The sequence below is a fragment of the Micromonospora sp. LOL_021 genome (assembly GCF_048060215.1).
In the GTDB taxonomy this organism is placed as follows: domain Bacteria; phylum Actinomycetota; class Actinomycetes; order Mycobacteriales; family Micromonosporaceae; genus Micromonospora_E.
On sequence record NZ_JBHMIN010000011.1, the window covers coordinates 55,058 to 112,728 of the forward strand.

At 71.6% G+C, this 57,671-nt stretch carries 51 protein-coding genes and 1 pseudogene (2 of these 52 running past the window's edge); 25 read left to right on the forward strand and 27 right to left on the reverse strand.

The features are described 5' to 3' along the window. Positions 1 to 124, forward strand: the end of a protein-coding gene (gene dxs / locus ACFHWT_RS10165) for a 1-deoxy-D-xylulose-5-phosphate synthase (RefSeq protein WP_416594357.1). Its footprint begins 1,868 nt before the window's first position; only the last 124 of its 1,992 coding nucleotides appear in the window; its start codon lies beyond the left edge, outside the window; the stop codon is at positions 122 to 124. A gap of 94 nt (positions 125 to 218) precedes the next feature. On the opposite strand, the pseudogene ACFHWT_RS10170 reads toward dxs, so the two are convergent. Continuing rightward, positions 219 to 332 (reverse strand): annotated as a pseudogene (locus ACFHWT_RS10170) (hypothetical protein); the annotation flags it as partial. Positions 333 to 381: 49 nt separating this feature from the next. Next, positions 382 to 960 (reverse strand): cellulose binding domain-containing protein, encoded by a 579-nt coding sequence (locus tag ACFHWT_RS10175; protein WP_416594358.1) that lies wholly within the window; start codon positions 958 to 960, stop codon positions 382 to 384. A 773-nt stretch (positions 961 to 1,733) separates the two neighbouring features. Here ACFHWT_RS10175 and ACFHWT_RS10180 point away from each other — a divergent pair. The 5 genes from ACFHWT_RS10180 (at position 1,734) to ACFHWT_RS10200 (ending at position 5,156) form a co-directional block, all read left to right on the forward strand. Then, positions 1,734 to 1,913: a hypothetical protein gene (locus ACFHWT_RS10180; RefSeq protein WP_416594425.1), complete on the forward strand. Its 180-nt coding sequence runs from the start codon at positions 1,734 to 1,736 to the stop codon at positions 1,911 to 1,913. Continuing rightward, positions 1,910 to 2,374 carry a substrate-binding domain-containing protein gene (locus ACFHWT_RS10185; RefSeq protein WP_416594359.1) on the forward strand — a complete coding sequence of 155 codons (465 nt, stop codon included), beginning with the start codon at positions 1,910 to 1,912 and terminating at the stop codon, positions 2,372 to 2,374. The genes ACFHWT_RS10180 and ACFHWT_RS10185 overlap by 4 nt, the downstream gene beginning before the upstream one ends. 135 nt (positions 2,375 to 2,509) lie before the next feature. Beyond that, positions 2,510 to 3,196, forward strand: a complete 687-nt coding sequence (locus tag ACFHWT_RS10190) for a response regulator transcription factor (protein ID WP_416594360.1) — start codon at positions 2,510 to 2,512, stop codon at positions 3,194 to 3,196. 68 nt (positions 3,197 to 3,264) lie between these two features. Then, a complete protein-coding gene (locus tag ACFHWT_RS10195; RefSeq protein ID WP_416594419.1) occupies positions 3,265 to 4,440 on the forward strand; it encodes a sensor histidine kinase in 1,176 nt (391 codons plus the stop codon). A gap of 413 nt (positions 4,441 to 4,853) precedes the next feature. Next, positions 4,854 to 5,156 carry a DUF6342 family protein gene (locus ACFHWT_RS10200; protein WP_416594361.1) on the forward strand — a complete coding sequence of 101 codons (303 nt, stop codon included), beginning with the start codon at positions 4,854 to 4,856 and terminating at the stop codon, positions 5,154 to 5,156. Positions 5,157 to 5,251: 95 nt separating this feature from the next. On the opposite strand, the gene ACFHWT_RS10205 is transcribed toward ACFHWT_RS10200, so the two are convergent. Then, complete coding sequence (locus ACFHWT_RS10205; protein WP_416594362.1) at positions 5,252 to 7,318, reverse strand: 3-hydroxyacyl-CoA dehydrogenase NAD-binding domain-containing protein; 2,067 nt, start codon at positions 7,316 to 7,318, stop codon at positions 5,252 to 5,254. Continuing rightward, positions 7,318 to 8,529, reverse strand: a complete 1,212-nt coding sequence (locus ACFHWT_RS10210) for a thiolase family protein (RefSeq protein WP_416594363.1) — start codon at positions 8,527 to 8,529, stop codon at positions 7,318 to 7,320. The genes ACFHWT_RS10205 and ACFHWT_RS10210 overlap by 1 nt, the downstream gene beginning before the upstream one ends. A 262-nt stretch (positions 8,530 to 8,791) precedes the next feature. Between ACFHWT_RS10210 and galE the strand changes: the two genes are divergently transcribed. Beyond that, complete coding sequence (gene galE, locus ACFHWT_RS10215; RefSeq protein WP_416594364.1) at positions 8,792 to 9,793, forward strand: UDP-glucose 4-epimerase GalE; 1,002 nt, start codon at positions 8,792 to 8,794, stop codon at positions 9,791 to 9,793. Positions 9,794 to 9,815: 22 nt separating this feature from the next. Here galE and ACFHWT_RS10220 read toward each other — a convergent pair whose 3' ends face one another. Next, complete coding sequence (locus tag ACFHWT_RS10220) at positions 9,816 to 11,138, reverse strand: HRDC domain-containing protein (RefSeq protein ID WP_416594365.1); 1,323 nt, start codon at positions 11,136 to 11,138, stop codon at positions 9,816 to 9,818. A gap of 228 nt (positions 11,139 to 11,366) precedes the next feature. Between ACFHWT_RS10220 and ACFHWT_RS10225 the strand changes: the two genes are divergently transcribed. Beyond that, positions 11,367 to 12,416, forward strand: coding sequence for a trypsin-like peptidase domain-containing protein (locus ACFHWT_RS10225; protein ID WP_416594366.1), 1,050 nt, complete (start codon positions 11,367 to 11,369; stop codon positions 12,414 to 12,416). Between the two features lie 5 nt (positions 12,417 to 12,421). Here the strand turns inward: ACFHWT_RS10225 and ACFHWT_RS10230 are convergent, their stop codons facing one another. Beyond that, positions 12,422 to 12,997 carry a DUF3000 domain-containing protein gene (locus tag ACFHWT_RS10230; RefSeq protein ID WP_416594367.1) on the reverse strand — a complete coding sequence of 192 codons (576 nt, stop codon included), beginning with the start codon at positions 12,995 to 12,997 and terminating at the stop codon, positions 12,422 to 12,424. Positions 12,998 to 13,196: 199 nt separating this feature from the next. Here ACFHWT_RS10230 and hemE point away from each other — a divergent pair, with 199 nt between their 5' ends. From hemE to ACFHWT_RS10250, 4 genes are all read left to right on the forward strand, one after another. Further along, positions 13,197 to 14,303: a uroporphyrinogen decarboxylase gene (gene hemE / locus ACFHWT_RS10235; RefSeq protein WP_416594368.1), complete on the forward strand. Its 1,107-nt coding sequence runs from the start codon at positions 13,197 to 13,199 to the stop codon at positions 14,301 to 14,303. 62 nt (positions 14,304 to 14,365) lie between these two features. After that, on the forward strand, positions 14,366 to 15,799 hold the full coding sequence (gene hemG / locus ACFHWT_RS10240) for a protoporphyrinogen oxidase (RefSeq protein ID WP_416594369.1): 1,434 nt from the start codon (positions 14,366 to 14,368) through the stop codon (positions 15,797 to 15,799). Beyond that, a complete protein-coding gene (gene hemQ, locus ACFHWT_RS10245) occupies positions 15,796 to 16,503 on the forward strand; it encodes a hydrogen peroxide-dependent heme synthase (protein WP_416594370.1) in 708 nt (235 codons plus the stop codon). Before hemG ends, hemQ begins: the two co-directional genes overlap by 4 nt. 117 nt (positions 16,504 to 16,620) lie before the next feature. Next, the gene (locus ACFHWT_RS10250) at positions 16,621 to 17,001 is read left to right on the forward strand and encodes a hypothetical protein (RefSeq protein WP_416594371.1); all 381 of its coding nucleotides are present in this window, start codon (positions 16,621 to 16,623) and stop codon (positions 16,999 to 17,001) included. A gap of 108 nt (positions 17,002 to 17,109) precedes the next feature. Here the strand turns inward: ACFHWT_RS10250 and ACFHWT_RS10255 are convergent, their stop codons facing one another. The 3 genes from ACFHWT_RS10255 to msrB form a co-directional block, all read right to left on the reverse strand. Beyond that, on the reverse strand, positions 17,110 to 17,598 hold the full coding sequence (locus tag ACFHWT_RS10255; RefSeq protein ID WP_416594372.1) for a GNAT family N-acetyltransferase: 489 nt from the start codon (positions 17,596 to 17,598) through the stop codon (positions 17,110 to 17,112). 20 nt (positions 17,599 to 17,618) lie between these two features. Continuing rightward, positions 17,619 to 17,879 (reverse strand): Prokaryotic metallothionein, encoded by a 261-nt coding sequence (locus tag ACFHWT_RS10260; RefSeq protein WP_123600747.1) that lies wholly within the window; start codon positions 17,877 to 17,879, stop codon positions 17,619 to 17,621. Between the two features lie 120 nt (positions 17,880 to 17,999). Continuing rightward, on the reverse strand, positions 18,000 to 18,422 hold the full coding sequence (gene msrB, locus ACFHWT_RS10265) for a peptide-methionine (R)-S-oxide reductase MsrB (RefSeq protein WP_416594373.1): 423 nt from the start codon (positions 18,420 to 18,422) through the stop codon (positions 18,000 to 18,002). Between the two features lie 69 nt (positions 18,423 to 18,491). On the opposite strand from msrB, the gene ligD reads away from it, so the two are divergent. Beyond that, positions 18,492 to 19,529, forward strand: coding sequence for a non-homologous end-joining DNA ligase (gene ligD / locus ACFHWT_RS10270; RefSeq protein WP_416594374.1), 1,038 nt, complete (start codon positions 18,492 to 18,494; stop codon positions 19,527 to 19,529). 59 nt (positions 19,530 to 19,588) lie between these two features. Here the strand turns inward: ligD and ACFHWT_RS10275 are convergent, their stop codons facing one another. The 3 genes from ACFHWT_RS10275 to ACFHWT_RS10285 are packed head-to-tail and all read right to left on the reverse strand — an operon-like array spanning position 19,589 to position 23,291. After that, entirely contained in the window at positions 19,589 to 21,145 is a 1,557-nt protein-coding gene (locus ACFHWT_RS10275) for an alpha/beta hydrolase (RefSeq protein ID WP_416594375.1), read from the reverse strand. After that, positions 21,142 to 22,194 (reverse strand): ATP-dependent DNA ligase, encoded by a 1,053-nt coding sequence (locus ACFHWT_RS10280; protein WP_416594420.1) that lies wholly within the window; start codon positions 22,192 to 22,194, stop codon positions 21,142 to 21,144. The genes ACFHWT_RS10275 and ACFHWT_RS10280 overlap by 4 nt, the downstream gene beginning before the upstream one ends. 29 nt (positions 22,195 to 22,223) lie before the next feature. Continuing rightward, positions 22,224 to 23,291: a class I SAM-dependent methyltransferase gene (locus ACFHWT_RS10285; protein WP_416594376.1), complete on the reverse strand. Its 1,068-nt coding sequence runs from the start codon at positions 23,289 to 23,291 to the stop codon at positions 22,224 to 22,226. A gap of 142 nt (positions 23,292 to 23,433) precedes the next feature. Here ACFHWT_RS10285 and ACFHWT_RS10290 point away from each other — a divergent pair, with 142 nt between their 5' ends. After that, entirely contained in the window at positions 23,434 to 23,964 is a 531-nt protein-coding gene (locus ACFHWT_RS10290; protein WP_416594377.1) for a DUF1990 family protein, read from the forward strand. A gap of 40 nt (positions 23,965 to 24,004) precedes the next feature. On the opposite strand, the gene ACFHWT_RS10295 is transcribed toward ACFHWT_RS10290, so the two are convergent. The 11 genes from ACFHWT_RS10295 to ACFHWT_RS10345 form a co-directional block, all read right to left on the reverse strand. Beyond that, positions 24,005 to 24,925, reverse strand: coding sequence for a DNA-3-methyladenine glycosylase family protein (locus ACFHWT_RS10295; RefSeq protein WP_416594421.1), 921 nt, complete (start codon positions 24,923 to 24,925; stop codon positions 24,005 to 24,007). A gap of 178 nt (positions 24,926 to 25,103) precedes the next feature. After that, positions 25,104 to 26,024 carry a hypothetical protein gene (locus tag ACFHWT_RS10300; protein WP_416594378.1) on the reverse strand — a complete coding sequence of 307 codons (921 nt, stop codon included), beginning with the start codon at positions 26,022 to 26,024 and terminating at the stop codon, positions 25,104 to 25,106. A gap of 276 nt (positions 26,025 to 26,300) precedes the next feature. Then, positions 26,301 to 26,996 (reverse strand): hypothetical protein, encoded by a 696-nt coding sequence (locus ACFHWT_RS10305; protein ID WP_416555709.1) that lies wholly within the window; start codon positions 26,994 to 26,996, stop codon positions 26,301 to 26,303. Positions 26,997 to 27,342: 346 nt separating this feature from the next. After that, entirely contained in the window at positions 27,343 to 28,212 is an 870-nt protein-coding gene (locus ACFHWT_RS10310) for an anti-sigma factor family protein (RefSeq protein ID WP_416594379.1), read from the reverse strand. Beyond that, a complete protein-coding gene (locus ACFHWT_RS10315) occupies positions 28,209 to 28,904 on the reverse strand; it encodes a sigma-70 family RNA polymerase sigma factor (protein WP_282230040.1) in 696 nt (231 codons plus the stop codon). The genes ACFHWT_RS10310 and ACFHWT_RS10315 overlap by 4 nt, the downstream gene beginning before the upstream one ends. A 78-nt stretch (positions 28,905 to 28,982) precedes the next feature. Beyond that, positions 28,983 to 29,840, reverse strand: coding sequence for a spermidine synthase (locus tag ACFHWT_RS10320; protein WP_416594380.1), 858 nt, complete (start codon positions 29,838 to 29,840; stop codon positions 28,983 to 28,985). Between the two features lie 16 nt (positions 29,841 to 29,856). Further along, positions 29,857 to 30,876, reverse strand: a complete 1,020-nt coding sequence (locus ACFHWT_RS10325) for a hypothetical protein (RefSeq protein WP_416594381.1) — start codon at positions 30,874 to 30,876, stop codon at positions 29,857 to 29,859. Continuing rightward, entirely contained in the window at positions 30,873 to 33,362 is a 2,490-nt protein-coding gene (locus tag ACFHWT_RS10330) for an AAA family ATPase (RefSeq protein WP_416594382.1), read from the reverse strand. The genes ACFHWT_RS10325 and ACFHWT_RS10330 overlap by 4 nt, the downstream gene beginning before the upstream one ends. Next, the gene (locus ACFHWT_RS10335) at positions 33,359 to 34,516 is read right to left on the reverse strand and encodes an exonuclease SbcCD subunit D (RefSeq protein WP_416594383.1); all 1,158 of its coding nucleotides are present in this window, start codon (positions 34,514 to 34,516) and stop codon (positions 33,359 to 33,361) included. The genes ACFHWT_RS10330 and ACFHWT_RS10335 overlap by 4 nt, the downstream gene beginning before the upstream one ends. A 35-nt stretch (positions 34,517 to 34,551) precedes the next feature. After that, complete coding sequence (locus tag ACFHWT_RS10340) at positions 34,552 to 36,297, reverse strand: ATP-binding protein (RefSeq protein WP_416594422.1); 1,746 nt, start codon at positions 36,295 to 36,297, stop codon at positions 34,552 to 34,554. 164 nt (positions 36,298 to 36,461) lie between these two features. Then, entirely contained in the window at positions 36,462 to 37,235 is a 774-nt protein-coding gene (locus ACFHWT_RS10345; RefSeq protein WP_416594423.1) for a pyrimidine reductase family protein, read from the reverse strand. A gap of 205 nt (positions 37,236 to 37,440) precedes the next feature. Between ACFHWT_RS10345 and ACFHWT_RS10350 the strand changes: the two genes are divergently transcribed. The 10 genes from ACFHWT_RS10350 to ACFHWT_RS10395 all read left to right on the forward strand — a co-directional run bounded on the left by ACFHWT_RS10350 (position 37,441) and on the right by ACFHWT_RS10395 (position 50,629). Continuing rightward, the gene (locus tag ACFHWT_RS10350; RefSeq protein ID WP_278168202.1) at positions 37,441 to 37,986 is read left to right on the forward strand and encodes a plasmid pRiA4b ORF-3 family protein; all 546 of its coding nucleotides are present in this window, start codon (positions 37,441 to 37,443) and stop codon (positions 37,984 to 37,986) included. Between the two features lie 331 nt (positions 37,987 to 38,317). Beyond that, positions 38,318 to 39,619 carry an ABC transporter substrate-binding protein gene (locus tag ACFHWT_RS10355; RefSeq protein WP_416594384.1) on the forward strand — a complete coding sequence of 434 codons (1,302 nt, stop codon included), beginning with the start codon at positions 38,318 to 38,320 and terminating at the stop codon, positions 39,617 to 39,619. Between the two features lie 137 nt (positions 39,620 to 39,756). After that, positions 39,757 to 40,743 (forward strand): carbohydrate ABC transporter permease, encoded by a 987-nt coding sequence (locus ACFHWT_RS10360; protein ID WP_416594385.1) that lies wholly within the window; start codon positions 39,757 to 39,759, stop codon positions 40,741 to 40,743. Between the two features lie 6 nt (positions 40,744 to 40,749). Next, positions 40,750 to 41,649 (forward strand): carbohydrate ABC transporter permease, encoded by a 900-nt coding sequence (locus ACFHWT_RS10365; protein WP_233605723.1) that lies wholly within the window; start codon positions 40,750 to 40,752, stop codon positions 41,647 to 41,649. Further along, a complete protein-coding gene (locus ACFHWT_RS10370; RefSeq protein WP_416594386.1) occupies positions 41,646 to 43,067 on the forward strand; it encodes a GH1 family beta-glucosidase in 1,422 nt (473 codons plus the stop codon). Before ACFHWT_RS10365 ends, ACFHWT_RS10370 begins: the two co-directional genes overlap by 4 nt. An 86-nt stretch (positions 43,068 to 43,153) precedes the next feature. After that, entirely contained in the window at positions 43,154 to 44,200 is a 1,047-nt protein-coding gene (locus tag ACFHWT_RS10375) for a LacI family DNA-binding transcriptional regulator (protein WP_123600762.1), read from the forward strand. A gap of 213 nt (positions 44,201 to 44,413) precedes the next feature. Then, positions 44,414 to 45,268, forward strand: a complete 855-nt coding sequence (locus tag ACFHWT_RS10380; RefSeq protein ID WP_416594387.1) for an amino acid-binding protein — start codon at positions 44,414 to 44,416, stop codon at positions 45,266 to 45,268. 135 nt (positions 45,269 to 45,403) lie between these two features. Further along, positions 45,404 to 46,471: a GNAT family N-acetyltransferase gene (locus ACFHWT_RS10385; protein ID WP_416594388.1), complete on the forward strand. Its 1,068-nt coding sequence runs from the start codon at positions 45,404 to 45,406 to the stop codon at positions 46,469 to 46,471. 498 nt (positions 46,472 to 46,969) lie between these two features. After that, a complete protein-coding gene (locus ACFHWT_RS10390) occupies positions 46,970 to 49,288 on the forward strand; it encodes a glycoside hydrolase family 9 protein (protein WP_416594424.1) in 2,319 nt (772 codons plus the stop codon). A gap of 156 nt (positions 49,289 to 49,444) precedes the next feature. Continuing rightward, entirely contained in the window at positions 49,445 to 50,629 is a 1,185-nt protein-coding gene (locus ACFHWT_RS10395; protein ID WP_416594389.1) for a low temperature requirement protein A, read from the forward strand. 111 nt (positions 50,630 to 50,740) lie between these two features. Here ACFHWT_RS10395 and ACFHWT_RS10400 read toward each other — a convergent pair whose 3' ends face one another. Continuing rightward, on the reverse strand, positions 50,741 to 51,520 hold the full coding sequence (locus ACFHWT_RS10400) for a lysozyme (RefSeq protein WP_416594390.1): 780 nt from the start codon (positions 51,518 to 51,520) through the stop codon (positions 50,741 to 50,743). Positions 51,521 to 51,552: 32 nt separating this feature from the next. Further along, positions 51,553 to 52,740 (reverse strand): S8 family peptidase, encoded by a 1,188-nt coding sequence (locus ACFHWT_RS10405; protein ID WP_416594391.1) that lies wholly within the window; start codon positions 52,738 to 52,740, stop codon positions 51,553 to 51,555. Between the two features lie 259 nt (positions 52,741 to 52,999). On the opposite strand from ACFHWT_RS10405, the gene ACFHWT_RS10410 reads away from it, so the two are divergent. Next, entirely contained in the window at positions 53,000 to 57,184 is a 4,185-nt protein-coding gene (locus ACFHWT_RS10410) for an NACHT and WD repeat domain-containing protein (protein ID WP_416594392.1), read from the forward strand. Positions 57,185 to 57,262: 78 nt separating this feature from the next. Here the strand turns inward: ACFHWT_RS10410 and ACFHWT_RS10415 are convergent, their stop codons facing one another. After that, a complete protein-coding gene (locus ACFHWT_RS10415) occupies positions 57,263 to 57,451 on the reverse strand; it encodes a hypothetical protein (RefSeq protein ID WP_416594393.1) in 189 nt (62 codons plus the stop codon). A 10-nt stretch (positions 57,452 to 57,461) separates the two neighbouring features. Next, a protein-coding gene (gene bioB / locus ACFHWT_RS10420; protein ID WP_416594394.1) for a biotin synthase BioB crosses the window boundary here: on the reverse strand, positions 57,462 to 57,671 show its 3' end. 786 nt of this gene lie beyond the right edge of the window; 210 of the gene's 996 nt are visible here — the last part of the coding sequence; its start codon lies off the right edge, out of view; the stop codon is at positions 57,462 to 57,464.

Sequence of the window (57,671 nt, forward strand, 5' to 3'; positions counted from 1 at the left end):
CGTGACCGGCTGGATTTCCGGGTTGGACGATCCGGACAACGACCCGCCGGCCGGCACGGGCTTTGTCGGTGACGTTTCCGGCGAACGGTCCACCACCCGACGAGCTGCCGGCCGGCGCCGTTGAGCTCGTGCAGCAGTTGGTCGCTCTCTGCGTCTCCGGAAGTGCCGGCGAACTGCGGCTCGTTGATGCTCTCGAACACGAGTTTCCGCGAGTGGCCCCGCAAGGAGGTGGCGACCTGGGTCCAGAGGGCGCGGTACCGGTCCATGACGCCGGTGCGGTCAGTGGGGTAGGTGTTGCTCCATTGCCAGGAGTCGTGATGCAGGTTGATCATCACGTAGAACCCTCCGCCAGCGACCAGTCCACCACCTCGTGGATACGGTTCAGCCAGGCGGGGTCGATGGTGTAGTCAGGTGCGGATCCGTGGTGGTTGCTCCAGGTGATCGGGATCGGATGCTGTTGTACCCCTGGGATCGCAGGTGGTGCAGCATCGCCTGGGTCGTTCGAGGATTCCCCCATGAGGTCTCGTCGGGGTTGGCGTCGAACGTGTTGCCCAGGTTCCAGCCGGGCTGCATCGCGGTCACCATCGCCATCGGGTCGCCCGGCTGCGGCGTCGGCGACTCCGACGGCGACACCGACGGGGAGGGCGGCTGCGATGGCGAGATCGACGGGGATGGGCTGGCGGTCGGTGTCGCGGTGGGCCCGACGTTTCCGGTGCAGACGACGCCGTTGAGGGAGAACGAGTCAGGGGCGGTGTTGCTGGCCGACCAGGCGCCGTTGAAGCCGAACGAGACCGTCGCGTTGGTGGCGATGGTCGCGTTGTAGCTCATGTTGGTCGCGGTGACCTGGCTGCCCGACGTGGCGACCGTCGCGTTCCAGGCGTGGGTGACCCGCTGGCCGGACGGAAACGTCCAGGCCAGGGTCCAGCCGTTGACCGGGTCACCGAGGTTGGTGACGTTCACGTTGGCGGTGAAGCCACCCGGCCACTGGGCCGGGGGATGGGGGGTGCGCGGAGGTTGCCCTGCCCTCCGCGACGAGTGTGTGCTCCCGCAAGGAAACTATCGCTCACAGAGAACCGAAAGTTTCCTTGGAAGATGTTGCAGTTTCTGCCGATCGTGGTCAACGACTGTCGATGTCTGCAGGTCCGGGTCCGAGTTGCCCCGACCGGGCGGCCGGGGACACATCGTGGCGTCCCTTCGGTGTGACGCGGGTCGATGCTCGACGGGCCCGGGCTATCTTTACGTTGAGCGAGAGACCCGACCGCGTCTGGCGGTGACGTGGCTCGGGCCGTGGCCCGCCCGATTGGCAGGAGAGGGGCCAGGCTGGCAGACGTCGAGTCAGGCGAGCCGGCCACCGGACTAAAGCAACTGCTCGGCGACCCTGCACGACCGGTGACGATCGCCGCGATCGCCGAGTAGGCCGGGGTGTCCATCCCGACCGTCTCCAAGGTGATCAATGGCCGGTCGGGTGTCGCGGCAGACACCAGGGCCCGGGTCGAGGCGTTGATCAGCCGGTACGGGTATCGCAGGCCCACGCCGGTCACCCGGAGCAACACCATGGAGCTGGTCTTCGATCAGATCGAGGACATGTGGGGGCTGCAGATCATCCGTGGCGTCGAACGGGCGGCCCGGCAACAACGCGTCGGGGTCGTCCTGACCGAGTTCGGCCCAGAGCGCAACGCGATCCGATACTGGATCGACGACACCATCTCCCGTCGCCCGGACTGCTGGTCACGGTGGCCCAACTCGACCAGGAGCAGCGCAGCCAGCTACGGGCCAGGGGGATCCCGTTCGTGGTCTTCGATCCCACCACCGCGCTGCCCGACGACGTACCGTTCGTCGGAGCGACGAACTGGGCCGGTGGCCGCGCCGCCACCCGCCACCTCATCGACCGGGGCACCGTGGGATCGCGATGATCGCGGGCCCGGAACAGGTCCTGTGCTGCCGCGCCTGGCTGGACGGCTATCGCTCCGCGATCGACGCCGCCGGTCTGGCCGCTCAGGTGGACCTGGTCGTTCATGCCGGCCTGAACCGGGAGGACGGTGAGGCGGCCGCGCAGGAGCTGCTGAGGCGTCCCGACCGCCCCACGGCCGTCTTCGCCTGCAACGATCTGCAGGCACTCGGCGTGTACCGGGCCGCGCGCAAGGCCGGACTGCGAGTTCCGACGGACCTCAGCGTGGTGGGTTTCGACGATCTGCCGGTGGCCGACCTGGTGGATCCTCCGCTGACCACCGTCCACCAACCGCTGATCGAGATGGCCGCCACCGCCACCGAACTGGCTCTCGCGCTCGCGCGTGGCGAAAGGATCAGGCAGGTCGGGCTGGAGCTGGCGACGACCCTGACGGTACGCCAGAGCACCGCACCGCCGGCACCCTGAGCCGTCCATGTGGCAGCCACGGGCACCCACCGTCGGGGGGCACGATTCGGCTAGTTTGTGATTCATCCCCGCCGCTTCACGCAGGCTTAACGCCGGCCTGCGCAGGGTGGGACCGGACGGGTACAGGAGGCCGCGGTGCGGGTACTGGTGGTCGAGGACGAACGCAACCTCGCCGACGCGATCGTCCGTGGGCTGCGTCGGCAGGGCATGGCGGTCGACGTGGCGTACGACGGCTCAGCCGGACACGAGATGGCCTTCGTGACCCGGTACGACGTGGTGGTGCTCGACCGGGACCTCCCCGGCGTGCACGGTGACCAGATCTGCGCCGACCTGGTCAGCTCCGGCGCTCTCACCCGGGTGCTGATGCTGACCGCCAGCGGCACGGTCGCCGACCGGGTCGAAGGTCTGCAGTTGGGCGCCGACGACTACCTGCCGAAGCCGTTCGCGTTCACCGAGCTCGTCGCGCGGGTGCAGGCCCTCGGCCGGCGGGCCACCCCGGCGGCGCCGCCGGTGCTGACCGTCGCAGACCTGACCGTCGACCCAGCCCGCCGGGTGGCCACCCGGGACGGCCACCCGGTTGACCTCACCCGCAAGGAGTTCGGCGTGTTGGAGGAGCTGGTCAAGGCGCGCGGCGCGGTGGTGTCTAGCGAGGAGCTGCTGGAGCGGGTCTGGGACGCCAACACCGATCCGTTCACCACCACCGTACGGGTGACGGTGATGACGCTGCGCCGCAAGCTCGGGGAACCTCCGCTGATCGAGACCGTGGTCGGTGCCGGGTACCGGGTCGCCGGACCAGAGCTGCCCGACGAGGCGTACCAGTGAACCGGGTGCCCGGATCCGCCGCACCGGCGGCGTCTACGGCGGGCCCGTCGGGCCGACGCTGGCCGACGCTGCGCACCCCCCGGCCGACCCTGCGGCTGCGGCTCACCCTGTTCAACGCCGTCCTGTTGGTCGGCTCGTTGGCCGTCTTCGTGCTGCTGGCCTGGCTGCTGGTCACCGACGCGCTGCGCCCGGCGGACCAGCTCGTGCCGGGGACCGTCGTGGTGCTCGCCGACGGTCGCGAGATGGACGCGGCCGCCTGGCAGGACCGGATCGTCGAGCAGACGTCCCGTGAGCTGCTAACCAAGGCGCTGGTCGCGCTCCTGGCGATCAGCGTGGTCGGGGTGGTGGGTGCGTACGCCGTCGTCGGTCGGGCGCTGCGTCCACTGCAGCAGGTGACGTCGACCGCCAGGCGGCTCGGCGAACAGACTCTGGACCAGCGGATCGGCTACTCCGGCACCGGTGACGAGGTGGCCGAGCTCGCCGCGACCTTCGACGACATGCTGGACCGGCTCAGCGCGTCGTTCGAGGCCCAGAAGCGGTTCGTCGCCAACGCCTCCCACGAGCTGCGTACCCCGCTGGCGGTGATGCGCACCGAGATCGACGTGACGATGGCCGACGACACCGCCGACCTGGCCGAGTACAAGCGGATGGCGACGGTGGTCCGGGACGCCTCGGAGCGGGCCAACGGGCTGTTCGACGCGTTGCTGGTGCTGGCCAGCAGTGAGGCGCAGTCCGGCCGGCGGCTGGTCCGCAAGGTGCCCCGGGACCTGGCCGAGGGGGTCTGCGCGGCGTTGTCGGCGGTCCAGACCGAGACTCGCCGGTTGAAGCTGGACGTACGCACCGCCCTGGATCCGGCGGTGGTGGTGGGTGACCCGAGCCTGCTGGACCGGTTGGCCGGCAACCTGATCGAGAACGCGGTGCGCTACAACCACCTGCACGGCCGGCTGTGGGTGCGTACCGGCAGCCACGGTTCGCACGTCTACCTGCTGGTCGGCAACACCGGCTTCGAGGTCGACCAGGCCGACGTGCCGGGCCTGTTCGAGCCGTTCCGCCGGGGTGGCCGGGAACGGACCGGAGCGCGCGGATCCGGCCTGGGTCTGTCGATCGTGCGGGCGGTGGCCGACGCGCACGGCGGCACGGTGTCCGCGGTGGCCCAGCCCGGGGGCGGCCTTGAAGTCACCTTGATGTTGCCGGCCGCTGACACGCCACTGCCGGTGGCTGCCTCGCCGGTACGTCGGAACTGACCTGCCACCGGGCCCTGACCCTGCGGCCCGCTTGCCGAGGACCGGTGTCAGCAATGTTCACTTCACTCCACCGATTTGACTTTGGGTTCGATGAATATGTTTTGTCGGAACCGGCTATGTGAATCATCTTCTCGAATTAACAGGTGTTGCGGTGCTGGTCAGTCATTTGGGGCGAAATGGTCGGTTGGTGCGGTCGGGCGTCGTGGAAATTGCATCGAGGTGAAGATGTTGGTCAGCTTTGCTGACAAATTTTGTGTCTAGCCAAGGTGGTTGGGGCTGCCCTACCATCAAATTGGCGCCGGATCGGGTGGGAGAAATAGGCCGCGTCGATGGCTGAGGTGCATCGACTCCGATTCGGTCGTCCAGGGGAGTCGACCTACCGGAGGGATTCCGGGCAAACGAAAGGAGATCCGATGCCCGACGTCGATCTTGGACTCGCAACGGATTGGGACGAGGGTGACACTCACGGACGCATCCGGCTCCGGCAGAACCAGGTCTACGAGAGCTCGCCCAAAAAGGACGTCCTGATCAGTTCGCCGGTCAGTATCGAGCTTTCGGTCAACACGAACTACTCGACCTCGCAGGAAGCGGACAAGATCTTCTTCACGACCCATCACGGGAGTCAAAAGAAGATCATTGCGGTTCTCGACTCGAATGGCGATCTGTACATCGCCGGCCGGGTGATCGAGGGTCAGACGAACTTGTCCTACAGGTAGGTCTGGAATTTGTCCTGCAGGTAGGCCAGCTCAGACGGCAAACGGGATGTCGAGGCCGAGGTAGCGGCCTCGACATCCCGTTCCGTCTCGTCCGGTCAAACGGCTGGGCGGCTGGCCACCCCGGCGGGTAGGAACCGCCGGCCGGTCACCCGCCGCGCTGTGCCGGTCCGGTCCAGGTACGGGGTGACCCCACCGAGGTGGAACGGCCACCCCGCGCCGAGGATCATGCACAGGTCGAGGTCCTGCGGTTCGGCGACCACACCCTCGTCGAGCATCAGCCGGGCCTCCTGCGCCAACGCGTCGAGGGCCCGTTGCCGGACCTGCTCGGCGGTCAACGGCTGCGACCCGACCTCCAGCAGCTTGCCGATCTCGGGGTTGATCTCGTCGTCCACCATCAGCGGCAGCCCGGACTCGGCGATCCGCCGTAGGTTGTCGCTGACCGTGAACCGGTCCGGGTACGCGGCATGCAACGTACCGCCGACATGGTGAGCCACCGGCGGGCCGACCAGTTGCAGCAGGGCCAGCGGCCGCATCGGCAGGCCGAGCGGGTCCAGCGCGGCGTCGGCGACCTCCGGCGGGGTGCCGGCGTCCACCGCGGCGAAGATCTCGCCGAGGAACCGGGTCAGCAGCCGGTTGACCACGAAGGCCGGGGCGTCCGACACCAGCACGCAGGACTTGCGCAACTGCTTGCCGACGGCGAACGCGGTGGCCAGCGCCGCGTCGTCGGTCCGCTCGCCGCGGACGATCTCCAGCAGCGGCAGGACGGCGACCGGGTTGAAGAAGTGGAAGCCGACCACCCGTTCGGGGTGGGCCAGGTCAGCGGCCATGTCGGAGACGGACAGCGACGAGGTGTTGGTGGCCAGGATCGTCTCCGGGCCGACGATCGCCTCGACCTCGGCCCACACCTGCTTCTTGACCTTGAGGTCCTCGAAGACGGCCTCGATGACGAAGTCGGCGTCGGCGAAGGCATTCTTGTCGACCGACCCGCTCACCAGCGCCAGCATCTTCGCGGCCGTGCCGGTGTCCATCCGGCCCTTACCGACCTGCTTCTCGATCTCGGAGTGTACGTAGTGCAGCCCGGCATCCACCCGGGCCTGGTCCAGGTCGGTGAGCACCACCGGCACCTGCAGTCGGCGGGCGAACAGCAGCGCCAACTGGGAGGCCATCAGCCCGGCCCCGACGACGCCGACCTTGGTGACCGGCCGGGCCAGGTCCGCCGAGGGCGCGCCGGCCGGCCGCTTGGCGCGTCGCTGGACCAGGTCGAACGCGTACAGCCCGCTGCGCAGCTCCTCGGACAGGATCAGGTCGGCGAGGGCCTCGTCCTCGGCGGCGGTGCCGTCGGCGAACGGGGTCTCCTTGGCCAGCGCGAGCAGGTCGAGGGCCCGGTAGGCGGCCGGTACCGCGCCGTGCAGCCGCTGGTCGAGCAGTTGACGGGCGAAGTAGAGCACCCCGTCCCACATGTCCCGGTCGACCTCCGGGCGCTCGACGGTGACCTCGCCGGTGACCACGCCGGCCGCCCACTGCAGGGACCGCTCCAGGAAGTCGGCCGGTTCGAGCAGGATGTCGGCGATGCCCATCTCCGCGGCCTGCTTCGGCTTGAGCATCTTGTTCTGGGTCAACGGGTTCTGGATGATCACCTGCGCGGCGGCCGGGATACCGATCAGGTTCGGCAGCAACTGGGTGCCTCCCCAGCCCGGCACCAGACCGAGGGACACCTCCGGCAGGGCCAGCGGACCGGCTCCGCCGGACAGCGTCCGGTAGTGGCAGTGCAGGGCGAGCTCCAGCCCGCCACCCATCGCGGCACCGTTGACGAACGCGAAGGTCGGCACCGCGCTGTCGCGCAGCCGGTCGAAGATCCGGTGGCCCGTCCGGCCGATCTCCAGCGCCTGCTCACGATCGACGAGCTGCGGCATCGCGGTGAGGTCGGCGCCGACGCAGAAGACGTACGGCTTGCCGGTTACCGCGACGAACGCCGGCTCGCCGGCCAGCGCCTCGGTGATCGCCGCGTCCAGGCCGGCCAGCCCGGCCGGCCCGAGGGTGTTGGGTTTGCGGTGGTCCAGGCCGTTGTCCAGGGTGATCAGCGCGGCGGGCCGGTCCAGTCCGGGTACGTTCACCTGCCGGACCAGCGCCCGGGTGACCACCTCGTCGGGGTTGTGCAGCATCAGTTCTCGTCTCCCTGCTGTGCCGGGCCGGTCCAGGCCGGGTTCTCCCAGATGACCGAGCCGCCCATGCCGATGCCGATGCACATCGCGGTCAGCCCGTAACGCACCTCGGGATGTTCGGCGAACTGCCGGGCCAGCTGGGTCATCAGCCGTACGCCGGAGGAAGCCAGTGGGTGCCCGATGGCGATGGCGCCACCCCACGGGTTGACCCGCGGGTCGTCGGCGTCGATGCCGAAGTGGTCGAGGAAGGCCAGCACCTGGACGGCGAACGCCTCGTTCAGCTCGAACAGGCCGATGTCGTCGATGCCCAGCCCGGCCAGCCGCAGCGCCTTCTCGGTGGCCGGGATCGGGCCGACGCCCATCACCTCCGGTTCCACGCCGACGAAGCCGTACGAGACCAGCCGCATCGCCACCGGCAGACCGAGCTCGCGGGCCACGTCCTCGGCGGCGACCACGCTGGCGGTCGCGCCGTCGTTGAGCCCGGCGGCGTTGCCGGCGGTGATCCGTCCGTACGGCCGGAACGGGGTCTTGAGGGTGGCCAGCTTCTCCAGCGAGGTTTCCCGGGGCGCCTCGTCGACGACTGCCAGCCCCCAGCCGGCCTCCGGGTCGCGGACCGCCACCGGCACCAGGTCGGGCTGCAGCTTGCCGTTGGCGTACGCCTTGGCGGTCTTGACCTGGGAGGCGAGGGCGAAGGCGTCGGCGCGTGCCTTGGTGATGCCGGGCAGCCGGTCGTGCAGGTTCTCTGCGGTCGCGCCCATGATCAGCGCGGACGGGTCGACCAGTTTCTCGGCCAGGATGCGCGGGTTGGGGTCGACGCCCTCGCCCATCGGGTGCCGGCCCATGTGTTCGACGCCGCCGGCGATCGCCACGTCGTAGGCGCCCATCGCGATGCCGCCGGCCACCGAGGTGACCGCGGTCATCGCGCCGGCGCACATCCGGTCGATGGCGAAACCGGGCACCGTTTTGGGCAGCCCGGCCAGCAGCGCGGCGGTGCGGCCGATGGTCAGTCCCTGGTCACCGGTCTGGGTGGTCGCCGCGATCGCGACCTCCTCGACCCGGTCGGGGGGCAGTTGCGGGTTGCGCCGCAGCAGTTCGCGGATGCAGCGGATGACGAGGTCGTCGGCGCGGGTGTGGGCGTACATCCCGCCGGCCTTGCCGAACGGGGTGCGGACGCCGTCGACGAAGACGACGTCCCGGACTTCACGCGGCACGATGGGCCTCCTTGCCGGCCTGGGTACGCGGGGCAGACCTTCATGCTACTTGCCGGTAACAATTGTCGACCGGTCGCCCTGGTGTGGCCCGGGCCACACCAGGGCGACCGGTCGGGGTCGCCTCCGGCGGATCGGCCCGATCCGGCTCCGGTACCGTGATTGTCAATCGTGCGTCACCGCCCCGCACCGGACATTCGCGACCCGCCGGACGGGCGACGGACGAGCAACCCCAGACGGACGACAACCCGACAGAGGAGACACGGTGAAGGTTCTGATCGCCGGAGGCGCGGGCTTCATCGGCAGTACGATCGCCTCCGCCTGCCTCGACGACGGCATCGAGCCCGTGGTGCTGGACAACCTGAGCACCGGGCGGATCGAGTTCACCCGCGACCGGATCTTCTACCAGGGTGACATCGCCGACGGCGCCCTGATCGACCGGATCTTCGCCGAGCACCCGGACATCAGCGCCGTGGTGCACGCCGCGGCGCTGATCGTAGTGCCCGAATCGGTCGCCGAGCCGCTGCGCTACTACCGGGAGAACGTCGCGAAGTCGATCGACTTCATCGAGCACGTGGCCCGCAACGGAGCCGAGCGGTACCTGTTCAGCTCCTCGGCGTCGATCTACCGGCCGGGTGAGGACTTCTCCGTCGACGAGTCCTCACCGCTCGAGCCGACCAGCCCGTACGCGCGGACCAAAGCGGTGATGGAGATGCTGCTCGCCGACTGCGCCGCCGCCATGCCGCTGCGGGCGCTGTCGCTGCGCTACTTCAACCCGATCGGCGCCGACCCGCAGCTGCGCACCGGCCTGCAGATCCGCCAGCCCACCCACGTCCTCGGCAAGCTGATCACCGCCGTGCAGACCGGGGTCGAGTTCACCATCACCGGGGTCGACTGGCCAACCCGCGACGGCTCGGGAATCCGCGACTACATCCACGTCTGGGACCTGGCCCGGGCGCATGTGCAGGCGCTGCGCCACTTCGACGAGATTCTGCCGGTCGGCGCCGACCGCCGCTACGAGGTGCTCAACCTCGGCACCGGCGACGGCACCACGGTACGTGAGTTCGTCGAGGCCTTCCGCTCGGTGGTCGACCAGCCGCTGCGGGTCCGGGAGACCGGGCCCCGCCCCGGTGACGCGGCCGGCTCATACACCCGCAGCGTCCGGGCGCGTCGGCTGCTCGACTGGAAACCCGAGCTGTCCATCGCCGACGGCATCCGGCACTCGCTGGCCTGGTCGGCGCGGCGGGACCAGGTGCTCGACGACTGAGCACGCGACCCGCCGCGGCGGCCTACCGCGGCGGGTCCCGCAGTGCGGCGCTCAGCTCCGCCACGATCAACGACACCTGCCAGATGCGGGCACCGAACCCCTGCAACGTCGCCGCCACCGACTCGTCGCTGATCTCCTCCGGCGGAGTCCAGGCGAGCCGGCGGACCGAGTCCGGCGCGATCAGGTTCTCCGGCGGCAGCAGGTTCGCCGCGGCCATCCGGATCACCACCTCCCGGCAGCGGGCCAACCGTGCCGCGGCCGCCGGGTCCCGTTCCGCCCAGCGGTGCGGCGGGGGAGGGCCGTCGACCGGGGGAGTGGTCGGCAGGGCGTCGTCGGGCAGGGCGCGGGCGACGTCCAGCGCGTCCAGCCAGATCCGCGCCAACCGCCGGACCGAGCGGCCGTTGAAACCAGGCAACGCCAGCAGGGCCCGCTCGTCCCGGGGGTCGAGTTCGGCCGCCGCGATGATCGCCGAATCCGGCAGCACCCGGCCCGGCGCCGAATCGCGGTGGGCGGCGATGTCGTCCCGGGCCTGCCACAACGCGCGCACCCGGGCCTGGGCCCGCGCTCCGCGTACCCGGTGGATGCCGGAGGTCCGCCGCCACGGCTCCGGCCGCACCCGGGTCGGCTGGCTGCCCCAGGCGACCAGTGCGGCGAACTCCTCGGCCGCCCACTGCTGCTTGCCCTGGCGTTCCAACTCCAGGGCGAGTACGTCCCGCAGCTCGACCAGCAGTTCGACGTCGAGCGCCGCGTAGGTCAGCCACGACTCCGGTAGCGGGCGGGTCGACCAGTCGGCGGCGGAGTGATGCTTCTCCAGCGAGAAGCCGAGCAGCGCCTCGGTCAGCGCGGCCAGCCCCACCCGCTCGTAACCGGCCAGCCGGGCGGCCAACTCGGTGTCGAACAACCGGCGTGGGCGCAGCCCGACATCCGCAAGGCAGGGCAAATCCTGGTTGGCGGCGTGCAGCACCCATTCGGCATCGGCGATCGCGGCGTCGAGGGCGTCCAGCTCAGGCAGCGGCAGCGGGTCGATCAACGCGGTACCGGCACCCGCCCGGCGTAACTGCACCAGATAGGCACGTTGGGTGTAGCGGTATCCGGAGGCGCGTTCGGCGTCGATGGCGACCGGACCGGAGCCGGCAGCGAACCGGGCGACGGCCTCGGCGAGAGCGTCGTCGTCGGCCACCGGTGCAGGGGTGCCGTCGCGGGGAGCGGTCAGCGCAACGGGCCCGCCGGGCGAGGAGTCGGACCCCACGACATCGGACGCCGGCGGCTGCGCCAGCGGGTGGTGCGGCTCGCTCCCTGCTGGGCGTTGCGCGGTCCGACGGCGCAGGGGGGATTCGTCGGTCACCTGACAACCCTAGTGCCCGGCCTGCCATCGGCCGCACGAGGTGTCACCGGCGCGTCGGCTCCGAGCCGTCGAGTTGACCGGCGACACCCCGGTGATGTGTCCACCGGGTGGCAATCGTGTGATCACCGGGCGAGAGGTGACGACAAACACCGTACTGCCCGGTACGGTCGTATCGCCGCTCAGCGGCAGGTGGGCCGGCTGCCGCGTTGAAGGAGAGGCTGCCACGAGATGACCAGTGGGTACGACGATCCGCGCTCCGTCGCTGTGCCGGACATCCCGGGTCCGCGGCACGCCGCACCGGAGGCGCAGGCGCTGCCGGCGGCCCGCGTCGCCGACGACGCTTACGCCGTTGACGACGCTTACCCGGCCGAGGATGCTCATGCCGCTGGCGAGCCGCCCCCTGCTCCCGAGGTGCCGACGTCCTGGTCGCCGGCCAGGGCGACCTCGGACCGCCCGGGTTCGTGGGCGCCGCCGGCCGACCAGCTCCGCCGGGTCACCCCGGTCCGGCGGGGATGGCCAGGGGCGACCGCGCTGCTGCTGGTCCTGCTCCTGTCCGGCCTGGCGGGTTTCCAGACGCACCAGATCCGCCAGTTGACCACCCGACTGGCCGAGGTCGACCAGCGGCTAGCCCGTGCGCAGGGAGCCGACGCCGACCGCTTCGAGCTGGTCGAGGCGCGCGCCGCCGAGTTGGAACGGCAGGTCGGCGCGGCCTTCGACCCCGAGGCGATCGCCACGGCGGTGCTGCCCAGTGTCTTCCGGATCAGTGCCGGACGGTTCACCGGCACGGCCTTCGCGGTGGGCGAGTCAGCCGACGGCGGCACCGACCTGCTGACCAACTACCACGTCGTCGAGCCCAGCTATCTGGCCGGCAACCGGCGCGTCTTTCTGGAGCGCGACGGTGAGCGGATCGAGGCGGCGGTCGTCGCGGTGGACGAGGACAGCGACGTGGCGTTGCTGCGGACCGACCGTTCCTTCCCCGGCCTGCCGCCAGCTTCCGACGAGGTCAAGTCCGGTCAGCAGATCGTGGTCGTCGGGGCTCCGCTCGGGCTCGTCGACTCGGTGACCACCGGGGTGGTCAGCGCGTTGCGGGACGCCGACGACAGCGCCGGCCCGGTCATCCAGTTCGACGCTCCGATCAACCCCGGCAACTCGGGCGGACCGGTGATCAACAGCGGCAAGCAGGTGGTGGGCATCGCCACCGCGAAGGCCCGCGACGCCGAGGGGATCGGGCTGGCGGTGCCGATCGGTACCGCCTGCGACGTGTTCGAGATCTGCTGACCGGGTCAGGCGGTGCCGGCCGGCCGTCGCCGGCCCGGCAGCACCGTCACCCCCGGCGGCGGCAGACCGGCGGTCGACGCCAGCAGGTCACACCAGGCCGTCAAGTGGGCGTCGAGCCCGGTGGTCGACGGCGTCCACGAAGCGCGGATCTCGATGTCGCCACCCGCGGGCGGGCCGGCCAGCTCGCCGAACCGGGTGGAGCAGGTCTGGGTCACCGTGCCGCCCAACGCGCCGTAGGCGGCCCCGTGGGCGTCCAACGCATCGGTCAACCAGGTCCAGCCCACGGTCGGCAGCAGCGGGTCCGCGACCAGGTCAACCTCCAGGTCGGCGGTGACATAGGTCACCAGGCGCAGGGTACCCTGCCAGGCGTCGTGTCCGTCCGGATCGTGCAGCAGGACCAACCGCCCGGTGGCCACCTCGTCCGAGCCACGCAGCACCGTGGCGCTCAACGCGAACGCGTACGGGGCCAGCCGCTGGGGGGCGCCGACCTCCTCGATCTGGATCTCCTCCCGAGGGGTCACCGCGCGCAGTCCGGCGACGGCGCGGTGGAACGCCTCGGGCAACGCGGTAAGGGGGGCCATGGCCAAAAGCCTAGGCCGCGCTCCCACCAGATGGGGGATCGGCGCGCCGGGCCCGGCAACGGTGACCGCGACGGCAGCGCTTCGCCGCCGACGGATCGGATCGGGCGGCGGATCGGATCGGGCGGCGGATCGGGGCCGCCCGGATCGGATCGGGGCGGCGGCTGCCGACCAGCCGGGCAGCCGTGGCACCATGGCGCCGATGACCACGACGACGCCGGGCAACGCCGCCCACGACGCGACACCGGACACGCCCGCGCAGGCCCCGGCCCCGGTGGGACCGCTGGCCACCTCCGCCTTCGTCCGGGCCTGCCGCCGGGAGCCGGTGCCGCACACGCCGGTGTGGTTCATGCGCCAGGCCGGTCGTTCGCTGCCCGAGTACCGCCAGCTGCGCAGCGGCATCGGCATGTTGGAGTCCTGCCGGCGGCCGGACCTGGTCGCCGAAATCACCATGCAGCCGGTACGGCGGCACGGCGTGGACGCCGCGATCCTGTTCAGCGACATCGTCGTCCCGGTGGCGGCGGCCGGTGTCGAGCTGGACATCGTCGCCGGCACCGGGCCGGTCATTGCCGAACCGGTCCGCAGCGCCGCCGATGTCGGCCGGCTCCGTCGGATCACCCCCGACGACGTCGGCTTCGTCGACGAGGCGGTCCGGCTGCTCGTCGCCGCGCTCGGTGCGACTCCGCTGATCGGGTTCGCGGGTGCGCCGTTCACCCTGGCCAGCTACCTGGTCGAAGGCGGACCGTCGCGAACCCACGGGCGGACCAAGGCCCTGATGCACGGCGATCCGCAGACCTGGCACGCGCTCTGCGCCCGGCTCGCCGAGATCACCCTGGAGTTCCTCCGGGTGCAGGCCGCGGCGGGCGTCGCCGCGGTCCAGCTGTTCGACTCCTGGGCCGGGACGCTCTCCGAGGCCGACTACCGTCGGCACGTCCTGCCGCACTCCGCGGCGGTGCTGCACGGCCTGGCCGACGCCGGAGTGCCCCGGATCCATTTCGGAGTAGGGACCGCCGAACTGCTCGGTGCGATGGGCGAGGCCGGCGCGGACGTGGTCGGGGTGGACTGGCGTACCCCGCTGGACGCCGCGACCGTGCGAATCGGTCCGGACCGCGCCGTGCAGGGCAACCTCGACCCGTGTCTGCTGCTCGCGCCGTGGCCGGTGGTGCAGACGGAGGTCCGGCGGGTGCTGGCCGACGGGCTCGTCGCCCCCGGACACGTGTTCAACCTCGGTCACGGGGTGCTGCCCGAAACCGACCCCGACGTGCTGACCAGGGTCGTCGAGCTGGTGCACGAGACGTCGCAGCGCTGACCGCGTCACACCCGGGTAGGCCCGGCCGGCCGGCCCGACCGCCCGGGTGGCAAGGTGACGGTATGCAGCAACCGTGGCGGATCGCCGTGGTGGGTGGCGGGATCGCCGGGCTGGCCGCGGCGATGCGGCTGCGCGACCGGGCACCCGCCGGGACCCGGATCACGGTCTATGAGCAGTCCGACGAGCTGGGCGGCAAGCTACGCACCGGGGAATTCGCCGGGCTGCCGGTGGAACGCGGCGCCGAGGCGTTCCTGATGCGGGATCCGGCCGGCGGCGATTCCGCCGCGGTCGCGCTGGCCCGCCGAGTCGGCCTCGGTGACCAGCTGCGGCACCCGGCGGTCGGTCAGGCGGCGCTGGCCCGGGGCGGACAGTTCGTCCCGCTACCCGCCGGGACGCTGATCGGCGTGCCCGGCGACCTCGCGACGGCGGCCGGGGTGGCCCGCGCCGAACCGGAGCGCGACGCCGACCAGGGCCGGCCGTTGCTGCAGCCGGACGAGGACGTCGCCGTCGGTGAGCTGGTCCGTCGCCGGCTAGGTGACGAGGTCGTCGAGCAACTGGTCGACCCGATGCTCGGCGGGGTGTACGCGGGAAGGGCCGACACCTTGTCGTTGGCCACCACCATTCCGGGGCTGGCGACGGCGGCCCGCACGGAACACACCCTGGTCGCTGCGGTACGGGCGGCGCTGGCCGCCCGGCCACCGGCGGCGGCCGGCGCGCCGGTGTTCGCCACCGTCGACGGCGGGCTGAGCCGGCTGGTGGCGGCGGTCCGGGACGTGTTGTCGGCCGCCGACGGCGCAGCCGAGGTCCGGTTGCGAACCTCGGCGGTCGTACGGGAGTTGGCCGCCTCGGCGGCCGGTTGGCGGTTGACCGTCGGGCCGACCCGCGGCGCCGAGCGGGTGGACGTCGACGCGGTGGTGCTGGCGGTGCCGGCCCGGCCGGCGGCCCGGCTGCTCGCCGCGGTGGACGCCGCCGCGGCGGTCCGGGTCGGCGCGCTCGAGTACGCCAGCATCGCCCTGGTCACCCTGGCGGTGCCACAGCCGCAGCTACCGGAGATCTCCGGCTTCCTGGTGCCGGCGACCGAGCGGACCATGACCAAGGCCGTCACCCTGTTCAGCACCAAGTGGACCCAGCTGCGACGGTCGGACGGGCTGGCCGTGGTCCGTGCCTCGGTCGGCCGCCACGGCGATGAGCGGCTGCTGCAACGCTCCGACGACGAACTGGTCGACGCCGTGCGTGCGGAGCTGACCTGGCTCACCGGTGTCCGGCAACCGGCCGCCGTGCAGTCGCACGTGCAGCGGTGGGGTGGCGCGCTGCCGCAGTACCCGCCGGGGCACCTGAGTCGGGTGGCGGCGGCCCGTCGGTCGCTGCGGGCCGCTGGGCGGCGGCTGGCGTTGGCCGGCGCGGCCTACGACGGCATCGGCATCCCGGTGTGCGTGCGGTCTGGCGAGAACGCCGCCGATGAGATCCTGACAAACCTGGAAGGGGTACGCCGATGAGCGGCGACGAGCAAACCAACGCGGCGCGGTTGCGTGAGCTGAACTCGACGATCCGGTACACCATGTGGTCGGTGTTCCGGGTCGCCGAGCGGCTGCCGGCGCTGCGCGACGACATGATCGGTGAGGTCGAGTCGCTGATCGGCGAGCTGGCCGCCACCGACGTCACCGTTCGGGGCACCTACGACGTCGCCGGGCTGCGGGCCGACGCCGACATCATGATCTGGTGGCACGCGGCGGACAGCGACGAGCTGCAGGACGCGTACGGGCGGTTGCGCCGTACGGCGTTGGGTCGGCATCTCGCCCCGGTCTGGTCCCAGCTGGCTCTACACCGCCCGGCCGAGTTCAACAAGAGCCATGTGCCGGCGTTCCTGGCTGGCGAGCCGGCCCGGGCGTACATCTGTGTGTACCCGTTCGTCCGCTCGTACGAGTGGTACCTGCTGCCGGAGGCGGAGCGGCGGGCGATGCTGGCCGAGCACGGGCAGATGGCCCGGCCTTATCCGGACGTGCGGGCGAATACCGTCGCATCCTTCGCGCTCGGCGACTACGAGTGGATGCTCGCCTTCGAAGCGGACGAGCTGCACCGGATCGTCGATCTGATGCGCGACCTGCGGGCCTCGGCGGCGCGCCGGCACGTCCGCGCGGAGGTGCCGTTCTTCACCGGACGGCACCGCACCGTCGCCAACCTGGTCGCAAATCTGCCCTGACGTTTCCGCAGGTGCCGGCCCGGGTACCCATCCACTGCCCCCCGAGGTTGACCGGTCAGCCCGACCGGGTCGACCGGACCGGAGAAGGACCACTCATCTGATCCGGAGGAGGGTGTGATGAGTACGCAAGCTCCGACCCGCAACACCACCGCCGTGAACCGGCCGATGGCCGGGCAGCCGATGGCCGACGGTCAGGCACACCAGATGGACATGAACGCCGGGATGCGTCCGGCGGTGACCCCGGGCACCGAGACGAAGTCGGCGTTCCGCAGCACCGAGTTCTATGTCTACCTGATCGCGGTCGCCGGCGTACTGCTGGCCTCCCAGGTGATCAACCCGGACATCGACGGTGTGCAGGGTACCGCTGGTGGGGGGGACCCCTTCCCGGCCAGCACCGCATGGCTGTACGTCGCGCTGCTGACCATCGGTTACGTGGTCAGCCGAGGGCTGGCCAAGGCCGGCAGCGCCTGGCGGAACTCGGGTGAGCGACAGCGCTGACCCGTGAGAGGTGCCGTCGACCCGGTGACGGGTACGGCGGACCGGGCCGGCGGCCGCGATGGACACGTCCATCCGGCCGCCGGTCTTTCGCGCGGACCGCCCGGTCGGTCAGGTGCCGCCGGGTGCGCCGTCCGGATCTGCCGGACGGCGCATCGGCGCGTGCCAGATGCCGTCCTCGAGGTACTCCGGTCCGACGACGACGAACCCGTACCGTGCGTACAGCCCGGTCAGGTGAGCCTGGGCGTCGAGGACGCAGGGCCGTCCCGCGGCGAGCCGCAGCGCCGCCTCGACGAGCCGGCCGGCGTGACCCCGGCCGCGTTCGGCGGCGGCGACGGCCACCCGGCCGATCCTGGCCGTGGATTGCGCGCCGCCGCCCGGCTCGTCGAGCAGCCGTAGACAGGCCACCACCGTGTCACCCCGGGACAGCCACAGTTGGCGGGCGCCCGGCTCGACGTCGCGGCCGTCCAGCTCCGGGTACGCACACCGCTGCTCCACCACGAACACGTCCACCCGCAGCTTGAGCAGCTGGTACAGCACCAACGGCGGCAGCTCGGCGGTGTGCGCGACGTGCGGCGTCAGGCCAGTTTCGGGGGGCACGCCGACGGATGATACGTGGCTCAGCCCGGCCGGCTGCCGACCGCGTCGCGGACCGCGGCCCCCTGCTCCTGGTCGACGGTTCGGGCGCAGTGGGCGCAGCAGAAGAACCGTCCGGACACCTCGACCCCGTGCCCGACGATCTTGCACTGGCAGTGTTCGCAGATCGGCGCGAGCAGCTGGATCGCGCACTCGAACGAGTCGAAGGTGTAGGTGTCCCCGCTGACCGTGCGGATATCGAACGCCAGCCAGTAGTCGTTGCCGCAGACCTCACAGGTCGCCATCGTGCTTCTCCCAACGTCAGCCTCATTCGCAGGGTGCGGCATCGGCGCGGGCCGGGACGGGTGAATCGCCGAAATGCTGGGACCGAAATGCTGGGAGATGCGCGAAACCGGTGCAGGCCGTCAGCCCTGGGTGGCGTCGGTTGCCGGCTCCAGCCGCAGCGCTACCGAGTTCATGCAGTAGCGGGCGTTGCGGGGGGTGTACCGCTCGCCGTCGAACCGGTGCCCGAGGTGCGAGTCACAGGTGGCGCAGCGGACCTCGGTGCGGACCATGCCATGCGACCGGTCCTCGATGTAGCGCACCGACCCGGGCAGCGCCTCGTCAAAGCTCGGCCAGCCACAGTGCGAGTCGAACTTGGTGTCACTGGTGAACAGCGGCGTGTCGCAGGCCCGGCAGTGGTAGGTGCCGACCGTCGTGGTCTCGACGTACTCGCCGGACCAGGGTGCCTCGGTGCCGGCCTGACGCAGCACCCGGAACTCCTCAGGGTTGAGCCGCGCCCGCCACTGCTCGTCGGTACGGGGCAGGGACGTCTTCTCGTCTGTCATGGTCACTAAGGTACGGCGCTACGGCGCCGCCGGCCGCCGATCACCGGCCGGCTGGCCTAAGGTCGAAGGGTGACAGGGCAGAGCCGGAGTTCCCGGTCCGCGACCACCGTCGAGGTGGCCGGCCATCAGGTGCGGCTGAGCAGCCCGGACCGGGTGTGCTTCCCCGGGCCGGGGTACACCAAGCGGGACGTGTTCGACTACTACCTGGCCGTCGGCGACGGCATCCTGCGCGCGCTGCGCGACCGCCCCACCACGCTGCAACGGTTCCCGGACGGCGTTGACGGCGAGATGTTCTTTCAGAAGCGCGTGCCGGCCCGGGGCGTGCCGCCGTGGCTGCGTACCGCCGAGATCAAGTTCCCCAGTGGCCGTACCGCCGACGAACTCTGCCCGGTGGATCTGGCCCACGTCGCCTGGGCCGCGCAGATGGGCACCGTGGTGTTCCATCCCTGGCCGGTACGGGCCGGCGACGTGGACCGGCCGGACGAGCTGCGGATCGACCTGGACCCGCAGCCGGGCACCGACTTCGCCGACGCGGTGGCGGCGGCGGGCGAGGTCCGGGCGATCCTCGACGAGCTTGGTGCCACCGGTTACCCGAAGACCTCCGGCGGCCGCGGGGTGCACGTCTACCTGCGGATCGAGCCGCGCTGGCTGTTCACCGACGTGCGCCGGGCGGTGATCGCGTTCGCCCGCGAGGTGCAGCGCCGCCGGCCCGACCTGGTCACCACGTCCTGGTGGAAGGAGGAGCGAGGGCGGAAGGTCTTCATCGACTACAACCAGATGGCCCGGGACCGGACCATCGCCTGTGCCTACTCACTGCGGGCGAACGCCCGCGCCACCGTCTCCACCCCGGTCACCTGGGACGAGTTGACCCGGGTCGAGCCGGATGACTTCGACCTGCGCACCGTACCGCCCCGGCTGGCCGCTGTCGGCGACCCGCACGCCGGGATCGACGACACGCCGTGGGACATCACCCCGCTGCTGGAGTGGGCCGACCGGGACGACCGCGACGGCGCGGGTGACATGCCGTACCCGCCGGACCATCCGAAGATGCCCGGCGAACCGATGCGGGTGCAGCCGTCCCGGGCCCGTCCGGTGACCGGCGACTGACCGGGCCGGTGGCCGGGACCGACCCGCCCGGTGACCCGTGACGTCCGCCCGGGCCCGGGTCAGGACGGGCAGGTCAGGCCGTCGTCGGGCACCGTCAGATCGATCAGGTACGCGTCCACCACCTCGGCCACGCAGGCCACCTGCGGGTACGCCGTGTGCCCGTCGCCCTCGTAGGTGACCAGCACGCCGGTGCCGAGCGATGCGGCCAGCCGCGGTGCCTGCTCGTACGGGGTGGCCGGATCACCGGTGGTGCCGACGACGAGGATCGGCGGGGCGCCGACCGCCGGCCCGACCGGGTACGGGTCGGCCGCGACCGGCCAGTTGGCGCAGGCCAGCAGGCCGACGGCGAGCGCCGGACCGAACGTCGGATGCTGCTGGCGCCACTGCTGCTGCAACTGCCGGATCTCGTCGGTGCCCAGCTGCACCTCGGCGTCGGCGCAGTTGACCGCCAGGTTTGCGGCGAACAGGTTGCCGTACCGGCCGTCGTCGCCGCGACCGGTGTAGCCGTCGGCGAGGTCGAACACCGGGCCCGGGTCGCCGTCGCCCAGTTCGGCCAGCGCCCGGCCCAGCCGTGGCCAGCCACTGCGGTCGTACAGCGAGGCGACCACGGCGTAGAAGATCCAGCCAGCGGTGGCCGCCCGGCCGGTCGCCCCGGTGACCGGGGCCTGCCGGGCCCGGTCCATCGCCTCGACCAGCGTGCCGGAAGGGTCGGCGCTGATCGGGCAGTCCGCCGGTGCGCCGGAACACCATCGCCCGAAGGCGGCGAACGCCCGTTCGAATCCGGCGGCCTGACTCAGCGACCCGGCGACCGGGTCCTGCCCCGGGTCGACCGCGCCGTCCAGCACCAGCGCGCGGACCCGGTGCGGGAACAGGTGCGCGTAGGTGGCTCCCAGCAGGCTCCCGTACGAGTAGCCGAGGAAGGTCAGCTGGTCGTCGCCGACCGCCGCCCGCACCGCGTCCAGATCCCGGGCGGTCTGATGGGTGGAGTACGCGGTGAGCCGCTCGCCGTAGTGCGCCGCGCAGCCGGCCGCGATCCGCTGGCTGAGCTTGGCGGCCTCGGCGAAGGCGGTCGGGTCACGGGGGTCCGGGTCCGCCCCGAAGGTGGCGTCCCAGTCGCTGTCGGCGACGCAGTCGACGGCTGCGGAGCGGCCCACCCCACGCGGGTCGAAGCCGACCAGGTCGAACCGGCGCAGCACCGTCTCCGGCAGGCCGCCGAGCCGTTCGCCCAGTGCCAGTCGGGCGGCGGCGTCCACCCCGGAGACACCGGGCCCGCCCGGGTTGACCACCAGTGTGCCGATGCGGTCCTGCTGCCGGGCCGACCGGGCCCGGATCAGCGCGACCGGAAGGGTGCCGGCGGCGGGTCCGGCTGCCCAGTCGACCGGTACGTCGATCGTCGCGCAGTCGTAGCGCAGCCCATCAGGTGGTGGGCCGTACCGCAGCGTGGTCGACTCCGGGCACGGCTGCCAGTGCGGCGGAGAGTCGGGCCCGCCGGTCGCCCCGGGGTCGGGCCCCGCCGCGGTGCACCCGGTCAGGCCGACCAGCGAACCAACCAGGACGGCCGCGACAGCGGGCAGCCAGCGGCGCCGGCTCACTGCCTGCCAGCGGCGCCGGCTCACTGCGTGCTGGTCGGGTCGCCGGCCAGCACCCGGTCCACGTCGAACCGGACCGGCCGGTCCAGCTGGTCATACCGGCAGGAGGCCGGCTCCCGGTCGGTACGCCAGCGCTGGAACCGTGCGGTGTGCCGGAACCGGTCGCCCTCCATCGCGTCGTAGGCGACCTCGGCGACCAGTTCGGGCCGCAGTGGCTGCCACGCGAGGTTCTTACCGCCGCTCCACCGGCTCGGCGCGCCCGGAATCCGTTGGCCGGAACCGTCGTCACCCGACCCCCACGGGTGGTCTGCGGCAGTGGTGCGCAACGGCGCCAACTCGTCGACGAGCTCCGCGCGCCGGACGGCCGTGAACGACGCGCACACGCCCACGTGGTGCAGCACCCCAGCGTCGTCGAAGAGCCCGAGCAGCAGTGACCCGACTACCGGGCCGGACTTGTGCCAGCGGAAGCCGGCGACGACCACGTCGGCGGTCCGCCCGTGCTTCACCTTGAACATCGTCCGCTTACCGGGCTCGTAGCGCAGCTCCGCCGGCTTGGCGATGACGCCGTCGAGGCCAGCGCCTTCGAAGATCTCGAACCAACGACGGGCGGTGTCCGGATCGGTGGTCACCGGGGTCAGGTGCACCGGTGCGGTGATCGCCGCCAGCGCGTCGGTCAGCCGGGCCCGACGGGCGGTGAATGGCTCGTCGAGCAGGACCTCGTCGCCCAGCGCCAGCAAGTCGAAGGCGACGAAGGAGGCCGGAGTCTGTTCGGCGAGCAGCCGTACCCGGGAGGCCGCCGGATGGATCCGTTGGCCGAGCAGGTCGAAGTCGAGCCGGGACCGCCCGCTTTCCGCCCGGATCACCACCAACTCGCCGTCCACCACGATCCTGGGCGGCAACTGCTGCCGGGCCTGCTCGATGACCTCGGGAAAATACCTGGTCAGCGTCTTGCCGCCGCGGCTGGCCAGCTCGACCTGGTCACCGTCGCGGAAAATGACGCAGCGGTAGCCGTCCCACTTGGGCTCGTAGCTCATCCCCGGGGCGACCGGCAGTGTCGCGACCGGTTTCGCCAGCATCGGCTCGATCGGTAGGGCGATCGGGAAAGTCACCCACCCAGTGAACCATCCCGGTCCGACGATCCGCGGGACCGCCGGACCACGGCACGGACCCGGCGGAACACCGGGCGGACCGGGCGGGCCAGCCACGGCAACCGGCGTGCCGCGCGTCGGTACAACGGCTGGGCCGCCGCCCGTAGCTGCTGGCGGGTCGCGGCGAGCTGGCGGTGCGTCGTGTCGAGCTGGCGGCGGGTGGTGTCGAGCTCCGCTCGGGCGGAGCGCAGTTGCTGTTCGAGTTCGGCGAGCCGGGCCGCGGTGATCGTCGCCATCAACTCGTGACCGGTGACCGGCTCGCTGCGGCCGTCCTCGCCGCGTACCAGCCAGGGGCGGTCGCCGTAGACGTCGATCTGATGGCCGGCCAGCGGCACGTCGGCTTTCTCCAGCCCGTCCGGGAACTGCTCGGCGAACATCGCCCGGCAGTGTTTGGCCTGGTCGGCCGAGGTGGCCAGGATCAGCTTGTTGGGCACCAAGACAGCGGGTACCAGACTGCCGCCGTCGCCGAGGTAGCTGAACAGGCCGGTGATCACGCCGAGCCAGTGCCGGTTGAGTACGTCGTCGAGCACCACCAGCCCGTCGTCGACCACGGTCCGCTCGGCGATTCGCAGGTCGTTCACCGTGATCTGATCGGTGTGGCCGCCGTCGATGGAGAAGATTCGGAAGCGGCGCCCGGCGGCGACGAAGCCGGCCTGCTCCAGGTCGAGACTCGACGACTGCACGATGTCGACGTTGTCGCCGCCGCCGTAGGTCGCGAGGTTCTGCTCGAAGATCTCCCGATCACCACGTCCGGACTGGTCGAGGTTGGCGGCCTGGTCGTCGAAGACGTCGATGGCGACCGCCCGCTGATCCGCTGGCAGATCCAGGGCGAGGCACAGGAACGACTTGCCGTGGTGGATGCCGATCTCGGCCACGTCGCCGCTCACCCCGGCCCCGCGCTGGGCGGCCTCCACGCCACTGAGGTACACGGCGGTCGAGACGTTCAGCCAGCCCTTGACCTGGTGCAGACCGGTCCGCAGGTAGCCGGCGGTCAGCTCGGGCAGGACCGGTGTGAACGCTGTCATGGTGGCAGACCATACCGCTGATTACCGCAGCGACAAACGGTCGATCGGAGGACAATCCAGGTGACCGGACCGGCTGTCCTGGCCGGTGTCCTGCTCCGCTCGTCGGCGCCACCGCGGTGACCGTACGGGAAAGGCGGATCGCATGCCCAGCTTCACCTACCCGCAGGCCGGTGCCACCGCCGTGCTGCGCCACCAGGCCGGATCGGTCCGGCAGGCCGGACCGCCGCTGCCGGCGGGCTACCGCCATCTGCGGTCCCGTAGCCGGCTACGGCCGGGCAGCTTCCCGGCGGCGGCCGAGGCGGTGCTCACCTGGCGGATGCACCGGGCCGCCGGTGCCCGGGTGACGGCGTCGGCTCCCCGGGCCGAGGCCGGCGTGCTGGTGACGGTCGGCCTCGGCGTGGGGCCGCTGCGGATCGCCGCGCCGTGCGCGGTGGTGTGGGCGGTTGACGAGCCGGACCTCGCCGGATTCGCGTACGGCACCCTGCCCGGCCATCCGGCCAGCGGCGAGGAGGCGTTCCTGGTGCACCGCGACGGCGACCGGGTGTGGCTGTCGGTGGTGGCGTTCAGCCGGCCGGTGGCGCCGATCATGCGGCTGGCCGGCCCACTGGGTGCGCTGGCACAGCGTGCCTACGCCCACCGGCTGGGCTCCGCGCTGCGCCGGCTCACCCGCTGACCGCCGGCAACCCGGTGTAGAGCCGGCCCGGTGAGAGCGGTCAGCAGGTGGCGAAGGAACGGACCGGGGCCCGGGGCCCGAACCGGGGTGCCCGTACCCCGGCCAGCTCCAGCAGCAGGCAGACCCGACCGCGATGCCCCCGGAACGGCTCCAGCAGTTCGAGCATCCGGGCATCGGTCCCGCGGGCCTCGCCGGCCAGCGCCCAAGCCACCGTGTTCGGCAGGTGGTAGTCGCCGACGCTCACCGCGTCGGCCGCGCCGAACGCCACCCGGACCACCTCGGCGGCGGTCCACGGGCCGATCCCGGGCAGCGCGGTCAACCGCCGGGTGGCTGTCTGTGGGTCGCCGCTGTCCGACAGCCGGTCGGCGACCGCCGCCGCGCCGCACAGGGTCTGCGCCCGTCGTTGCTCGATGCCCAGCGGATGCAGCGACCAGTACGGCGCGGCGGCGAGGGCGGTCGGCTCCGGGGCGACCCAGAGATCGGCGACCGGGCCGGGAGCGGGTACGCCGAACCGGCGGACCATCGCGGCGTACCCGCGGTACGCCTCCGCGCCGGTGACCTTCTGTTCCAGCACGGCCCGCAGCAGCCGGGCGAACACCTGCCCGGTGGCCGGTAGCCGGACCCCGGCGTAGCGGCGGACCACCGCCTCGACGACCGGATGCCGGCGGGCCAGGGACAGGAAATCGGACACGTCGTCGCGGAGCCCGGCGACCGCATCGGCGATGTCGCAGATCTGGCTGGCGCCGGGCCCGTAGCCGGCGGCGACGAGGTCGCCGCCGTGCCGGCGCAGCGCCAGGGTCGCCGCCCCGGCCGGGGTACGGGCGGTCCACCAGAAGGTGTCCGCCAGCCACCTGGCGCACGGGTCGTGTCGGCCCATCGCCAGCGTCCGTACCGAGCCGGCCAGTTGGTAGCCGTCCGGTGGCCGCAGCACCCGGACCCGCGCCGGTGCGGCACCGGTCAGCTCCGGTGCGGCCCCAGCCGGCTCCGGCGTGCCCTCCGATGTCCGTCTTTCCACGACCATGCCGGTCACTGTGCCAGCAGCGGAAAACAGCATCGACGCCGGGACGAGTCTGCTGCTCGTCCCGGCGTCGGTTAGCTGGACCCGGGTCACCGGCGGTCACCGCCGGTGCCGGCCGACCTCATCGGGTGACGACAACCCGGACCACGTCGAAGGCGGGGATCTGGTTGGCCCGCTGCATCATCGGCACCCGGTGGGACCCGTCGCCGGCCCACGACGCGCACTGGGCGATGCCGGGGCCCGGCAGGCCGGGCACCTCGACGGTGACCTCGTCGGCGCCGGCACCACCCCGGCCGTCCTCGGTGGCCACGAAGAACGCCGGCACCGGGCCAGGCTCGGGAGCGGTGCGGTTGCTGGTCAGCATCCGGCACGCGGTGTGGAAGTGCCCCCGGGTCAGACCGTCCTCGGTGAGGAACGAGCTTTCCAGGTAGTAGCCGCCCTGGCCGGCCGGCAGGAACCGGTCGCGTACCAGGTTGCGGGTGCTGATTCGCAGGGTGAACGGTTGGTTCGCGCGTACCCGCCTCGGCGACGAGATGATCATCAGCTGCGGGTTGGTGTCCGCGTCGCCGACCTCGCCGAACGCCGTACTGACACACCGCTCACCGTCCTGGAAACCCTCGTGCGGCGCCAACGAGCTGTCGGTGCAGTCGTCGCCGAGGATCTCCAACCCGGCCGGCGGATCGGCCGGCGCGTCGGTCTCTTCGCCGGGGGCGGGGGAGTCCTGACACTGGGCCGGGCCCCGCTGGCCGTCACCCCAGTGGTGCCGTACGCCGTTGCTGTCCACGGTGGTCCCGGTGTCGGCCGGATCGACCGACTCGCTCGGGCTTACGCAGACGGCGGCGGCCCGGTCGCGACCACGGTCCCGATCGCGGTCCCGGTCGCCGCGGGTTCCGGCAGACGAGATCTGGGTCACCGCCACCACGCCGCCGAAGACCGCCAACATCGTGGTCACCGCGATGACGCGGTTGCGGGTGCTGCCCGCCGATCTGCCCCGGCGTGCCGGCTGGTCGCTGGTACGCCTCCGGCGCTGTGAGCTGTTCACGTGGTGCCACCTCTTTCATCGAACGCCAATTGGTCGTCCGGGTGCAACGCAGTTGGTGATGGCTGTGGTTCGCCACTGCCGTCGACCGTATGGATGTCACTCCACAACAGTCAACAATCCTTGGAGCAACTACGGAACACTTAGGAGGCACTTAATGCGGGCTTCAAGAACCGGTTCGAGGCGCCGGTGGCGGGTCCACCGGAAAACATGGCGACGGCCGGCCGCGCCCTCCCTGGCAACGACCGGCCGCCGCGATTCACGGGCGCCCTGAAAGAGTCAGTAGTCGTAGTCGCCCGAGTCCTCAGAGTCACTGTCGAAGCTGTCCGAGTCCTTGCTGTCGTCGAGGCCCTTGATGTTGTCGCGGCCGTCACCGTCCGGCACCGCGATCGGCTTCGGGGTGCCCTCCGGCAGGCACTCCAGGTTCTTCGTGCCGTCCGGCTGCACGACGTACCAGGTGCCGCCGACACCCTGGCCCTTCCAGTCACCGGGCTTCTCGTCACCGGCGTAGTAGTAGATCGGCCAGCCGTCGATGGTCAGTTGCCGGGTGCCGTCCGGCCGGTTCACCGTGCCGACCAGCTCCTCGTCCACCCCGGACAAAATGGGGTCGCCGTCGGTCAGCGCCGGCGGCCAGATCTTGGCGCAGTCACCCTCGCAGTTCGAGGTCGCCGGGTCGTTGGAGTCCTCCTCGAAGCGGTAGAGCAGCCAGCCGTCCTCGTCGGTGACCACGTCACCCATCTTGTCGACGGCCTTGCCGACCAGCTCCTTGGTGAGGTCCTCGTCGGCGACCTCGACCGCGATGTCCTCGGTCTCCACCGGCTCGGGCGCGGCCGACGCCGCGTTCGCCGCGTTGACGACCGGCTGGGCCTGAGCGCCGCCAAAGTCGTCCGGGTTGTAACCTGCCGGGGCGCAACCCGGCAACACGAGTGCCGCCAGCGCGCCTGCGACTATGACGGTCCGCTTTCCCAGTGCCACGTGCCCTCCCTCATTCGTCCACATCGGGCTTCATCAAGGAGTACGCAGCGCATCCCGGTTTGGATCGGTAATGCCGAGTGCATAATTTCACAGCCCGGCGTTGAACCGGGTCGTCGTGTCCTACGTGCAGCCGGCCGCCGTCATACCGATCAGGAGCAGAACGCGCCGGTCACGGGTTGGCGGCAAACGCGTGATGACGACCAGAGACAGAACAGCCCGTGGGTATCCGTTAATTCGGACACCCACGGGCTGCACGTACGTCGGATCTGCTGGCGCAGATATTGCGACGCCCGTTCACGGCGTACGTCAGGAATGGACGTCGACCCTCCGTTCAGACCGGTACTGTTCAGACCGGTACGGTAACGATCGCGGTGGCGACCCCGGACTGGTCGACCGCCTGGAACTGAATCCATTCGATATCGTCCCGGGGTGCGGCCGTCGACGTGCTCAGCAGCAACGGCGCGGGTTGCTCTGCGGTGCCGTACCCGGCCTCGGGCACCCTCCAGGTGGAGAGCACCTCGGCGGTGCCGGACGCCCGCAGCACCACGATCCGGCACTGCATCGGACCCGGCACCTTGCGCAGTGCGAACGACACCTGGGTGCCCCAGGCGGCTTCCTCCAGCACCACGTCCGCCTCCACCCCGGTGGTGGCGTCGACCGCGTTGAACTTTTCGCCGGTGACCTCCGGGCCACCGACCCCCGACTGCGGATCGACCGGAGGCTGGCTGGCCGAGACCGACGTCTGCGGCCCAGCCTGCGGTGCCGCCGGTCCGCCGGACCAGGTCGACCCGGCGAAGAACGAGAAACCGGTGAGCGTCGCCAGCAGCACGAACCCGGCGGCGATCTGCAGCGGGCGGCCAGCGAACAGCCGTCGGGACCTACCGGCGCGGCCGAGCGGACGGACCTGACCGTGGTCGCGAAGCTGGTCGGCGTCGGACCGCACGGTCGGCCGGATCGGCACCGCCGCGTCGCCGTCGCCGTCGTCCGCCCCACCAGCCCGGTTCACACCGGTGGGGCCGGACTGAGGGAGGACGGGGCTGTCCTCCAACTGGTCGATGTCTACGGTCGACATCAACCCGACGATCGGAATGAGCGACTCCAGCTCCGCCGCGCAGGCCCAGCAGCCGGCGAGATGCTCCTCGAACCGCTCGACGTCGTCGGCATCGAGCGCGCCGAGCGCGTACGCTCCGACGTCCCAGTGGGCGGACCGTGTCATTCTGTAACCCCCCGCTGTTGCAGCGCCGTCCGCAGCGCTCGTAGCGCGTAGTAGACCCGCGACTTGGCGGTCCCCAGTGGCAGCCCCAGCTCCGCGGCCGCTTCCGGCACCGTGCGGCCGCGGAAGTACGTCTCGACCAGGATCTCCCGGTGCGGCTGGCTGAGCGTGCGCAACGCGTCGGCGACGGTCATCTGCCGCAGCACCTGATCGGTGCCGTCGGACTCGGCGAAGCTCTCCAGGTCCCGGTCGTACTCCTCGGTCGGACGGGCCTTCTCGCTGCGGTGGTCGTCGATCGCGATGCGTCGGGCGACGGTCACCAGCCACGGTCGCAGCGACGCCTGGCCCTGCGCGCCGAGCCGGTGGGCGTTGCGCCACGCCCGCAGCAGTGTCTCCTGGACGATGTCCTCGGCCCGTTGCCGGTCCCCCCCGGTGAGCCGTAACACGAACCCCAGCAGCGGCCGGGCGTGCTCTGCGTACAGTGTTCGGACGAGATCGTCCCCGTGGCTGGACTCCGCCGTCCCGGCCTGCTGCCGGCTCCCTGCGGTCCGTGGCGTCACCGGCTCATCATCGCGCTCGGCCGCCCTCCCGTCGATGCTCTGCCAACGTTGCGTGCTCCGGGCCGTGGCCGAACCGTTGCCGGTCACGCCCGGCCGGATCCTCTCCGCCTGCCAGCCGCTGGCGACCGCGTACATCGCAGGACCTCCATCCGACGTCGACATGGCCCGCGGCTGGGGGCCCACCCCGAGGTACGGAGCCGGCCGGCGGACGGATCAACGTCCGTCCGGAAAAATTCCGTTCGGTGGCGGCGGCGACGGCTGCGCGGTCGCGTCGGCGATCGGCGACGCCGTCGCGATCAACCGGTCCAGCGCCCCGCCGTGCAGCACCCGGCTGGGAAACCAGTCACCGGCGGCTCGCCGGGCCAGCTCCTCGACGGCTGGTACGGCGCGTCCGGCGACCACCACCAGGTTGCCGTACCGGCGCTGGCGCAGCACCGCCGCGTCGGCGATCAGGCAGATGCCGGGCAGCACCTGCCGTACCGACGCCAGGTGCCGGCGAGCCCAGCCCAACGGCGGGCCGTCCGCCACGTTGGACAGCAGTTGGCCGCCGGGTGCGAGCACCCGGGCGACTTCGGTGACGAACTCGACCGAGGTCAGCCGCGCCGGGGTGCGGGCACCGGCGAACACGTCCGCGACCACCAGGTCGTAGCTGTCCGTCCGGGCCTGCTCGACGGCGGCCCGCGCGTCACCGACCCGGACCCGCAGATTGCGGTCGGCCGGCCAGGGCAGTTCGCGGCGGACCAGCTCGGTCAACGCGGCATCGATCTCCACCACCCGCTGACTCGACCCGGGCCGGGTGGCGGCCAGGTAGCGGGGCAGGGTCAGCCCGCCGCCGCCCAGGTGCAGCACCCGCAGTGGGGCACCGGCCGGGGCGGCCAGGTCGATCGCCGCGGCCATCCGGCGGACGTACTCGAACTCCAGGTGCGTCGGATCGTCGAGATCGATGTGTGACTGCTGGGTGCCGTCCAACAGCAGGGTGTACGCCCGCCGCCGGTCCGGGTCCGGGACGAGCCGCGCGGTGCCGGTGTCCACCTGGACCGCGGGCGGTGCTGTCCTGCGGGTACGGCCCATCGGCACAGTATGCCGGTCACCGCCACGCCGGGTTCTCCTGCCCGGCCGCCGAGAGGCTGAGCGCCCGGTGCAGCAGCCGGGCGTCGCCGAGCATCGCCCGCAGCCGTCGCTCCAGCCCAGCGATCGGCACCAGGTTCTGTGGTGCCCGAGGGTCCTTGTACGGGGCCGAGGCGAACCGGGGCAGCGTCGCCAGCGACAGGTCGGCCAGCGCGATCGCCGCCTGCGGAGTCAGGTCGGGCCGGCACTCCACCCGGACGATGCCCGCCCACGGCGCGCCCCGTGGCCCCGGCAGCCGCAGATACCACGAGTAGCTGCGCCACCGGGTGCCGCGCAGGAAGACCGGGCTGCGTTGCGCCGGTTGCAGTGCGGTCACCACCGGGATCAGCCCGGCCGGCAGGTACGGCTGACGCTGCGACTTGACGTATCCGACGGTGTTCGGCAGTCGGCGCCCGCGCAGCGGACCGTCTACCACCAGCAGATCCACCCGGTCGTCCGCGCCGTCGACGCGGGCCTGCTCGGAGACGGCGATCTCCAGCGCGGCCAGCGCCGGCTGCACCGCCTGCGGCAGTACGGCCGGATCGGCGTCGTCGACCCGCCGCGCCGGATAGCGCACCCGCCCGACGACCAGGTCGGTGGCGGCGGTGCTCGGCGTGAACAGGCCCCGCTCGGTCCGGGCTCCGGCCAACCGGGCCGCCCCGCGCCGCAGGTCACAGCGCACCACACCGGCGGCGTACGAGGCGGCCAGCGCCGGGTACGAGACCCCGTCGGGCTCCTCGCTCCACAACGAGGCGTCGATCCGACGCACCCCGTCGACCAGCAGCACCACGTCCGGTGCGCGTACGTCGGCCGGCTGGCGCAACGGCCGCCACGCCGCCGGATCCAGCTCTACGGCGAGGTCGGCGGCGTCCTGGCCGTCGTCGGCGGCACCGGGGCCACCCGGGTCGGCGGCCTCGAACGACGTGCCGTAGCCGGGCTGCCAGCCCTCGACGAACCAGCGGATCCCGGTGACCGGCCGGCCCGTCACGGTCGCGGTCACAGCCCGCTCCGCCGGACCCGGGCCGTACGGGCGTCCTTGCTGACCTCGAACCGGACCGGTACCCGCTCGGCCAGCGCCGGTACGTGGGTCACCAGGCCGACCATCCGGTCCCCCCGGGCGGCGAGCCCTTCCAAGGTCGCGGCGACGGTGTCCAGAGTGGCCGCGTCCAGTGAGCCGAAGCCCTCGTCCAGCACGATCGACTCCAGACTGGCGGCGCTGGCCGACATCCCGGCCAGTTGCTCCGACAACGACAGGGCGAGCGCCAGCGACGCCTGGAAGGTCTCCCCGCCGGACAGGGTGCGTACCCCGCGGCGCAGTCCGGCGTCGTGGTGGTCGACGACGAAGAACTCACCGGCGTCGTGCACCAGCTCGTACTGGCCGCTGGAGAGCTCCCGCAGGATCCGCGACGCGCCGTCAACCAGCAGGTCCAGCGCCTCGACCAGCAGCCACCGCTCGAAGTTGTTGGCCCGCAGGTGCCCGGCCAACGTCCGGGCCAGCTGGGCCTGCCGTTCCTGGTCGGCCCGCCTGCCGCGCAGCTCACCTGCCTGGGCGAACCGTTCGGTGATCCGTTCGTGGTCGGTCTGCGCCCGCTGGACCGCCAGCGCGGCCGCCTGCCGGTAGCCGGCCGGATCGGCGCCGGTCGGCGGTGCCAGCTCGGCGGCGACGAACAGTTCGTCGATGTCGGCGGCGACGCCGCTGGCCGCGTCCCGGGCCGAAGCCAGCCGAGCGTCCGCCTCCGCCCGCGCCGTACGGCGCTCGGCGAGCAACCGCTGCGCCCAGTCGGTCAGCAGCGTCCACGCCGCCGCCAGGTCGGTCCGGTCGGCGGCCGGTGGCGCCAGCCGGGCGACGGCGTCCCGGCCGGCGTCGAACTCCCGCCAGCCGGCCTGCAGCCGCTGTTCGCCGGTCACGGCGGCGCGCTGCGCCTGACGGGCCGCCTCCCGGGCCCGGCGGACCTGGCCACCGGCGTCGTCGAGGGCGCGCTGCAACCGGTCGACCGTGTCCAGATCGGTGCGCAACGCGTCGGCGCCTGGCGAGTCGGACAACCGGGCGTCGAGCTGCGCCAGCCGGGCGGTCAGCTGCTCAGCCCGTACCCTGGCCCGGTCGACGGCCCGCTCCACCCCGCGTAGCGACTGCTCGGCGTCGGTGACCGCCTGGCGGGCCTGATCTGCGGCGGCTCGGGCGGCCTGACCGGCGGACTTCGCCTCGGCGACCCGGGATCCGGCCGGCACCGGCGGCACCGTGCTCACCGGCTGTGCGCAGACCGGACAGTCCGCCCCGGCGACGAGATCGTGGCGCAGCGCGGCGGCCAGGTCGGCGGACTGCGCCTCCTGGTACGCCTGCCGGGCGCGGTCCAACTCGAGGTCCACCGCCTCGGCGGCGGACCGGGCCGACCGCAGTGCCGCCTGGCTGGCGACCTGCTCGGCCTGCGCGGCGGCGAGCGCCGGAGCCAGCTCGGCCGATTCGGCGGCGACCCGGTCCCGTTCGGCGTGGGTCTGCAGCAGCAGCCGCCGGTCGGCCGGGTCACCGATGGCAGCCAGTTCGGCGCGGACCTTCTCCTCGCGTTCCTCGGCGTCGGCGACGGCCCGGTCCGCGTCGACGGCGGCGACCCGGGCGGCCGCCGCCTGATCGGCCAGCCGGGCGGCGGCCGCCGGGGCGGCGACACCTGCCAACAGCCCGATCTCGTCGTCCAGGGCCGTCACCTGGTCGGCCGCGGTCGCCACCGCCTGCCGGGCCTGCGTCAACCGGGGCAGCGCGGCGTCGACGGCCGTTGCCAGCGCCCGCATCGCGTCGACCTGACCCGCCGCGGCCGCCACCGCCGCCTCGTCGGCGTCGCAGAGCCCGCCGAGCAGCTGGTCCACCGCCGCCACCGCCGCCTCAGCGGCCCCCGCCCGGGCGGTGGCCCGCTCCCGGACGCGTTCGTAGACGTGCAGCCCGAGCAGGTTGACCAGGATCTGCTGCCGGGTGGCCGGCTTGGCGTGCAGGAAGTCGGCGAACCGGCCCTGCGGCAGCAGCACGCAGGTGGTGAACTGCTCGTACGGCAGCCCGACCGCGTCCAGCACGGCCTGCTCCATCTCGGCGGGCGTGCCGGCCAGCACCTCGCCGAGATCGTCCGGGCTCATCCCGGTGTCCAGCCGGGTCACGTCGAACCCGGGCGGCATCATCTGCAGGCCGGCGTTGCCGGTCTTGACCGCGCCGCGCGAGTCGCGACGGATCACCCGGGTGGCGACGTAGCGACTGCCGGCGCTCTCGAACACCAGCCGCACCCGGGCCTCGGTGGCCGACGGTGCCAGCGCGGATGCGATTCCCCGGCTGCTGCCCCAGCGCGGCACCACGCCGTACAGGGCGAAACAGATCGCGTCGAGGATGCTGGACTTGCCCGATCCGGTCGGTCCGACGAGGGCGAAGAAGTCGGCGTCGGTGAAGTCGACCGTGGTTTCCTCGCGGAACACGGTGAATCCGGCCAGGTCGAGCCGCAGCGGTCTCACGACGAGGTCACCTCCTCGTACAGCGTGTCGAACAGGGTCCGTACGTCGTCGTCGCCGTGCCCGCGCGCGTCGAGGTAGTCGGCGAACAGCTGTCCGGGTGCCCGACCGGCCCGCTGTGGGGTGTGCGTCGCACCGGCGGCGGACGCGGCCCGGGTGAACTCCGGGTCGATGCGCACGTCCAACGCCCGGGGCAGCAGCGCCTGCACCTCTTCGCGCAGCCCGGCCCGGGGTGTCTCCCGGATGAACACCCGCAGCCAGGCGTCGCCGTACTCGCCGGCGGCCAGTTCGTCGAGGGTGCCGTGGACGGTGCGCAGCGGGGTCGCCGCGTCCACCGGCACCTCGCGGACCCGGGCGGCGGTGCCGGCGGTGACGTCGACGATGCTGACCGATCCGACGTTGTCCTCCTCGCCGAAGTCGATTGGCAGCGGACTGCCGCTGTAGCGCACCGGGCAGGGCGCTTCGAGCTGCTGGGCGCGGTGCAGGTGGCCGAGCGCCACGTAATGCGCCCCGGTCGGGAAGACGGTGGCCGGTACGGCGTACCCGAGGACGGTGTGCACCTCCCGCTCGCCGCCGCCGGACCGCCCGCCGATCACGGTCAGGTGGGCGGTGATCAGATCCACCACGCCCGGCTCACCGAACCCATCGGTGAGCCGGGCCAGCACCCGTGCGATGTGGTCGGCGTACGTCTGGTTGGCCTCGGCCGCGGTCAGCTGGTACATCTCGGTGGCCCGGACGGCGTACCGCTGGGACAGGAACGGCAGCGCGACCAGCCGCCACGGTTCGCCGTCGCCGGTGGTGCCGGTGATCACATGTTCGTCCGGCTTGTCCCGGACGGCGCCGCGCAGGGTGATGCCGGCGGCGTCGGCCCACGGCCGTAGCGCGTCCAGCGCGGCCCCGTTGTCGTGGTTGCCGCCGATCGCCACCACGTCGGCGCCGGTGCCGCGTAACGCGGTCAACGCCCGGGTGACGACCCGGGTGGCGTCCGGGCCGGGCGCGGAGGTGTCGTACAGGTCGCCGGCGACGATTACCAGGTCCGGGCGTTCGGTACGGGCGATCTCGACCACCCGGGCGAGCACCTGGATCTGCTCGGGCAACCGAGCTTGTCCCTTGAGGACCTTGCCGACGTGCCAGTCGGAGGTGTGCAGGATCCGCATCCGGGGGAACCTCCTCGACCTCAGGGTCAGAACGGTCAGAACGGGATGTCGTCGTCGGCCGTGGACCGGCCGCCGACCACCGCGAACGGGTCGGCGGCCTGCACGATCGAGCGCAGCGTGCCCGACGGCGCGTCGCCGGCCTCCGACGAGCGGGTGGCCCAGGCCGGGAACGGGAACTCCAGGCAGAGCGGGACCGGGATGTCCGGCTGGTTGACGAACATCGTGCCCGGCTTGGCCAGCAGCACCCGCTGCCGCTGTACCGCCGGCAGGAATCCGTACTCCGGCCGGGACGCCTCGGCCGGGTCCAGCCGGCCGACCACCCGGACCGCCGAGTTGGTGACGATCCGCCGCTCCACCTCGCTGGCGGTCTGCTGGGCACCGATCAGGATCACCCCGAGCGACCGGCCCCGCTCGGCGATGTCGAGCAGCACCTCCTTGATCGGTGACGAGCCGTCCCGGGGGGCGTACTTGTTGAGTTCGTCGAGCACGACGAACAGCAGCGGTTTGGCGGTGCCGGCCCGTTCCTTGCGGTCGAACTCGTTCTTGAGCGTCACCCCGACCACGAACCGCTGCGCCCGGTCCGGCAGGTTGTGCAGGTCGACCACGGTCACCTGGGCACTGTCGTCGGTGCTGATCTGGTGCGGCCGTCGGGTGGCCAGGTCGCCCCGGATCAGCCGGGCCAGGTCGCGTTTGCTGCCGATCAGCCGGCGGGCGAACGCGTTCACCGTACCCATGCCGACCGCCGAGCCGGCCCAAGCCGATCGGGTCTCCTCGTCGCCGAGCTGGTCGACGATGTGGTCGACCAGATCCCCGTACGAGCCGATCCGCCGGCCGTCGATGCTGATGCCGCCGTCGGCGGGTTGCGCGTGCCGGCGCAGGTACGCGGTGACCGCGTGCACCACCATCGTGTACTGCTGGCGTTCGTCGTCGGCGTCGGCGAACACGTACGGCAGCAACTGCTTGTCGCAGAACTCGGCGACGGTCCAGTAGAAGCTGTCCACGCCGGTGAGCCGGCTGGTCACGTCGGGGGTGCCGGAGGCGTCGCCGGCGCGCGGCGGGGCGTGGACCCGCACGTCCGGGAAGGCACCGGCGGGCAGGCCCAGCCTGGCGTACGCGGCGGTCGTCGCCTCATCGAGCCGGATGTTGGGGTGGTCGAGGAAGAGCAGGTCCTCGCCCTTGACGTTGAAGATCAGCGCCTTGGCGTTGACCGCGTCGCCGCCGAGCCGGCCGGAGCGGAACACCGAGTAGAGCAGAAACGTGGCGAAGCTGGTCTTGGTGGCGACGCCGGAGATGCCCGAGATCGACACGTGCGCGCCGCGCTGACCGTCGAGGAAGTCCGCGTTGAGGTAGACCGGCACCCCGTCGCGGCCGGTACCCATCGGGATCCGGCGTTCCATCCGGTCGAAGTGCAGGGCGCGGGCGCGGGCGTCGCCCTGGGCCCGCCACACCGGGGCACCCGGCTCCGGCGGTACGTAGATCTCCGGATCGACCCGGGTGGCGGTGATCTCGGCGGCCTCCTGCACCTGGGCGGGCAGGGTGCCGTCGGCGATGGCGAAGACGTCGGAGTCGAACTGCGCCCCTTCGTGGCGGGCCCGGACCTGGGTGACCACCCCGGCGATGGTCACCGGCTCGGCGCCCGGCAGCTCGCGGCGGGTCACCACGACGTCGTCCAGCTGCAGATAGTTGCCGGCACCGACCGCGGTCCAGAACTGCAGTGGGGTGGCGTCGGCGGTACCCAGCACCCGGCCCACCGGCGTACCCTCCGGCGTTGTGTCACTCATGGTGATGGACTGGTCGCTGAAGTCCGGTTGCGTCGTGCCCACGGGTTGCATCCTGCCCCACGGGTACGACCAGTACGGCATCCGACTCGGCGCGCCCGGCCGAATTCACCGGCGGTGGGGTCCGATCGACCCGATCCACCGCCTTCGGGTGATCGCATTCTTACTCAAGGTGATTGACCGTGGTTGGGTCGGGCGTAGCGGAGCAGCAGCGTGCCGTCGTCGGCAGCCAGCACCTGGCCCAGCCGTAGCTGCCGCACCGGGCTGGCCGGACCCGCGCTGATCCGGCCGGCACCGGCACCGGCGAGCAGTGGGGAGACCGTCAGGCAGAGTTCGTCGACCAGGTCGGCGGCGGTCAGCGAACCGAGCAGCACCGGGCCGCCCTCGCAGAGCAGCCGACGGTGGCCGCGGGCGCGCAACTGGCTCAGCCCGGCGGTCAGGTCGAGGGTGCGCTCGCCGGCCGGGACGATCTCCGCGACCCGGGCCAGTCGATGTCGCCGGTCGGCTGGCGCGTCGGTCGTGGTGAGCACGATCGGCCGCGCCGGTGCGTCGGCCAGGGCTGGTTGGTCCGGGTCGAGATCGAGCGAGGCGGAGACGACGACCAGGGTGGGGTGGGTGGGGAGGCCGTGCTCCCGGCGCCAGCGGCGGCGCCGGTCGTCCAGCCGCAGCGCCCGGTACTGCTCCTGGCGTAGGGTGCCGGCACCGACCAGCAGCGCGTCGCAGAGCATCCGCAGTACGCCGAAGACCCGTTTGTCCGCGCGTCCGGACAATCCGGCGGACCGGCCGGCCACCGCGACTGCCCCGTCCACGCTGGTCACGAAGTTCACCCTGAGGTGATCGTGGGGCGCGACGGCGTATGCCTCGATCAGGGCCGGATCGTCGAGCGCGGGCCCGGCCGGCGGTGGCCCGAACCGGCGGACCGGCGGGTCCGGGGTCGGCATGTCCGGGGCCGACGCGTCCAGGGCCGACGCGTCCAGGGCCGGCGGGTGGTCGGTCATTCGCCGGCCGGACCGGTGACCGGTGGGGTCGGAGCGGGGGTACGGTGCTGGCAGTCGCACCAGTTACCACCCCGACACCCATCGTGCTGGCCTCTCCGGCACGCAGCGCAGATCATGGGTTCGAGCCTAGGTCAGAGAAAGGGCGGCCATGCCCCGTCAGATCTTCCACCTGCTGGTCACCCTGTCCGACATCGCGCCGCCGGTGTGGCGCCGCGTCCAGGTGCCGGGCGGGTACACGCTCGACCGGGTGCACCGGGTGATTCAGCACGCGATGGGCTGGCGCGACTGCCACCTGCACTCGTTCGAGATCAACGGAGCGCAGTACGGCGAGCCGGATCCGGCCGGCGAACTGCTGCTGCGTGACGAACTGGACACCCGGTTGGACGCGGTGGCCACCAAGGGGGCCCGGTTCCGCTACACGTACGACTTCGGTGACTGGTGGGAGCACGACGTCGTCGTCGAGGACGTCACCGCGCCCGAACCGGACGTGCGCTATCCGCTCTGTGTCGACGGGGATCAGGCGTGCCCCCCGGAGGACGTCGGTGGTGCCTTCGGGTACACCGAGTTCCGGGCCGCGATCGCCGATCCGGCGCATCCGCGTCACGCCGAGATGGCCGACTGGGTGAGCGCGACGTTCGATCGGTTCGGGTTCGACCCGGCGCGGGTCACCACCCTGCTGCGCCGGCTCACCTGACCACCACGCTGACCTACCACCCGGTCGGCTCGACCACCACCCGGCCGGGACGACCGGAATCTGACGCGGGAGCACCCGGGATTCGGCAGTAACGAAATGGGAACGCTCCCATCGGCCCCTTGACACCTCCGAAACCTCCCGGCAATCTCATGGGAGCGCTCCCGGCCGGGGTGAGTGAGATCCACGTCACTTGCTTGACCAACCGCGGAGCGCGGTCGTGCAGTGCCCGCTCCCCGGCGACGGACCCCTTTCGCCAACGCAGTTCCCGTTGTCGCGGCGGACACCACACGGTCACCCCCCACCACGAAAAGCGACCTTGAGAGGGGTCAGGATGAGCGTCACGCTCCGGCGGTACGCCGCGGTCGCACTCGCCTCCGCTGTCATGTTGACGGCCACGGCCTGCGGCTCCGACGACGCCGATTCAGATCCGGACGGCCCGATCACCCTGGTCGTCGACATCTTCGGCGACGCAGGCTTCGGATACGACGAGTTGATCGAGCAGTACGAGGCCGACAACCCGAACGTCACTGTTCAGCAGCGAGGCGTAGGCCTCGGCCTCGGCGACTACAACACCCGACTCACCCAGCAGATCACCGCCGGCTCCGGAGCCGGAGACGTGGTGGCGATCGAAGAGGGCACGATGTCGCAGTTCTTCGCCCAGGCCGACAAGTTCGTCGACCTCGGCGAGCACGGCGCCAACGAGCTCGAGGGCAACTTCCTGCCGTGGAAGTGGGAAGCCGGCGTGCTGCCCGACGGCAAGGTGCTCGGGCTCGGCACCGACGTCGGCGGGATGGCCCTGTGCTACCGCTCGGACCTGTTCGAGGCGGCGGGCCTGCCGACCGACCGGGACGAGGTCGGGGCGCTCTGGTCGAGCTGGGACGACTTCATCTCGGTCGGTGAGCAGTTCAAGGAGGCCACGCCGGACAAGGCGTTCGTCGACTCGGCGACCAGCTTCTACAACCTGGTGCTGAGCCAGATCGCCGGTGAGGGCACCGGGTACACCTACTACGACACCGAAAACCAGTTCGTCATGGAGAGCAACCCGGACGTAAAGGCGGCGTTCGACCTCACCACCGACATGATCGAGGCCGGGCTGTCGAACAACCTCCAGTCGTTCTCCAACGAGTGGAACGCCGGCTTCAAGAACGCCACCTTCGCCACCATCGCCTGCCCGGCCTGGATGACCGGTGTCATCGAGGGCCAGGCCGGCCCGGAGGCCGCCGGCAAGTGGGACATCGCCAAGGCGCCGGGCAACGGCGGCAACTGGGGCGGTTCGTTCCTGGCGGTGCCGACCTCCAGCAAGTACCAGGCCGCCGCCGCCGAGCTGGTCAAGTACCTGACCAGCCCGGAGGGCCACATCGCCGCCTTCGAGGCGGTCGGCAACCTGCCGTCCTCGCCGCAGGCGCTGGCCGACCCGAAGGTCGCCGAGGCGGTCAACGAGTACTTCTCCGACGCCCCGACCGGCGAGATCTTCGCCGCCGGCGCCAGTGAGCTCAAGCCGGTCTACCTCGGCCCGAAGAACCAGGCGGTCCGTACCGCGGTGGAGAACGCGCTGCGGGCGGTCGAGCAGGGCCAGTCGCCGGACGAGGGGTGGCAGGACGCCATCACGAACGGCACGGCCGCCGGCCGGTAAAGCGGTGTGACAAACCGGGTGAGATGGCGTCGGCAGGACCTGCCGACGCCATCTCACCCGCCGCGTCGCGGTGCCAGCGGCGCGTTGACCCCCTGGCCGACGGCGGCCGGCCGCCGTACAACTGAAGGACTTTCCCGATGAGCCTGGAGTTAGACACCCCCGCGCCGGCGCAGCCGCGCGGCCACCGGGCGGGTCCGGCCGGCGGTGGGGCGGCCCGGCGCCGCTCGCTGACCCGACTGGACCTCAAACTTTCCCCCTACCTCTACGTCCTGCCGTTCTTCGTGATCTTCGCGATCTTCGGCGTCTATCCGATCGTCTACACCGTCTGGATCGCGCTGACCGACCGGTCGCCGCTCAACGCCGAGATCAGCTTCGTCGGCCTGGACAACTTCGTCCGGCTGATCACCGACGACCCGCAGTTCTGGAACGCCGTCTACAACACGTTCGGCATGTTCCTGATGTCCACCGTCCCGCAGTTGCTGATCGCGCTGATGCTGGCCAACGCGCTGAACCGGCGGATCAAGGGACAGACGTTCTTCCGGCTGGCCATCGCCATGCCGATCATCACCTCGACCGCAGTCGTCGCGTTGATCTTCTCGATGATCTACGCGCGGGACTTCGGCCTGGTCAACTGGCTGCTGTCGCTGTTCGGCGTCGAACCGATCGACTTCCGAGCGAGCAAGCTCGGGTCCTGGTTCGCCATCTCCACCATGGTCGACTGGCGGTGGATCGGCTACAACGCGCTGATCTACCTGGCCGCGATGCAGGCGATCTCGAAGGACATGTACGAGGCCGCCGCGCTCGACGGCGCCTCGCGGACCCGGCAGTTCTGGTCGATCACCGTGCCGCAGCTGCGACCCACCATCATCTTCACCCTGATCATCTCGACGATCGGCGGACTGCAGCTGTTCACCGAGCCGCTGCTGTTCACCAGCGGACCCGGCGGCATCTCCGGCGGTTCCCAGGGTCAGTTCCAGACGATCACCATGTATCTGCTCGACGTCATGAACCAGCGGTTCCAGTGGGGCTACGCGGGCGCCGTATCGCTGCTGCTCTTCCTGCTCATCGCGTTCATGTCGCTGGTCAACTATCTGCTGGCCCGCCGGATCAGCTCGGACAAGTGAGGCGCGATGACCACCGCAACCCTGCAACCCGTGGCCAACAAGCCCAAGCGCGGCAAGGGCCCGTCGTCGACCTCGGAGCGGCTGTTCAAGGCGAGCCCGCTGACCTGGTTCGGCCTGATCCTGGGCGTGCTCCTGTCGTTCTTCCCGTTCTACTGGATGATCGTCATCGCGTCGCGGACCAACGACGCAGCCAACGCCTGGCCGCCGCCGTTCCTGCCCGGCGGCAACCTCGGTGAGAACATCGGTCGGGTGCTCGCCAACCAGGACGCCAACATTCTCAAAGGGCTGATGAACTCGGTCCTGGTGTCCGGCACCATCACCGTGGCGACCGTCTTCTTCGGTTCACTCGCCGGCTTCGCCTTCGCCAAACTGCGCTTCCGGGGCAAGAACGCGCTGCTGCTCGTCGTGCTCGCCTCGATGATGATCCCGATCCAGCTCGGCGTGCTCCCGCTCTACATCCTGATGTCCGAGCTCGGCTGGCTGAACCGCATGCCGTCGGTGATCGTGCCGTTCCTGATCGGCGGCTTCGGGATCTTCATGATGCGGCAGTACGCCGAACAGGCGGTGCCCAACGAGTTGATCGAGGCGGCCCGGGTGGACGGCTGCTCCACCTGGCGGATCTTCTGGCATGTGGTCGTTCCGGCGCTGCGCCCGGCGGCGGCGGTGCTCGGTCTGCTGACCTTCATGGAGCAGTGGAACCAGTTTTTCTGGCCGTTCGTGGTCCTCGCCGACCCGACCAACCCGACGGTGCAGATCTCCCTGCGCAGCCTGAACTCGGCGTACTTCGCCGACAATTCCCAGATTTTCGCGGGAACGCTGATCGCGACGCTCCCGCTATTCGTTGTTTTCATCCTCTTCGGCCGCCAGATCATCGGCGGCATCATGGAAGGCGCCGTCAAGTCGTGACCAAAGCAGCAAGTCCGCAGACCGCCGAGTTCCGCGAAGGCTCCGGGCAGCTACTCTTTCCACCCGGGTTCCTCTGGGGTGCCGCCACCGCGGCGTACCAGATCGAGGGCGCAGCGAACATCGACGGCCGCAAGCCGTCCATCTGGGACACCTTCAGTCACACTCCGGGCAAGGTGCTCGGCGGGGACAGCGGGGACGTGGCCTGCGACCACTACCACCGGTACCGCGAGGACGTCGGGATGATGGCCGAGCTCGGCCTCAAGTCGTACCGGTTCTCGGTGTCCTGGCCACGGGTGCAGCCCGACGGGTCCGGCGCGGCCAACCAGGCCGGGCTGGATTTCTACCGTCGGCTGGTCGACGAGCTGCTGGCCCAGGGCATCGAGCCGTGGCTGACCCTCTACCACTGGGATCTGCCGCAGCCGCTGGAGGACGCCGGCGGGTGGCCGGCCCGGGACACCGCGGCCCGGTTCGCCGACTACGCGGAGCTGGTACACGGGGCGCTGGGTGACCGGGTGCGGTACTGGACCACGCTCAACGAGCCTTGGTGCTCGGCCTTCCTGGGATACGGCTCGGGCGTGCACGCCCCCGGGATCACCGACGGCGCCGACTCGGTCCGGGCCGCCCACCACCTGATGCTCGGCCACGGTCTGGCGGTACAGGCGATGCGCGCGGTCCGGCCGGACCACGACTTCGGCGTCACGCTCAACCTGTACGCGGTGTCGCCGGAGACGGACTCTGCGGTCGACGTCGACGCGGCTCGGCGTATCGACGGTCTGGCCAACCGGATCTTCCTGGACCCGATCCTGCTCGGGCGGTACCCGCAGGACGTGGTGGCGGACCTGCAATCGGTGACCGATCTGGCCCACGTCCGCGAGGGCGACCTGGACGTCATCGCCACCCCGCTGAACGTGCTCGGCATCAACTACTACAGCCGGCACGTGGTCAGCGGCGCGCCGGCACCGGACGCGGCCGACGAGCCGTCCTGCTGGCCGGGTAGCGAGCGGATCCGATTTGTCACCCGCGGGCTCCCGGTGACCGACATGGGGTGGGAGGTCGACGCCCCCGGCCTGGTGGAGGTGCTGCGCCGGGTCAACGACGAGTATCCTGAGGTGCCGATCTACATCACGGAGAACGGCTCGGCCTACGTCGACGACGTCGTCAACGACAAAGTCGATGATCCGGACAGGTTGGCCTATTTCGACGCTCACCTGCGTGCCTGTCACGAGGCAATCTCCCACGGAGTGCCGGTGCGGGGCTACTTCGCATGGTCTTTGATGGATAATTTCGAATGGGCCTGGGGCTATTCGAAGCGCTTCGGCATGATCCACGTCGACTACGACACCCAGCTTCGGATCCCCAAGTCGAGCGCCAGGTGGTACGCCGATGTGATCCGACGTAACGGTCTGGCCGCACAATAGGCGTGGTCAGCCAGCAATAACGGGCCGCGCGGCGCCGGTTCCCCACCGGGACCGGCGCCGGCGGCCCAGGGTCGGAGGAACAGACGATGACAACCCAGCGCACCCGGTCACTCGGGCGGCCCACCCTCGACGCGGTCGCCGCGCGTGCCGGGGTAGGCCGGGGCACGGTGTCCCGTGTCGTCAACGGTTCGCCGCAGGTCAGCCCCGAGGCGCGGGCAGCGGTGCAGCAGGCGATCGCCGAGCTGGGGTACGTGCCGAACCGGGCAGCCCGGGCGCTGGTCACCCAACGGACCGACTCGGTCGCGCTGGTGGTCTCCGAATCCGAGGAGCGGGTCTTCGGTGAACCCTTCTTCGCCGGGATCGTCCGGGGCATCAGCTCCGGGCTGCTCGACACCCCGATGCAGCTCTGGCTGGCCATGGCCCAGTCACCCGCCGAACGGGAGCGGGTCGAGCACCATCTGACCAACCAGCACGTCGACGGCGTACTGCTGCTGTCGCTGCACGACGCGGATCCGCTGCCGACCCTGCTCGAACAGCGCGGTCTGCCCAGCGTTCTGGGCGGGCGGCCGGCCCGGATGCTGCATCCGGACGCGCGTCCGGCCTACTTCGTCGACGTCGACAACGCCGGTGGCGCCCGGTTGGCGGTCGAGTACCTGCTGGCCGGCGGCCGGCGGCGGGTCGCCACCATCGCCGGCCCGCAGGACATGGGGGTCGGCGTCGCCCGGTTGACCGGCTACCACGAGGCGATTCGGCACAGCGGCCCGCCGGGCGGCGAATCCCTGGTGGCGTACGGCGACTTCAGCGAGGGCAGCGGCACCGCGGCGATGCGCCAGCTGCTGGAGCGCCATCCTGATCTGGACGCGGTGTTCGTCGCGTCCGACCTGATGGCCTGCGGCGCTCTGCGGGCGTTGCGTGAGGCCGGCCGCCGGGTGCCCGACGACGTGGCGGTGGTCGGGTTCGAGGACGCCCCGATCGCCCGGCAGTCCGATCCGCCGTTGACCACCGTCTTCCAGCCGGTGGAGGAGATGGGCCGGCAGATGGCCCGACTGCTGCTGTCCCGGATCCGGCACGATGAGCTGCAGGTCCCGTACGTCCTGCTGGAGACCCACATGGTGGCCCGCGACTCGGCCTGACCGTGCGTCGGCCTGCCGGTTGCGTCGGCCTGTCCGCGACTACTCGGCCCGGCTGGTGAAGATCATCCGAACGGGTGATGGTGCAGCGTGTCCAACCCTGTTCTCCAGGGGTTTTCCTGCCGAGTCATGTCATCGCAACAGGGATGAAATGGTCATCGGGCAGGCTGGTTGTCGACCGGGGGAGGGGCTGGCCTGCGTTACGGGAGGACTGACATGTTGCTGAGGGTTCGCGTGACCCTGCCGGACCGGCCCGGTGCACTCGGCCAGGTGGCCCGCACACTCGGCGTCGCGGGCGCCGACATCGTCCAGGTGACCGTCCTGGAGCGGCTGGGTGGTCGGGCGGTGGACGACTTCACCGTGGTGTGGCCGGGCGCTGCCCGGGTCGACCGGCTGCTCGCTGGACTGGCCGCGATTCCCGGCGTCCAGGTCGACGGCGTCTGGCGGGCGATCGGCACTCCGGTGACCGGAGGTCAGGACGCCGAACTGCTCGCCCAGGTCGCCGCCAACCCGGTCGACGGCCTGGCCACGCTGGTCGATGCGGTGCCGGGGCTGCTGGCAGCCGACTGGGCGGCCGCGGCCGTGGTGCCGGCCGACTGGGCGATCCGCAGTGCGTCCCGCCCGCCGGCCGGTGCCGCCACGGCGCAGTCCGCCGGGCTGGCCGGGCCCGCTCCGACGCCCGGTGCCGAGTCGCGGTTCGACGGTGGTCAGCTGCCCGATGACGACTTCATGACCGGCCTGACCGTGCCGGTAAACGAGTCCCCTACGGGCGGCGAACCGGCCGTGGCCTACGCGAGCTGGCGCGCGCCGGTCCCGCTGCGGCTGCCTGAGGTCACTCCGTTGCGGGCCCGGCCGATGGACGGCCCGGACGGGGTGCGGTACGCCTCGGTGCCGTTCGGCCGGGCCGGGCTGGTGCTGATCGTGTCCCGGGTCGACGGGGACGGGTTGCCGGCAGCCGCGTTCCACGTCACCGAGGTGGACCGGATCGCGCAGCTGGTCCGGGCGGCGACAGTGATCCTGGGCGACCGGTTGGATCTGGTGTCCGCCGATCCGGTCGCCGCCAGACGGTGAGACGCAGGTCGCAGACGGCACCGCGAGAAGTCACCGCCGGGCAACCTGAGGGAAACAGCACGGCGGCAAGGTAGGAAGCGGGCGCAGTGCGGCGTTGACCAAGCGGGCACCGAGCACCTGGGGAGAGGAGCAGCCATGGCGCTGTGGCGGATCAGAGCGACGGTCGACGATCGGCCGGGCTACCTGGCCGTGCTGACCGCCAGCCTGGCCTTGCGTGCGGTCAACATCCTTGCCGTTCAGGTGCACACCACCGAGGCCGGGGCGGTCGACGACTTTCTCGTTGACGCGCCGGACGCGATGACCGAAAAGGATCTCGTCGCCGCTGTGGAGCGTGGCCGGGGCCGGGACGCCTGGGCTGCCCGGGCCGAGGCCCGGGGCCTGGCCGACCAGCCCACCCGGGCGCTCGCCCTGGCCAACCGGCTGGTCCGCGATCCGGAGGCGCTCGGTGACGTGCTGCGTACCCTGCTCGGTGCCGGCTCGGTGACCTGGCGGCCGGCGCCAGCTTCGCAGGTGGCCGCCCGGTCGACGAACACGATGCGGCTGCCGGATCCGGCCGGTGGCTGCTACGACGTCGTCCGGCGAGAGCCGAGCTTCACCCCAGCCGAGTTTGCCCGGGCGCAGGCCCTGGTCGAGTTGGCGGCGGCGGTCAACCGGCGGACCGGCGATCAGGTGACGCTGATGATGCCGGACGGTGCCGAGTTGCTGCTGCGGCCGGCGGTCTCCGACGATCTCAACGCGCTGCACGCGATGGTGGTCCGGTGCTCGCCGGAGAGCCGTACGCCCGGTCTGGTCGGCCGACCGCCCGAGGTCGTCGCCGCCCGGCTGCGGCGGATGCTGGAACAGCCCCGGGGTGCGCTGCTGGTCGCGGTCGACTCCAGCGCGGCGGCGGACCGGATCGTCGGTGTCGGGCAACTGATCGTCGAGGGTGCCCTCGGCGAGGTCGGACTGCTGGTCGAGGACGGGTGGCGTCGGCGCGGGGTCGGTACGGCGCTGCTGCGCAGGCTGGCCGGGCACGCCGGTCGGACCGGGCAGGCGGCTTTGGTGGCACACGTCGCCGCCGATGATCTCGGCATGCTGCGTACCCTGGCCCGGCTGCACCGGCCGGGTCCGGTCGAGCGCGACGGGGAAATGATGAGCGTCACGGTGCCGTTGGTCGATCGGCCGGTCGGCATCTCGGCACCGACTCCCGCCACCACGACCTAGGCGGTTGCCCCGACGTCCCGGTCCTGGTGCGGGTCCGGTGCGTTGGACGCGAGGTCCGGGTGGCACGGCGGGGTCTCCTCCTGTAGGACGGCAGGAGGAGACCCCGCCCCTTTGCCTGTGCCGGTTGGTCGCGGTTGCGGGCTTCCCAAAGCCGGGCCGAGGCGGTTAAATCATCGGTACGCGTGACGATCGCTCCCTGTCGATGGGAGCGCTCCCACCGCGTCGGCGCCGGCTGGCGTCGTGACCCGTGAACCACCAACCGAGAACCATCAACCGCCATCTACCGGCTGGCCCCGCACCCCACCAGCGGGCCGGCCGCTGACCGCCGCGACAGCGCGATCGGCATGAGGCGAGGGGCGGATGCGCCCACATCCGCCCCTCGGTGTCCTCCACGACGCGTTGCCGCGCGCGGCTCCACGGACAGGAGCGAGTGTAGTGCGCGCAGACAATCGGCCGGCCGGCCGGACTCGTTGGTGGCGCAGGCTGGCGGCCACCGGCATGGCCATCCTGCTCACCGCCGCAGCCGCGACAGCCGCGGTCCCGCGACCCGGTGCCGCCGCGGCACCACCGTTCAACTACGCGGAGGCGCTGCAGAAGTCGCTGCTGTTCTACGAGGCGCAGCAGTCCGGCCCGCTGCCGCAGTGGAACCGGGTCTCCTGGCGGGCGGACTCGGCACTCGACGACGGGGCGGACGTCGGCCTAGACCTCACCGGCGGCTGGTACGACGCCGGGGACCACGTCAAGTTCGGATTCCCGATGGCCTTCACCACCACCATGCTGGCCTGGGGTGCGGTCGAATACCGGGCCGGCTACGCCAGCTCCGGGCAGCTGCCGCACCTGCTGAACAACCTGCGGTTCGTCAACGACTACTTCATCAAGGCGCATCCGTCGCCCAACGTGCTCTACGGCCAGGTCGGCAAGGGCGACGACGACCACAAGTGGTGGGGTCCGGCCGAGGTGATGCCGATGGCGCGTCCGGCGTACCGCATCGACGCGACCTGCGGTGGCTCGGACCTGGCGGCCGAGACGGCGGCCGCGATGGCCGCGTCGTCGATGGTCTTCCGGCCGACCGATCCGGGGTACGCCGACACCCTGGTCGGTCACGCCCGGCAGCTCTACACCTTCGCCGACACCGTGCGCAAGGCGTACCACGAGTGCATCACCGATGCGACCAGCTTCTACCGGTCATGGAGCGGATACCAGGACGAACTGGTCTGGGGCGCCATCTGGCTGCACCGAGCCACCGGCGAGGCGTCCTACCTGGCCAAGGCGGAAGCCGAGTACGACAACCTGGGCACCGAGCCGCAGACCGACACCCGGGCCTACAAGTGGACCCTCGCCTGGGACAACAAGCAGTTCGGCGCGTACGTGCTGCTGGCCAACCTGACCGGCAAGCAGAAGTACGTCGACGACGCCAACCGCTGGCTGGACTACTGGACCGTCGGCGTCAACGGCGAGAAGGTGCGTACCTCACCGGGCGGGATGGCGGTGCTCGACACCTGGGGCGCGCTGCGCTACGCCGCCAACACCGCCTTCGCCGCGCTGGTCTACAGCGACAACATCACCGACCCGACCCGCCGGACCCGCTACCACGACTTCGCCGTCCGGCAGATCGACTACGCGCTCGGCGACAACCCGCGCAACTCCAGCTACGTCATCGGGTTCGGGGCGAACCCGCCGCGTAACCCGCACCACCGCACCGCGCACGGCTCCTGGTGGGACAGCATGCAGGTGCCCGAGGAGACCCGGCACGTGCTGTACGGGGCGTTGGTGGGCGGTCCGTCCGCGCCGGACGACGCCTACACCGACCGCCGCGACGACTACGTGATGAACGAAGTCGCCACCGACTACAACGCCGGCTTCACCTCCGCGCTGGTCCGGCTGCATCAGGAGTACGGCGGCACACCGCTGCCCGACTTCCCGCAGCCGGAGACGCCGGACATCGACGAGATCTCCATCGAGACGACGGTCATGCAGAACGAGACCCGGTCGACCGGGGTCAAGGTGATGATCTACAACAAGTCGGCGTTTCCCGCCCGGGCGCTGACCGGTGCGACATTCCGGTACTACTTCGTCCGGGACGGTGCCGGTGCGCTGGAGGTGAGCAGCCCGTACAGCCAGGGATGTCCGAAACCCACCGAGGCCCGGCAGCATTCGGGTGACCTGTGGTACGTCGAGGTCGACTGCTTTGGGCACACCATCGCGCCGGCCGGTCAGTCGGCGCACCGGATGGAGGTGCAGCTGAAGATCGGGGTGGCCGAGGGCGGCACCTGGGACCCGGCGAACGATCCGTCCTACCAGGCGGCCGCCGGGCCGAACCGGGCGGTCCCGCTCTACGAGGCGGGCACGCTGATCTGGGGACAGGAGCCGGACGGTCCGACCCCGTCGCCGTCCGTCTCGCCGACCCCGTCGCCGTCCGTCTCGCCCTCGGTCTCGCCGACCCCGACTCCGACCCCGACCGGGTCGCCGTCGCCAACTCCGACCGGCGGCCCGCCGGTGCTCGGCTGCCGAATCGACTACACCACCAACGACTGGTCGACCGGGTTCACCGGATCGGTGACGATCACCAACACCGGTGCGTCGACGATCGACGGGTGGACGCTGCGGTTCGCGTTCCCGGGCAGCCAGCAGGTGACCCAGGGCTGGTCGGCCAGCTGGTCGCAGAGCGGCAACCAGGTCAGTGCCGGTAACGCGGCCTGGAACGGCAGCCTGGCACCCGGCGCGAGCACCAGCATCGGCTTCAACGGCACCCACTCCGGCAGTAACCCCCGGCCGACCTCGTTCACGGTCAACGGCCTGGCCTGTACGGCCGGTTGATCTCGATTGGTCGACCCACAGTGACCGGCCCGGCCCTGGCCGGGCCGGTCACCGTGATCGGGCCGGTGACGGCCGACCGAGGCCGTACGATAAGACCGATATGTCGTCCAGTTCGTCTTCCGGTGCCGACCGGTCGGCCCGTTTCCCGGTGCGGTCGTGACGGCGACCGGCGACCCGCGCGGCCTGCTCCGTGGCGAGCAGGCACCGCGGCGCGCCACCTTCCTGGAGCTGTACTTCGACCTGGCCTTCGTCGTCGCACTCGCCCTGCTGTCGGAGACCCTGGCACGGCGGCTGAGCCCGCTGGGCGTCGTCGAGGCGGCGATCCTGCTGCTCGCCGTCTGGTGGGTGTGGGTGGTGACCACCCTGGTCACCGATCTCTACAACCCGCAGAGTCGGGCCATCAGGGTGGTCACGGTCGGGATCATGTTCGGTGTGCTGCTGATGACGGCAGCGCTCCCGGCCGCCTTCACTGACCGCGCGGCCATTTTCGTCGGCGCGTACGTCGCCATCCACCTGGGCCGCGGCCTGTTCTTCTTCGTCGCGCTGCACGACCAGATGGCCCGGCAGCGCGCCGTGCGGATCTGGGGCTGGTTCGCCGCCTCGGCGGTTCCCTGGCTGGCCGGTGTGCTGGTCGACGAGACCGCCCGGGTGGCACTGTGGAGTGTCGGGCTGGCCATCGACTACACGGTCTTCGCCCTCGGCTACCCCGTCCCCCGTCGGGGGCGGATCCCGGCTACCCAGTTCAACCCGACCGCCGAGCACCTGGCCGAGCGGTATCACCAGTTCTTCATCATCGCCCTGGGCGACATCATCCTGGTGGCCGGGCTGGCGTCCAGCCGCACCGAGGTCACCGCAGGCAGCGCCGCCGGATTCGTCGTGGCCTTCGCCAGCGCGACCATCCTGTTCCGGCTCTACGTGCACTGCGCCGGGGCGCGGCTGACCGAGGCGATCGAGGCCGCCCGCAATCCGGGGCGGTTCACCCGTTCCGCGCCGTACACCCATCTGCTGATTATCGCCGGCGTGGTGGCCACCGCGACCAGCGCGAAGTTCATCATCGAACACCCGACCGACCCGGTGCCGGTCAACTGGCTGACCATCATGATCGGTGGACCGATCATCTTCCTGCTGGGCCGCAGCAGACTCGAGTACGAGGTGTTCGGCCGGGTCGCCTGGCCGCTGCTGGCGGGCGTGCTCCTGCTGGCGTTGACCGTACCGGCGCTGCTGGCCGGACCGGCCCTGCTGGTCGCGATCTGCGCGAACCTGGTGCTGTCGGTGATCATCCTGTTCGACCTGGCGTTGCATGGCCGGCGCAACCCGGTGCCGCCCGCTCCGCCGCTGTGACCACCGGCGCCTTCGCCGCGGGTGACGGCCGCCCAGCCGGGGGTGCCGCACCGGCGGGTCGCTGGCCCCGGCCGGCCCGCATGGTCCGGCCGGGGCGCCGAGCGACCAGGGTCAGGTGTTGTTGGCCAGCGCCACCAACCGGGCGCGGGTGCCGTTCCAGTGGTTGCGGTCGACCGCGCCGGAGACGCCAGGGACGCTGCCGCTGGCCGTGTACTGCCAGAACGACCAGTACGGTGCGCCGGCCGGCAGGGTGCCAGGGCTGCTCGCCCATCGGGCCAGCCACAACGGGTGGTTGCTCCACGGTCCGGTCCAGTTGCCGGTGCAACTGCTCCACCAACTGGTGGTGGTGTAGATGACGGCGTACCGCCCGGTGCGCGACCGGTAGGTGTTCAGGAAGCTGCTGATCCAGTTCCGCATCGCCGACTGGCTCAGCCCGTAGCACATCGCGCCGTACGGGTTGTGCTCGATGTCCAGCGCAGCCGGCAGGGTTCGGCTGTCCGCCGACCAGGCGCCGCCGTTGCTGGCCAGGTAGTTGGCCTGGACCGAACCGGAGGACCGGTCCGGCAGCGCGAAGTGGTACGCCCCCCGGATCACCCCGGCGTTGTACGCGGCGACGTAGTTGATGTTGAACCGGGGATCCTTGTAGCTGGTGCCCTCGGTGGCCTTGATGTAGGCGAACTGGATGCCGCTGTTGCGCACGCTGGTCCAGTTGATCGAGCCCTGCCAGTGCGAGACGTCGATGCCCGGGGTGGTGGCCGCCTGCGCCGGTGCCGTGATGCCGGTTACCAGCGCGGCGGTGGTCAGGATCAGCGTCAGGCCGGTGGCCAGCAGCCGGCGGCCGGTGGCGTTGCCGGTACGGGTGGGCGGGTGCACGCTGACGGTCGTTGCCATCGTCTGTTCCTCCTCGCGGGTCGGTCCGGCGGTCAGCCGGCGCAGTAGACGAGACGGTTCGGGCTGCCCGCCCCGGGGTTGGTGACGACGCCGGTGGTGGCGTTGCGGATCAGGTAGTTACCGACCTGCGCCGCACTCCACGACGGGTTCCTGGCTGCGACCAGCGCCGCACAGCCGGTGACGTGCGCGGTCGCCATCGAGCTGCCGCTGAGCACCCGGACCGCGGAGTTGTCGGTGTGCCAGGTCGAGGTGATGCTCGCCCCGGGTGCGAACAGGTCGAGGCAGGAGCCGTAGCTCGCCGAACTCATTCTGGCGTCGGTGATCGTCGTACCGGCGACGGTCAGCGCCTCCGGCACCCGGGCCGGTGAGGTGTTGCACGCGCTGGTGTTGGAGCCGCCGGCGGCCACCGCGTAGGTGACGCCGGACCGGATCGAGTTGACGACCGCGGCGTCCAGCGTGCTGCTGGCACCGCCGCCGAGCGACATGTTCGCGACGGCGGGCTTGATCGCGTTGGCGGTCACCCAGTCGATTCCGGCGATCACCCCGGAGATCGACCCCGAGCCGCTGCAGCTGAGTACCCGTACCGGCACCAGCTGGACCGCCTTCGCGACGCCGTACGCCCTGCCGCCGATCGTTCCCGCGACGTGCGTGCCGTGGCCGTTGCAGTCGTCGGCCGGGCCACCGTCGATCACGTCGAAACCAGGGCTGACCCGGCCGGAGAAGTCGCTGTGCGTCCGGTGGATCCCGGTGTCGATGACGTACGCGTGGACGTTGGGCGCGGTGGTGGGGTAGGCGTAGCGGTTGTCCAGCGGAAGGTTGCGCTGGTCGATCCGGTCCAGTCCCCAGGACGGCGGGTTCAGCTGGACGCCGGCGGTCAACGGCGCGACGGTGTGGTCCTGCTCGACGTAGGCGACGGCCGGGTGGGCAGCCAGCCGGCGGGCGGCGGTGGCGCTCATCCGGGCGGTGAAGCCCTCGACGGCGGTGTCGAACACATACTGCACGGCGGCGCCGTACCGGTCGGCGAGCCGCCGGGTCGTCGACGCGGTGGCCGCGTCGTCGTCCAGCACCACGATGTAGCTGTCCGGGATGGCGGTGGCGCCACCGGCCCGCCGGATCTCGCCGAGTGGTCCGGCGGCCTGGGCCGCTGCCGGCCAACTGACCAGCGCCAGCAGCGCGGTCAGCCCGGCGGTGAGAGTTTTCCGGGTTGCGGAAATGGTCACAGGACGTCCCCTTCGACAGGTCTGACCCGCCCCACCCGCGTCGACGGCGGGCGGGCCGAGCTTCACCCCCTACTCTCTTGCTAGGAGTAGTTGTCTAGATACCCATCATCATGGATATCTAGTTGACGTTATGGTGCTGCCCTGGGGAGCGGTGCGACCGGCGATGGCCGGCGGTTGTCGGACTGCGGCGCGTCCTCACCGCCCGCCGGCCCGGCTGCTGTTCACTGTGTAGCGACGCATCGGGGCGAGGAGGACGGGCATGGCCGATCAGGACGGCGCCGCTGCGGACGATATCGGCTCGGGCGACGCCGGACGCGGCGGCGACGCCACGGCGCGGGCCCGACGCGGCGTGCGTGACTGGGTCCGCGCCGCCGCACGTCGTTCCGGGGCACGACTGAGCGACGCCACCCCGTACGGCATCCTCGCCTTTCTCACCGCCTCGGCGCTGGCGCCGATCGCCGCCGGGATCGGCTCCGGCGGGCTGCTCGCCGCAGCCGTCGAACAACTCGGCCAGATCGGCGGCGGCTACCTGTCCGACGCACTGGTCGACACCGCCGACCGGATGCGCGGCCGGCGGGCCACCGAGGCGCAGTGGCGCGACGCGCTGGCCGAGGAACTCCTGGCCCGACTCGCCGACGAAGGGGAACAGTCCCACGCGATCCGCGCCGAACTCGGTGAGCTGCTGCGGGGCATCGACGCGGTCGAGGTGGCGCTGGCCGCCGCGGCCGAGACCGACGCGCAGCTGCGCGACGACCTCGCCGCCACGTTCCAGGCCCTCGGCCACGACGTCGGCGCGCTGCGGTGGATGCTGACCGACGTCCACCGGGTGCTCGGCGAGGTCCGCCGTGAGCTGGCGAAACGCAGCCATGAGCAGCGCGTCGAGATGGATCAGGTACGCCGGCAACTGCTCACCATCACCCAGCTGAGCAGCCGGGTGCGGGTGGCTGCCGAACCGCAGGTCGAACCGGACCGGCCAGACCCCGGCCCGGACGCGACCGACGACCCGGTGTGCCCGTTCCCCGGTCTGGCCGCCTTCGAGCCCGAGGACGCGCCCTGGTTCCACGGCCGCCAGGAGCAGACCGCGCAGGTGCTCAGCCGCCTCGCCGAGCAGGCGGTGGGTGGTCCACCGCTGATCGTCACCGGAGTGTCCGGGGTCGGCAAGTCGTCGGTACTGCGCGCCGGGGTGCTACCGGCGATCGCCGCCGGTGCGCTCGGCCCGGCGGGCCGGTGGCCGTGGCTGCTGATGACCCCGGGTGCCCGGCCGTTGGACGAGCTGGTCGACCGTACGCTCGTCGCCGCCGGCGCGGACGCCGCGGACCTGCCTTCGTCGCGGATGCACGCGGCACCGGAGCTGTTCGGTGCGCTCGCCGCCCGGGCCGCGCCCGCCGACGGTCGGCTGGTGATCGTGGTGGACCAGTTCGAGGAGCTGTTCACCGAGTGCGCCGACCCGGCCCACCGGCTGGCCTTCGTAACCGCGCTGTCCGCCGCCGCGCCGGCCGTCGTGGTGATCGCGGTCCGCGCCGACTTCTACGCCGACTGCGCCGAACTGCCGCCGCTGGCCCACGCGCTGGCCGCCGGGCATCTGGTCCTCGGCCGGATGGACGCCGACCAGTTGCGTCGCGCGGTGACCAAACCGGCGGCGCGGGCCGGCCTGGAGATCGAACCTGGGCTGGTCGAACTGCTGCTCACCGACCTGAACGCGACGTCACCGGCCGGCTATGACCCGGGAGCGCTGCCGCTGCTCGGTCACGCGCTGCGAGCGACCTGGCAACGGCGCGACGGACGGCGGCTGACCGTGGCCGGCTACCGGGCCACCGGCGGGATCCGGCGCGCCGTCGCCGAGTCGGCCGAGCGGATCCACCTCGACCTGGATCCCGCCGGCCGCGCCGCGCTGCGGACCGCGATGCTGCGTCTGGTCACCGTCACCGACACCGGGGCGGTGGCCCGCTGTCGGGGCGCCAGCCGGCTGTTCGACGCCGACCTGCTGTCCCGGCTGGTTCGGGCCCGGCTGGTCACCGTCGCCGCCGACACCGTCGAGATCAGCCACGAGGCGCTGCTGACCAACTGGCCGCGCCTGGACAGTTGGCTCGTCGAGGCACGGGACGAACTGATCCGGCGGCAGCGGCTGACCGTCGCCGCCGAGGACTGGCGGACCGCCGGCCGCGACCCCGACCTGCTGTTGCGCGGTACCCGGCTGGCGCTGGTGCGGGACCAGATCGACCGCAACGACCTGTCCGCGACGGAGGTCGACTTCCTGTCCGCGAGCGTGGCCGCCGCCGAGGCGGCCGAACTGGCCCGGCTGCGCGGCGTACGGCGGCTGCGCCGGCTGACCGTGGGTCTCGCGGCGGCGCTGCTGCTCGCCGTCGCCGGCGGGCTGGTCGCGGTGAACCGGCAGGCCGCCGCCGAGGACCAACGCCGGCAGGCGACTTCCCGACAGCTGGCCGCCGAGTCGCAGATCGCCGCGGCCGCCGACGACGACCTGCTCGCCGTCGGCAGGGCGCTGGACGCCTGGGACCAGGCACCCACCGTCGAGGCGTACGGTGCGCTGCTGTCGGCGCAGGCAGCGGTGACGATCGGGCCGCTGGGCACCGAGCCCGGCGGGCTGTCCACTGCGGTCAGCCCGGACGGCACGGTGGTGGCCGTCGGGCACCAGGACGGTCTGGTCCGGCTCTGGGACGTCGCCACCCTGCGCCAGCGCGACGTCGAGCTGCGACACGCCACCGACACCGGTGTGGTGTCCCTGGCCTTTTCCCCGGACGGCCGGTTCCTTGCCTCCGGCTCGTTCAGTAGGGACGGAGTCCGGATCTGGGACGTGTCGACTGGTCAGCTGCGGCACATCTTGCCGGCGGTCGGCGCGCTCGGCTGGCTGCCCACCGGCGCCACGGTCGTCACCGGACGACTCGGCGCCGACCTGTCACCCGAGCTGCAGATCGGCGGCTGGTCGGCGACCACCGGCGAACTGCAGTGGTCGCTGCCCACCGGGATGCTCGGCTATGACCTGACCGTCAACGCCGACGGTACGCTGCTGGCACTCGCCAACCCCACCGACGGTGACGTCCAGGTCTGGCGGCTGACCGACCGGATCCTGATCCGGAGCCTGCCCGCCGCCCAACAGGTGATGTTCGGCCCGGACGACGTACTGGTGACCAGCGGACCCGACGGGGCGTTGGACAGCTGGTCGGTGTCGTCCGGCGAGCGTACCGCTCTGCCGGCCGGGCCGTTCCGCGCCGCGGTGCCGCTCGCCGTCACCCCGGACGGCTCGCTGCTGACCACCGGTGGGTGGCGCACCGGTCGGATCGACAGTTGGGCGTTGAGTACGGGGGTGGTCTCCTCGGCCTTCACCGGCTACCTGGGCCGGGTCGTCGCCGACGTGGCGGTGTCCGCCGACGGCCGGATCGTCGCCGTCACCGGACCGGACGCCCCGACCATGCTGTTCCGGCGCACCGGGGTGCTGCTGCGGCACCCGCAGTCGGTCCAGTTCGTCGCGGTCGACCCGGCGGCGGACCGGGTCGTCACCGCCGCCGGCGACGACGCGGTGCGGATCTGGGAGCTGGGCACCCGCGCGGTACGGGCCACGGTCCGTGCGTCGGACACCGTCACCGGTGTCGCGGTCGCCGGTGACGGCACCTTCGCCGTCAGCACCGCCGGCAGCGGTGTGCTGCGCTACACCGTTGCCGGTGAGCCGGTCGGGCACGACACCGCCGCCGGGCGGGACGGCTGGACGACCAGGCACCCGGCGTACTCGCCGGACGGCCGGATGCTCGCCGTCGCCGTGCTCGACCCGGCCGGCGAGGACGACGGGGTGCTGGTCTGGCGGCTCGACCGGGACGCCGAACCGACCTTCCTGCCGACCGGCGGCGCGGTGAGCGCGCTGGAGTTCGGCGCCGACGGGAGCACGCTGTTGGCGACCGCCAACCAGGGTGTGGTGAGCAGCGACGAGGCGGTGACGCGGGCCGAGCTGAGATCGTGGCACACCGCCGACCTGTCCGGTAGGGACCGGGCGGTCATCCCGGACCTTCAACTCACCGGCGTCGCGGTCAGCCCGGACGGGGATCTGGTCGCGGTGGCCCGCAGCAACGGTCAGGTCGAGCTGCGGACCGTCGCCGGACTCGACCTGGTCGGCACAGTGGACACGCCCACCACCCGGCTGTCCGCGGTGGCCTTCAGTCCGGACGGCGAACGGCTGGTCACCACCGCCGTCAGCGACGACCTGGTCCGGGTTTGGCAGGTCGACAGCGGCGAGTTGACGGCGGTGCTCGTCGGGCACGTCGACAACGTCAACGCGATCACGTTCACCCGCGACGGGCTGCTGGTCAGCGGTTCGACCGACACCTCCGCCCAGGTGTGGGACCTCGACCCGGACCGGGTGGCGGCCCGGCTCTGCGAGGTGGCGACGCCAGCAGCCCTCGCGGTCGGCGACGAGCCGCCGCGTCGGTGCCGCTGACAGGGTACGGCCAGGCCGTCGGTCAGCTCGACCGGACGGACAGCCGGGCCGGTCAGCTCGGCCGGGCGGCACAGCCGGTCAGCTCGACCGGACCTCGCCGTGCTCGACGCACCGCGCCGACCAGCCGGCCGGCAGCACCTGCACCTTCATCCGCCGCCGGCACCGGGCGCAGAAACGGGGCGGCTCCCAGGCCCGCGCCGCCGCGCAGCCGTCGTGGTCGCCGACGCTGGTCCCGGCACCGCACCGGTCGCACCAGGTCGCTTCCACACCCGGCCCCTCAGATCGTCGCCGACAGCGCTTTGACCGGCATCTTCAGGTCGTCCAGCAGCGCCAGGTCCTCCGTCGCCGGGCGGCCCAGGGTGGTCAGGTAGTTGCCGACGATCACCGCGTTGATGCCGCCGAGCAGCCCGTCCCGGGTGCCCAGATCGCCGAGAGTGATCTCCCGGCCGCCGGCGTACCGCAGAATTGTTCGTGGCATCGCCAGCCG

Coding starts and splice junctions, on each gene's coding strand:
- ACFHWT_RS10185 (WP_416594359.1), top strand. CDS start 1,910: ATGATCGCGGGCCCGGAACAGGTCCTGTGCTGCCGCGCCTGGCTGGAC.
- ACFHWT_RS10200 (WP_416594361.1), top strand. CDS start 4,854: ATGCCCGACGTCGATCTTGGACTCGCAACGGATTGGGACGAGGGTGAC.
- ACFHWT_RS10205 (WP_416594362.1), bottom strand. CDS start 7,318: ATGCTGCACAACCCCGACGAGGTGGTCACCCGGGCGCTGGTCCGGCAG.
- ACFHWT_RS10225 (WP_416594366.1), top strand. CDS start 11,367: ATGACCAGTGGGTACGACGATCCGCGCTCCGTCGCTGTGCCGGACATC.
- ACFHWT_RS10230 (WP_416594367.1), bottom strand. CDS start 12,997: ATGGCCCCCCTTACCGCGTTGCCCGAGGCGTTCCACCGCGCCGTCGCC.
- hemE (WP_416594368.1), top strand. CDS start 13,197: ATGACCACGACGACGCCGGGCAACGCCGCCCACGACGCGACACCGGAC.
- hemG (WP_416594369.1), top strand. CDS start 14,366: ATGCAGCAACCGTGGCGGATCGCCGTGGTGGGTGGCGGGATCGCCGGG.
- hemQ (WP_416594370.1), top strand. CDS start 15,796: ATGAGCGGCGACGAGCAAACCAACGCGGCGCGGTTGCGTGAGCTGAAC.
- ACFHWT_RS10250 (WP_416594371.1), top strand. CDS start 16,621: ATGAGTACGCAAGCTCCGACCCGCAACACCACCGCCGTGAACCGGCCG.
- ACFHWT_RS10260 (WP_123600747.1), bottom strand. CDS start 17,879: ATGGCGACCTGTGAGGTCTGCGGCAACGACTACTGGCTGGCGTTCGAT.
- msrB (WP_416594373.1), bottom strand. CDS start 18,422: ATGACAGACGAGAAGACGTCCCTGCCCCGTACCGACGAGCAGTGGCGG.
- ACFHWT_RS10280 (WP_416594420.1), bottom strand. CDS start 22,194: ATGCTGGCGAAACCGGTCGCGACACTGCCGGTCGCCCCGGGGATGAGC.
- ACFHWT_RS10285 (WP_416594376.1), bottom strand. CDS start 23,291: ATGACAGCGTTCACACCGGTCCTGCCCGAGCTGACCGCCGGCTACCTG.
- ACFHWT_RS10290 (WP_416594377.1), top strand. CDS start 23,434: ATGCCCAGCTTCACCTACCCGCAGGCCGGTGCCACCGCCGTGCTGCGC.
- ACFHWT_RS10310 (WP_416594379.1), bottom strand. CDS start 28,212: ATGACACGGTCCGCCCACTGGGACGTCGGAGCGTACGCGCTCGGCGCG.
- ACFHWT_RS10315 (WP_282230040.1), bottom strand. CDS start 28,904: ATGTACGCGGTCGCCAGCGGCTGGCAGGCGGAGAGGATCCGGCCGGGC.
- ACFHWT_RS10320 (WP_416594380.1), bottom strand. CDS start 29,840: ATGGGCCGTACCCGCAGGACAGCACCGCCCGCGGTCCAGGTGGACACC.
- ACFHWT_RS10335 (WP_416594383.1), bottom strand. CDS start 34,516: ATGCGGATCCTGCACACCTCCGACTGGCACGTCGGCAAGGTCCTCAAG.
- ACFHWT_RS10340 (WP_416594422.1), bottom strand. CDS start 36,297: ATGAGTGACACAACGCCGGAGGGTACGCCGGTGGGCCGGGTGCTGGGT.
- ACFHWT_RS10345 (WP_416594423.1), bottom strand. CDS start 37,235: ATGCCGACCCCGGACCCGCCGGTCCGCCGGTTCGGGCCACCGCCGGCC.
- ACFHWT_RS10350 (WP_278168202.1), top strand. CDS start 37,441: ATGCCCCGTCAGATCTTCCACCTGCTGGTCACCCTGTCCGACATCGCG.
- ACFHWT_RS10355 (WP_416594384.1), top strand. CDS start 38,318: ATGAGCGTCACGCTCCGGCGGTACGCCGCGGTCGCACTCGCCTCCGCT.
- ACFHWT_RS10360 (WP_416594385.1), top strand. CDS start 39,757: ATGAGCCTGGAGTTAGACACCCCCGCGCCGGCGCAGCCGCGCGGCCAC.
- ACFHWT_RS10365 (WP_233605723.1), top strand. CDS start 40,750: ATGACCACCGCAACCCTGCAACCCGTGGCCAACAAGCCCAAGCGCGGC.
- ACFHWT_RS10375 (WP_123600762.1), top strand. CDS start 43,154: ATGACAACCCAGCGCACCCGGTCACTCGGGCGGCCCACCCTCGACGCG.
- ACFHWT_RS10380 (WP_416594387.1), top strand. CDS start 44,414: ATGTTGCTGAGGGTTCGCGTGACCCTGCCGGACCGGCCCGGTGCACTC.
- ACFHWT_RS10385 (WP_416594388.1), top strand. CDS start 45,404: ATGGCGCTGTGGCGGATCAGAGCGACGGTCGACGATCGGCCGGGCTAC.
- ACFHWT_RS10390 (WP_416594424.1), top strand. CDS start 46,970: ATGGCCATCCTGCTCACCGCCGCAGCCGCGACAGCCGCGGTCCCGCGA.
- ACFHWT_RS10400 (WP_416594390.1), bottom strand. CDS start 51,520: ATGGCAACGACCGTCAGCGTGCACCCGCCCACCCGTACCGGCAACGCC.
- ACFHWT_RS10410 (WP_416594392.1), top strand. CDS start 53,000: ATGGCCGATCAGGACGGCGCCGCTGCGGACGATATCGGCTCGGGCGAC.